Genomic DNA, 57,671 nt, shown 5'->3' with positions numbered 1-57,671 from the left:
ACAGCGATCGCCAAGCTAGAATTCTTGATCAGATTCAGATATTGACTGGTCAGGGGGGGAATCATCACCTGCAATGCCTGGGGAAAAATTACCAGACGCATGATCAGGGTTGGTTTTAATCCCAAGGCACGAGCAGCTTCCCACTGTCCGAGGGGAACGGACTGAATTGCCCCACGGACGATTTCAGCAATAAATGATCCAGTGTAAAAGGTTAACCCCAACAATAGTGCCGAGAACTCGGGGGACAGGTGGATATTCCCCGGTAAAAATATCCCCCGATTGTTCAGCTGTACCAATCCCACAAGGGAAAGTTGCTGCTGCACAGGCGGTAGTTCCAGGAAGACAACGAAATACCAGAAGAACAATTGCAACAGCAGGGGGGTATTACGAAGCACTTCCACATAAACCAGCGCCAGTTGTCGCACCAACCAGTTATCCGAGAGACGGGCAATCCCGACGGTTACTCCGACCATGGTAGCCAAGACAATCCCAGCCACCATAATTTTTAGGGAGTTGAGAAGGCCAACCGCCAGGGCGTAACGATAGGGATCAGACGGTTCGTAGGGAATGGCGGATTCACCAATGGCAAAACCAGCCTGGGAGTTGAGAAAACCAAATCCCAGTTGCAGCCCCAACTGCTGAAGATTGCGGTTGAGGTTGCTCCCCAGCATCAGGACAGTGAGCACCAAGAGCAGCACTGCGAGAAGTTGAGCCGCCCAGCGCCAGAAGCGGACATCACGCCACCAACGTATTTTCCAGTTCGACATCCTGAATTCCTTGCCAAGCTTAACTGGGAGGACGGGAGAGTAGTCATGAGAGCCACTCTCAAACTTACAGCAGCCAGTCGTGAACTTGCTTCTGACTTCTGAATTAATGCGTGTGGATGGCAGGGTCAATTCACTTTGATCGCTCTTTCAGTCCCAATCAATAGGACACCCCCAGCTCTGACCTTCGAGATAAGGGGCTAAACCCTCAGGACAGCACCAGATTATCCCGATGGACAATTGTCTCTACCCCCTCATAGCCAAGAATTTGGGGAATTTCATCGGAATGATGACCCCGGATTCTCTGGAGTTCAAAACTGCCGTAATTGACCAGTCCTCTAGCAACTTCTTCTCCCTCGGGATCGCATAACATTACGGCTTCCTGGCTTTGAAAGTCCCCTTCGATGTTAGTAATCCCAGCGGCGAGTAAAGACTTCCCGCCCTGTTTTACCGCCGCAACTGCACCGGCATCTAAGTAGAGTTTCCCAGATGGGATCAATCCGTGGGCAATCCAGCGTTGGCGGGCATTAAAGGGTCGTGGTTGGGGCTCGAAGTGAGTACCAATCGCATCTCCCTCAAGGATCTTGGCAATATTTCCGGGAAATCGCCCTTCGGTAATCACCGTGCGCACTCCGGCATCGGTGGCGATTTGGGCAGCAGTGATTTTGGTTGCCATACCCCCCGGTTCCCCACTGGGAACCTCGGCCTGCCGCCTGAACTTGCATCTCCGTTAGTTGTTCCATCCGGCTGACCAAGTGGATGGGTTGGGCATCGGGGCAACTGCGGGGATCGGCGGAATAGAGTCGATCCACATCGGTGAGTAGAAATAACCAATCTGCTTCTACCAGTCCAGCCACCAGAGCAGACAAGGTATCGTTATCGCCGAATCGGAGTTCCTCGACGGCGACGGTGTCATTCTCATTCACAATCGGAATGATCCCTAAATGCAGCAATTCCTGAAAGGTTCGATGCACATTTAGGTACCGACTGCGTTCGACTAGATCCCCCCGAGTCAGGAGTACCTGGGCGATGGGTTGTTGCAGGGAAGTAAACAAGTCGTCATAGACTCGGATCAGCCGTCCCTGACCTACCGCTGCGATCGCCTGTTTTTGGGCCAGGGTGCGGGGCCGTTCCGTTAACCCCAAGCGGGCACACCCCACCCCCACAGCGCCTGAGGACACCAACACCACCCGATGACCCTGTTGCCGCAGATGGCAGAGGGTTTCGATCAGGCTAGCAATGGTAGAGAGGGCCAGATAATGGGTGTCTGGCTGGGTCAAGCTGGATGTCCCAATTTTGACCACAAGGGTTTGAGACATAGGCTAGGGATGGGGTTGAGTGGCCTTAAGAATGTGATACACCAGTAACAGCTGCGTCAGAGCTAGGGGGTAACTTTGCAGGGTTTCACCCGTTGTGCCGATGAGTTTGCCAATCTCCGGGTTACTTTCCCGACTACACACGGTCTTGAGGTTGGGCATGTCACCACAAATAAGTCTCTCGAGATGACTCACCTGCTCACTGGTGGCATGACCGTCAATTTCCAGCACATCCACGGGTTTCCCCATATCCCGATCCAGACCCAATCGAATCGCTGCCCCGGCCTCGGAAATCTGATCCACCAAGGGGAGTAAATCGGGGTGAGGCAGGGTAGGACGTAGGACTAACCGCACATTTAAGTGGGTATTATTTTGTTCGGCATCCAGATTTGGAGGATAGAAACTGACCACTAGATCGGCCCAGCGACGTTGGGGACGAATGTAGTTTTCAGAATCCGGTTCTCGCTTCTCTAACTCAGCTAGAACTTGCTCCGAGGTATAGCCACGCTTGAGGGTATCCCGCTTCACCTTCCACTGATAGCGTAACTCCTCTGGCGGAGCCAGATAGACTTTGACATCGTAGCAATCCCGTGCCCCGCGCGTGGAATAGCCCAGTAAGCCCTCAATGATAACGATTTTACTGGGTTGAATGTATTGCGGTGGCTCGAAGGAGCCGGTCTTATGGCTGTAAACTGGCTTCAGGATTGGTTGCCCTGTTCTCAAGAGGGATAGATGCTGTTGCATGATATCTAGATAATTACAGTCTGGATGCAGAGCTGTAATTCCCATTGCTGTTCGCTGTTGGCGATCGTAGCGGTGGTAGTCATCGGTACAGATCACCGTGACGTTTTCTTCCCCAAGCACTTGGGCAATCCCACGGGTTAACGTTGTTTTGCCAGCGGCGCTATCGCCAACGATGCCTAAAATAATAGGGCGCTGGGTCATAATTTACCCTCCACAGAGCCAGTTTGTTGCAGACTATAAGTTTACCTGATTGTATCCACACAGGATTTTTAATCGATGATTGAAGATTCTGCTGTGCCCAGGCTCCCTGTCATGGGATATTGATGGCATGGGAACTCTGAGAACAAGGTAATCTTAATAGATATCATTAACTAATCTCCTCTAATCCTTCGTAGTAGAACCAGAGAGTGGTTGCATGCAGGTACCTGCTGACAGATCTATCCCCTCTGAGGCCCCGCTACAACTGTTATTGTTTGTAGATCGGCGGCCCAGTTCCGCCCAACACATTCGGCAGATCCGCAATTATCTCAAAGAACTGGAGACACAGTATAACTTTGATTTACAGGTCGTGGATGTGGGGGAACAGCCCTACCTCGCTGAACAATTTAAGTTGGTTGCTTCTCCAGCTCTGATTAAAATTCACCCCGAGCCTCGGCATACCCTCGCAGGCAGCAATATTGTGGCTCAGGTCGAGAACTTTTGGTCTCGCTGGCAACAGTCGGTTGCTGATTATTTGACAAGGTTGGAGACCCAACCGCTAGGGGCAGAGGGGGCGATCGCCCCTTTCCTGGCGGAAGGCTTGACCCCAGGAGTACCCTCGGTATCGGATTCTCCCTCAACCCCCTCCCCTCACCCATCGGCGACCCACTCCATGTCTCGCTCGGCGGAGCTAATCCAACTCTCGGATGAAATTTTTTGCCTCAAACAAGAAAAAGAGGAACTGAAGGAGCAGCTAAAGTTCAAAGATCGCATCATTGCCATGTTGGCTCACGATCTTCGCAACCCCTTAACCGCCGCCGCGATCGCCCTAGAAACCTTAGAGCTAAGCTTAAACCCCAAAGATGGCAGTCATTCTCGACTGACTCCAGAAATGACGGCTCAGTTACTCAAGCATGGTCGGACTCAGACTCGGGCAATTGACCGTATGATCACCAATATTCTCCATGGTGCCCGTGACAGGAGTGCTAAACTCAGTCTCCAGCCCCTAGAGTTAGAGCTGGGCAGTCTCTGCCAAGAAGTTGTCGATTATGTGTTCCCCCAGGTTGTTGCCAAGCGCCAGCACCTTGAAACCGATATCCCCAGTGACTTACCGCGAGTGTATGCCGATCTGGAACGAGTTCGCCAGGTACTGATTAACTTGCTCGACAATGCCATCAAATACACCCCCGAGTCTGGGTTGATTCAGTTGGCAATTCTGCACCGCACCTCTCAGAAAGTACAGGTGAGTATTTGTGACAATGGCCCAGGCATTCCGGAGGAAAATCAGCTCCATATTTTTGAAGATCACTTCCGGCTAGAACGGGATGAAGCCCAATCAGGCTATGGAATTGGTCTTTCTCTTTGTCAACGAATTGTGCGGGCACATTACGGTCAGATCTGGGTGGACTCTCTCCCCGGTCAGGGGAGCTGTTTCAACTTTACACTGCCAGTCTACCGCTCTTAACTCCCTGAGTACGTTGTCAACTTTTACGTGAGGGTAAAGAGCCTAATCCGTGGCCTCCCAGGTTGCAAATAGGGCTGCCAGCACCGTATTCGAGAATAGAAAGCCTTCGGGATCACTCAACCGTAGGTGTCCCTGGGCAGGAAGCACCTGGAGATGATGGCAGACTTCACCCTTGGCATCCGTTACTTCCACCCAGCCTTGGTGATAGAAGGGTTGCAAACACTGCCAGACTTGGCGAAGAGTGGCATCCCCAAACTGGGTGTCGAGGGCAGAAAGACTGAGCCCCTCGGCGAGTCGAAACCCTAGCATCAATGTCTCCAGCAACCTGTCAGGGCCATTGTCCACAGTCAGAGTCAGGGATCTTATCTCAGGGGTTGCTGCTCCAGCCTCTACCCACTGGCAATAGGTTTTGGTGGTACGGGGACGGGTAAAGCGCTGCCCCGATAAGTAACTCGCAGCACCCATGCCAAACCCATAGAAGGGACGGTTTTCCCAGTACACGCGGTTGTGGCGACAGTGATAGCCGGGTCGGGCATAATTTGAAATTTCATAGTGTTCATAGCCAGCCCCAGTCAGCACTTGTTGCGCCAGACGGTACATCTCGGCGGTGGTCGTCTCGGTAGGCAACGGATGGGTACCGGGTTGATATTGGCGACTAAAGGCGGTTCCGGGTTCTAGCATCAAATCATAGGCAGAGAGATGGTTGGGAGCTAAAGCCAAGGCAGCACCCAGGGAGTCTTGCCATTGTTCGAGGGTTTGATTGGGCAACCCAGCAATTAAATCGAGGCTGAAATTCGGGATCCCTAACCCTCGAATTAAGGTAATAGCCTGATCAATATCGTCCACAGTATGGGTTCGCCCCATCCCTTGCAGCAAGTGGGGTTGAAACGCTTGGACACCCAAACTCACCCGATTGACCCCAGCCTGTTGGTAACCTGCCAACTGCCCCCAATCAAAGGTGCCAGGATCCATTTCCATGGAAATTTCAGCGTTGGCCGCGATCCCGATCGTCTGTTCTAACACCCTTAGTAGCTGCTCTAATTGGGCAACTGCGAGGAGCGAAGGGGTGCCCCCTCCAAAGAAAATTGTTTCCAGTGCCTGACCCGATGGCACCGTTTGTTGGATCTCTTGACATAGCACCTCAACGTAATGGGCGATGGCAACTGAGGTCTCTCCCCGTTGGCGATCGCCCACCACCGACACTGGGAAATCGCAGTAGAAGCAGCGACGGCGGCAAAAAGGAATATGCAAATATGCTGCTCTGGGACATTGTGCCGCAGGGAGGATCAGGGGTGAGGTAGAAAGACGGTGAGCAGTTAAAGACAAGACGATGAAACCAAGCTAAGAAATTGCGTGAAGTGTTGTAAATCAAGCCTCAGTGTTGCAGCATCAGATCAGAAAAATCCTTGTCTCACAGTGACTCCAGCAGCTAATACCCGAGATGCCACAGATAGTTGCCAGGGTTCTAACTCGTATAATGAAGCCAGATTCATAAATCAACAATTCATCCCGAAACCCCAAGACTGAGCATGGTTGGAGTCATGGTTCATCCCTTTAGGGACACCCACTATGTAATGCTTTAACTCAGCTCAGGCTTGGGCTGCGACGTTGCCCTTCACGGGCGATCGGCACTTATTCCCACAGGCTTACATTATGCTTGACATCATCATTATTATTTCCTTCATCCTAGCAGGGACAGGAATTGGCTACCACGGTATTGAGGCATTGCCAATTTCAGTCCTGGAGCAAGTCACCAACCCTGAAGCTCTGCGGTGGGTAACAGCAGGCTTTGGTGCCTTGATTGGTGTTGCCGTTGGCTTGAGTGCTCAAACAACCTATCGTCGGGTTGAGTCTCAAATTGAGCATATGCCAGCCGACATCCTGCTGAGTCGGGCGGTGGGATTAGTGTTGGGGCTGTTGGTAGCGAATTTGATGCTCGCTCCCATTTTTCTGCTGCCGATCCCCCCAGAATTTAGCTTTATGAAGCCCCTCGCGGCAGTGCTGGGTAGTATTCTGTTTGCCTTCTCAGGGGTCACCCTGGCAGACACCCATGGTCGTGCCCTACTGCGATTGATCAACCCCCATACCGTTGAAACCCTGTTGGTGGCTGAAGGCACCCTGAAGCCAGCAGCTACCAAGGTTCTCGATACCAGCTGCATCATTGATGGTCGTGTTGAAGACTTGCTGTCTACTGGTTTTTTGGAGGGTCAAATCTTAGTTCCCCAATTTGTATTGGCAGAGTTACAGCAGGTGGCGGATGCCTCCAATGACCAAAAGCGGAATCGTGGGCGGCGGGGGTTGGATATTCTTAACCGCATGAAAGTTGCCTTCCCCGAACGGATTGTGATTCACTCAGCCGACTATGAGGATATTGCTACCGTCGATGCCAAGCTGGTGCGGCTGGTGCAAGAGATCAATGGCACCCTGGTCACGAATGACTATAACCTTAACAAAGTCGCCAGTGTCCAGAAAGTACGTGTGCTGAACGTGAATGATCTGGCCCAGTCCCTTCGCCCCGCCTATCTGCCCGGTGACAGTTTAGACTTAAAAATCCTCAAGGAAGGGAAGGAGCCAACCCAAGGGGTAGGGTATCTCGATGATGGCACGATGGTTGTGGTCGAAGAAGGGCGGCGCTATGTAGGAGGGGAATTACAAGTGGTGGTTACCAGTGCCTTACAAACTTCTGCGGGGCGGATGATCTTTGCCCGTCCTAAGCCCTCCGTTGTTGCCTAGTGCAGGGTCACAGCTGAATTTTAGGGTGGATACCTTCGGAAAGGATTGCCAGACAAAAGATCAGAGATCGCCAGCCGGCACTGGTCTCTAAAATAAGGATGATCAACTGAAAACCTTGATTGACTGAGGTTTCAGACTGTTACGGCTAAAATGCCTTAAATGCTTATCCAGAAATGCCTTACAGTTTTTATCCTCCCTTAGCAGTTCAGTACCTAAACATTGATATCGAACCTCATCAAATAACCCGATAAATGAGACTTGCCTTTGTCATAGTCGTAGAGTTATCCATCCAATAGGAGCCTCATTACCCATAGGGGTTACGCAACAGACTGTGACAGTGAGCTATCCGACCTCAGCTCAAGCCGAAGGACTCACTCAAAGCTCGGTATAATTTTTAATCGTTCAACTGCGTAAATCCTTACTAACAAAGATGTGGCGATTCGTGATTTTCTACAATCGTCAGATTATGTAAATAATTTTACCCCACTTAGTGAAGGGGAGGTAGTTATGAATCAGGAAATGGAACTTACCTTAGAACAAGAATTTCATCTTAGACATTTCGCAGATGTAGTAAAACAAATGTCTCGTGAACAAGCTCAGGCGTTTCTGATTGAACAGCATCGGCTAATGCTAGTTCAGAAAACACTGTTTCAGAAGCTTTTGAAGCAAGGGTGGGAGTCTAAATGATATTTTCCTCTGCATAAATTGGGAAGTATAGCCATCGCCAAAAACTTTTGTGTGATGGTGTGTCAGGCAGTCTCCCAGAATTGGTGTTTGACAGTCTGATCCTGTCCTAAGATCTGATCCTAGTAGTGGTTCCTCAAAAGGTGATAAATTGCTGATATCTTTTTTTGAAAACGTTATTATGCTGATTTGCCCTAAAAATTTCTGAAATGTTTCTCTCTAAAAACCTTCTGGCATCTATCGCCTTGTAGCAGGTCGGTGCCCTGACCTTTGATCAAAAAATCACAACTGTTCCCTGAATCCTTAAATACAACCGTTCTGGAGTTTTATGTCCTCTTCATTAACCCAGGGTATTCTCGTCACGATCATTTGTGAAGCTGTTTTGCAAGATCGTTTAATTAACCTGCTAACAAAATTTAGTGTGTCTGGCTATACGATTATTCCAGCACAGGGGGCAGGAAGTCATGGAAGACGCATGGGCGATATAGCTGGTTACAACACCAATATTGAAATTAAAACCATTGTAACTCCAGAAATTTCTGGCAAATTACTAGAAGATTTGAAACTATATGAAGCAACTCATGCTTTGATAGCATTCCAACAAAAGGTAGAAGGTTTGTTTGATTAATAAATCCCTGAAGCAACAAATCTACCATAATCTCAAACATCAGACTGCCACACTCATTACTTAGTTAACGAAGTTTTCGTTAATAGATCATACACACTAGGTACAATACATGGCTGACATTGTTGATACTGCCGTTAATGCTGGTTCATTCAGTACCTTAGTCGCTGCCATTAAAGCTGCTGGATTGGTTGAAACCCTCAAAGGCAAGGGACCATTCACGATTTTTGCCCCAACAGATGAGGCATTTGCCAAGTTACCAGCAGGTACGGTAGATGGACTCCTTAAGAGGATGTTTTAAAAGTCTTTCAGGGTGTGTTTCACCACCCTAGCTACCTAGAAGCTAATACGAGAGAATCAGGGTTCCAGGGTTTGCGATCGCGCCTCTGAGTTGTATTTGAGGCTAAAGCCTACCCTTTTAAAACATCCTCTAAGGACATTCCCCAACTCAAGAAAATCCTGACCTATCATGTCGTATCTGGTAAGGTCATGGCGGCAGATGTCACAACGCTAAAATCGGCTAAAACGGTTGAAGGTGAAGAGGTAAAAATTGACGCTTCCCATGGTGTCAAGATCAATAATGCTACCGTCACAACCGCTGATGTATCAGCTGACAATGGTGTGATTCACATCATTGATACCGTATTAATGCCTACCATGGCAACTGTTTAGATGGTTATTAGGACTGGGATAAATCCTAATATTAACTAGTCTATTATTAGAGAGGCGGGCTTCTCCCATCTCTCTAATAATCAGCATTTTTGATCAAGTTTCAATGGGGCGATCGCTGATCTAATCAGCATCAGCCATCTATTGCAAAAGCCACTAATGGCATTGAGCCATTTTTCATCTTAAAAAAGTTTAATACATCACATACTAGGAGAATCATCATGAGTTTACCAACCGATCATCAAACCCCTCATTCCCCAACCCCTGATTCCTACGATCCCCATATTATTCCGGCTGAAACCGCAGCTCGCAAAGATCGTGAGGGTGATAGCTATAAACATATTCCTGAGAACTCTGAAAGCTCGGATAGCATTGATACAACAGGTGGCTATACAGTAGATAAAGAAGGGCTGACAAACAACTACGCCACTGAACCTGAAATGTACGCTGAATCACCGGGCGATCTCCAGAAGCAGGGTAACAGTACATCCACCACTAACAAGTACAGTATTGTTGACATTTTTCCCTCACATACAGAGGCAGAAAGTGTTGTCTCAGAGATGCAAAAAGCAGGTTTAGATCCCCAAAAAATTTCGGTTCTTGGCAAAGACCGCCAGAGCACTGATCAGGTGCATGGAGCTTTTAACTGGAAGGATATTTCTCAGGCCGAAGGCTTGGTTGCGGTTCTAGTTGAATTAGGAATTTCTAGCACCGAGGCGTTGAAATACGAGACTGAAATTAATGCTGGCAAGTTTGTGGTGCTCGTCATGGGTAGTGATGAAGATATCAGTCAGGCCAATCAAATTTTCCATAACATTGGTCACAGAACGTTGGAAGAGAGTACTACTTGAAAACTTTAACCTAACAACCCTTTAACGTGGTTTTTGGAGAGGTGTAATTTGGGGAATTACGAATGCGACTATTCTCAGCTATAGGGTGAATATGAACGCCTTTGACTTTCCATCCGGCGGTGGCTTTATAACAATAAGGTGTTGCTAGCACGAGGGGTCTCAGATCCGACAGCAGGCTGATTCACCCAATTTTAACTGAGGGGGAACGTGCCAACTCCCTGGTTTAGCAGCAGTGTAGGCATCAACCTAGAATAGCGGTTCTTGCTCAACTCGGACGCTAAGATTTCCTTTGTGGCACTTGAATTGCTATCATCTCCCCAAGAACTGCTGAACTTGGGCTGAGTCCGGTAAAATGCTAGTACTGAATTTTCTTAAACAATTTACCCTGGAAGAATTCCGGAGTAGACACTGGAGGTCGTTATGAATTGGGTTAAAGTGCTAGCTGAAGTTGAGCTTCCCCAAGATGCGCGCAAGGTAGTGAAAGCAGAGAAGCGGACAATCTTGCTTTTACATCACGGCGGGCAGATCTATGCCATGGAGAACGCCTGTCCTCACCTAAAGCTGCCGCTCCAAGGTGGCAAAGTAACAGCAGACAATGCGATCGTCTGTCCGTGGCATCATAGTGCCTTTGACCTTCTCAGTGGGAATGTCAAAGACTGGTGTCCGTGGCCGCCTGGTGTAGGGAAAGTTCTAGCCATGGTTTCCAAAGAAAAGGCTCTGACGGTTTTCCCAACACGCCTTGAGGAAGGCAGCATCTGGGTAGGTCTAGAGGAGTAGGATCCGGTAGCGCAATTACCTTAAGGACATCAAATTGTATTACCTTTAGTATGCACGTACCTAGCGATGTGCAATAGATTCACTTGGTATGCGATCCTGACCCCAGACATCGCTGCTGCTGCGATCTTGGTTTCCTGATTGCCTGGTTTCAATTCAATACATTTTGTTGAAATTTATACAGCTCAAACATTTGCTTAGACATCATTTCAAACATCCTTATGTCATTCTGATTGAAATTAGAACAATGATGAATGCTCAATCTAAATTCAATTTCAATTCAAGAAAATGACTTACTTACTTTCTCTTGTAACAGCTAGGGCTGCATCCCCTGCTAAAGAATCTAGCAAGATTCTCTGCTATTACATTAATGACACGAGTTATAGCCAGATTATTCGGGCTATGAGTGGAGTAGGGTGTCATTTTGAACGGGTCGTCTTCTCCAGGGAACGCATTTTATTTGAAGCATTTCCAGAATCATACCTGGAAGTATACTCATGCCTAAGCAATGGTACAAGATTGACAAAAATTGACTGCGGATTATTACACATTAATAGCCAGTCCAACCTTTGACAGTCTCTTGGATAAAGTCTTTAACCCATGCTTCACAGCCCAGTCGGGATCGGCAGTATAGGTTTTCCGCAGCGAAAACAGCGATCGCCCAGGAACACCGGGTGAACCTGTACAAAGAGTTAGCAAGCAGGCTCTAGTAAAAAGCACCCCGATATTTGCGAAGGGGGCGGCTCTCTATTGGGGGTGGGGCTTTGTCAGGAATGTGAATAAACGTGCCAGAATCTGCATCTGCCTTTGGGTTAGAGGGTGCAGGTAAGGGTCTACCCAGGGGAAGCATTGCTGGGGATGGGGTATTTTCAGCAGTCAGCTCCTGGAGTGCCAGGATGAGTTTTTCTTGCTGAAGCGGCTGCCATTCTAAAATTTGCAGGATGCGATTGATCGCAGATGTTACTCCAACCATCAAAATGTCTGGCTGAAAACCTGGCAGCAAATCAAAGGCTCCCTGACTCATCGCCCAACGACGCTCACTAGGGGAAATTTCTGACTGCTGGGAATTGGTAAGCAAAACTTTAACACTCGGGCAATGATCACGACACCAACGACAGAAACCATAGGGATTCATCGACTGCGCCCGCACATCTAAGAGCAATAGGTCTGGCAGATCTAATCCAAGTTGCTGCATTTGGGTTAGCGACTCCACCAGTGGAAAATCTTCGGCTTCCCAGATGACAGCAAGTTCCTGAGAGGTCAAGGCAGTGTGCCAAATTTGCCCCTGATTTTGCAAGGGCTGCATCATTAAAACCGTTTTTTGGGGCATTCCCCACTTCTCCTCAAGTACGATTGGGTATCGTAGGCAGTCGTAGTTGTCAAGCCTTAATTCATCGCATATTTCGATTATTGAATCGATTGAATGCGATTATTGCATGGACTGATTACTATTAAAGTAGCGTAACGCAATTTAGAGACGGTTGGTACATTTGATAGCAGCGTATTCTAAACTACTCTGGTTCCGATTGAAGAATCTGTGGGTGAGGATGGCCAGGATTTATTCTTGTCAAGGGTTTGACAGAAATTGTCGCTAGGATGTTGGTTCAAAACGGTGCTGGTCAAGCCGCGAAGAACCAGGCCGTCAAACGCTGATTTTGGGAAGCTACTTAACACACCATCGGACAAAGCTTTGTGACGATGGCTATACTGCTCAGTTGAACGTACCGCCAGCATGGGGAGAACTCAAGATTCCTCGCAGGAGTTGATGGAGAAAGAGTTCCCACACCCACAGGTTTTCGTCGCATTAGCATTATGAAAACGGAAACACCCCCCCATGAGATCCTCGGCGTAATCAATTTGTAGATTTTTAACATAGGGTAAACTCTGCGGATCAACCAAAACTTGAATGCCATGGCATTCAAAAGTCTGATCCTGCAACTGCATACTGGGCGCTAGCTCCAAAGCATAGGACAACCCTTCACACCCACTGGCTTCAACTCTCAAACGAAAGAGGGCATTGGGCTGCTGCCGACTGGATCGCAGTCGCTTAACTTCACGAGCAGCCGCTTCACTGAGATGAACCATGGGGATGAATCCTAAGCCTAGTCTTTATAGGGGGGCAGCCGGGGTGCGGGCGTAATCATCATGGAAGCGGATAATGTCATCCTCACCCAAATACTCACCATTTTGCACCTCAATCAAGACCAAGGAAATCACACCAGGGTTTTCCAGTCGGTGGAGGGTACAGGGTGGAACATAGGTCGATTGGTTGCTGGATAGCAGTGTTTCCCGATCGCCACAAATGACCCGAGCAGTGCCTGAAACCACAATCCAGTGTTCACTGCGGTGGTGGTGCATTTGCAGACTGAGGCGGTGTCCTGGCTTGACTTCAATGCGCTTAATTTTGTAGCCCCGACCCTCTTCTAAGACGGTGAAAGCTCCCCAGGGTCGCAATTCCGTGGCAGCAATCCCCTTTAGGACAGGGGTTGAAGGCAGGGTGTGGGAAGAGGGAACTTCTTGAGAGGATGCCACGGTGGTTACTCCTGAAATTGCAAGTTAGGGACAAGGCAGGGGGGTAAGGCAGCAGGGAAGATGTCTGTCAGAACCACCAACCAGGGGTTAAGGCCGAATTGGCTCAGGGCTGGGCTGGAGAAAAATGCCAATTCCATTATGAACCCGAGCCGCAGATCGACTGGAGCGATCCAGCAGTTGTCCTCCGAGGTAGAGAGTCGTCGAACTCCCCCCATCTAAGTTCAGCGCCTCTAGGGCTCCCATCTGTTGTAGCAATTGAGCCATCTCTCCTAGGGTCGGACCCTCTCCCCCCACGCGATCATGAACCGCTACTATTAGTAGATTACCCTCCGATGTTGTGGCGATCGCACTCCGGGATGCTGTTTCCCGAATAAAGGCATCACTAAATTGCTCCTGCTTTGCATCCAAAACAATTTGGCGATTTTGCAGCAACAGCGGCCCAGCGGCCAGAATTTGGGGATAGGTATCGAAATCATCCGGTGTCAGGGTGCGTTCCAGGCTAAGGGCAGTCCCGATAGCGACGGCACTGGCCGCACTGCGATTGGAGCGGAGGCTGAGGAGGTAGCCATTGACGGGGATGGGCAGGGTTGCCTCTCCAGCTTTCCCCAGGGGCCGCTGGGCAATTACCCGATCAGCCTGCACGGTCACGATTAGTTCATTGTCGGTCAGGGGGGTGTAAGTTGTCCCCCAAGCCTGGGTATAACGGGCAATCCCCGCTTGCACATAGCCACTGTTGAGGGATTGCAGTGACAGCCGCTGCCCATTGGCGGTGATCAGGGTCTCCTGTAAACTCAGTCGTCCCATCTTCACCCGCCCTTTTTCGTCCCAGGCGATCGCCCCCCGATTCAGAATTGGACTGGAAATCCAGCGTCCCTCCTGACGAATCGCTCCCAGGGGCAGTTGGCGGTTGCGATTAAAGAAGCCCCCGTTGATAGCAGCACTGGCCTGCGATCGCCCAGCCACAGCTGACAATGGGTTAATCCCCACCAGGGTTGCTGGATCTCCCCAGATAGGACGTAGGCTGAGACCGGGCTGGCGGGGATTGACCACCAGCCAAACCACGGGGAACCGCGAGGCTCCTAGGCTCAATAGTTGCTGCCGCCAGCGCAAACCTGGAGCCCAAAGCAGATCCCGCGTTATCGGATTCTCTGGCTGCAGATCAATAATCAGACGATTGGGGTGAGGGAGCGTCCAGATTCGAGGTCGCCAGGTGGCTGGGATCATCATCTGCAGAGTGGTTTGGTTGCTGCCAGTCTGAATCTGCACCGGCACTTGCCCTGGACGATGCTGTAATTGCTGGGCTAGCTCGGGTGCGGTTTGGGCATCGACTGTCAGCATCAGGGATTGACCTTGCTGTGATACCTGCCAGGGGGCGGGGCGATTTAAATTCAGGACTAGGCGATCGCCAGCAGCTTGGTTCCCCCGCCGGAGTGATTCCACCTGGGCAAGAGGGGTTGTAATCTTCAATCGTTGACCCTCCACTTGGACTTGCCAGCCCTGTCGTTGAGCCAACTCGGTAATGTCCAGATAGCGATAGGGAGGCAGGAGGCGGATCGGCAAGCTCAGGGGCTGCTGTCGGGGGTCGGAAAACCACTCCAGGGGTTGTTGACCTAAATCATGGCTGTCCAAGAGTCGAACCCCCCACAGCTGCATCAGTCCCGCATCACTGATCCCAATTTGCGGGAGAGTGCTCGTTTTCGTCGATGACCACTGACTCCAGGCAGCCTTCCAAGTTCGACCATTGAGGGAAATTTGAGTTCCCTGCTGAAAAGTCGGGGGAGCGGGTGCAAGCGGCTGGCTGACCGGAACAGCAGTGGCAGGGGGGGTACACCAAGGTGACCACCAAGGGCATTACAAACATGCAGCCCAGCCCCACACCGATACCCAACCACTGCCCTCCGGTACGATTCGGATGCCCAACTTCTGTCTGTGGATTTGACTGCATGAAGACTCCAGAACTCAACAACATCATCTCAGACTCTTCTTGGACTCTTCTCAGATCGCGAATCAGTCCCATTCCTATCAAGGAATATTGACTTCTGAGACCGTGAGCTTTCGTTCCATCGTGAACTTGCCCTAAAATTAAAGCTAGACACTTGTTCAAAGTTAAGGTATGACAGTCCGCTGGTTTGCCAGCCAATATCTAGGGGATGCCATCATCAGGGAGCAACTCAACTTAAAAGAAATGATATGAGATGGGTGAATCAGCACAAGGTTAACGTTGAAGTTTGTTGAGCATGCAGCCACCCCCTAGGCAACGCTTTGAGGACTCGCCCTGAGAGCGAGTAAAATTAGTGACCTATCCAAATCTCCTGGAAGTTTACTTCAGGACACGATTGGTGGCCGTCAATCCTTCCTAGCAAACGACGCAGCTTTTGCCCCGTTTGTTTCCCCTCCTTCCAACTACTGGAGTCCATTGGTCAACCCAGTCCTGAAATCAGTCAACATGAACCCCCCCATGAACGTGAGCGCAACACCCAACCAACCATCACCACAATTAGCGACCCTTGGTTATGGAGGTCAGAAATGGTTAGTGGAGGAGCGGGATGCCTGTGGCGTCGGCTTTATTGCTGACCAGCAAGGGCGATCTAGCCATTCCCTGGTTATAAAGGCACTGGCGGCATTGACCTGCTTGGAACACCGGGGCGGGTGTAGTGCCGATCGAGATTCTGGGGATGGGGCAGGGTTAATGACCCTGATTCCCTGGGGATTGCTCCATCAGTGGTTAGCAGAGCAGGGGCTTGCCGTACCCTCCACGGCTATGACAGGGGTCGGCATGGTTTTCCTGCCCCAGCAACCTGCCACCGCCACCTGGGTGCGCCAGCTCGTCGAGGGAATTTTCGCCGAAGAAGGATTCCAGGTGTTGGGCTGGCGTCTGGTGCCCGTGGAACCGGAGGTGCTAGGGGTGCAAGCCCGGGAGAATCAACCCCAGATCGAGCAAATTCTGGTACATACGCCCAGAGTGAAGGGAGATGAGCTGGAACGCTGTTTATATTTAGTACGGAAACGCATTGAAGCCGCGATCTCGGCCCAGGCAGCAACGGCAACCAACCTCCCTGGCTTGACCGATTGCTATATTTGTTCCCTCTCCCACCGCACCATTGTTTACAAGGGGATGGTGCGTTCTGCGGTGTTGGGAGATTTCTATCTTGATCTCCAGAATCCCACCTACGAAAGTCCCTTTGCGGTTTATCATCGGCGGTTTAGTACCAACACCATGCCCAAATGGCCGCTGGCCCAGCCAATGCGCTTGCTGGGACACAACGGCGAGATCAATACGCTGTTGGGAAATGTGAACTGGATGGTGGCACGGGAGGCGGATCTCTCCCACCCCCTGTGGCAGGCCCCCTCCACCCCCAAGAGTCGTCTCGAAAGCCTCAAGCCGATTGTCAATTCAGAAAACAGCGATTCCGCCACCCTGGATAATGTCATGGAGTTACTGGTACGCTCAGGCCGCAGTCCCCAGGAGTCCATGATGATCATGGTGCCGGAGGCATACCAGAATCAACCCGATCTGGCGCAGCACCCCGAGATTGTTGACCTTTATGAATATTACAGCGGCATTCAGGAACCCTGGGACGGCCCCGCACTTCTGGTTTTCAGTGATGGCAAAACCGTTGGGGCCTCCCTCGATCGCAACGGTCTGCGACCAGCTCGCTATTGCATGACCCGCGATGGCTATATTGTCGTGGCCTCAGAGGCCGGGGTTGTGGAGTTGCCGGAAGCAGAGGTGACGGAGAAAGGGCGGCTGGGTCCCGGTCAGATGATTGCCGTGGATCTCCAAACCCATGAGGTGTTGAAAAATTGGGATATTAAACAGCGGTTGGCGGCAGCTCAGCCCTATGGTCAATGGTTACGGGCTCACCGGGTGGAACTAGCGCCGCAGCCATTTCTGGAAACCACCCAGATGGCGGCCCACGAGGTGTTACGCCACCAAACAGCCTTCGGCTACACCGCTGAAGACTTGGAGATGATCATCCAGGAAATGGCTGCCGTTGGCAAGGAGCCAACCTTCTGTATGGGAGATGACATTCCCCTAGCAGTACTATCTGACAAGCCCCATCTGCTCTACGACTACTTTAAACAGCGCTTTGCCCAGGTCACCAACCCCCCCATTGACCCGTTGCGGGAAAAGTTGGTGATGTCCCTGACGATGCAATTGGGAGAGCGGGGGAACCTCCTAGAGGCTCAACCCCAGCAGGCGCATCTGTTGAAGATCCCCTCGCCAGTGTTGAATGAGCGAGAATTGCAACAGATTCAGAAATCTGAGTTTGGTGTGGCCTCCCTTCCTACCCTGTTTGCGATCGCAGCGGGACCAGAGGGATTGCAACAGGCCGTCACCACCCTGTGTCAGCAAGCAGCGGCGGCAGTGCGGGCTGGACAAAAAATTCTGATCCTCAGCGATCGCCTGTTACCCAGCGGCGAAGCTGGCAGCCTCAGCGCTGACGATAGTTACATCCCTCCCCTGCTAGCGGTGGGGGCGGTCCATCACCATCTGATCCGCCAGGGCTTACGGATGCGTGCTTCCTTAATCGTCGATACCGCCCAGTGCTGGAGTACCCATCATTTTGCCTGTCTGATTGGCTATGGAGCCAGTGCCATTTGTCCCTACCTGGCGCTGGAATCGGTGCGCCAGTGGTGGTCAGATGCCCGCACCCAAACCTTAATGGCCCGCGATAAAATCAAAGCCAACAGTTTGACGGGGGTGCAAAACAACTACCGCAAAGCCGTGGAAGAAGGCTTGTTGAAAATTCTCTCCAAAATGGGGATTTCCCTCTTGGCCAGTTATCACGGTGCCCAAATCTTTGAAGCCATTGGCATCGGGGTCGATCTACTCAACCTGGGCTTTAAAGGTACCACCTCCCGGTTGGGGGGCTTAAGTGTGAGTGAATTAGCCCAAGAGGTGATTAGCTTCCATTGCCGTGCTTTTCCAGAGCTGAACCTGAAGAAGCTGGAAAACTTCGGGTTTGTGCAATACCGACCGGGGTTGGAATACCACATGAATAATCCGGAGATGGCGAAGGTGCTACATAAAGCTGTAGCAACCAAGAGCTTCGACCACTATGAACTCTATAAGCAGCAACTAGAGAACCGTCCGGTCACTGCCCTGCGAGATTTATTAGACTTTGACAGCGATCGCCCTGCCCTGCCCTTGGAAGCGGTCGAACCCGTATCGGCAATTCTCCAGCGGTTCTGTACTGGCGGGATGTCCTTGGGTGCCCTCTCCCGGGAAGCCCACGAAACCTTGGCGATCGCCATGAATCGGATTGGGGGCAAATCCAACTCCGGAGAACGGGGGGTAAGATCCCGTCCGCTACCAGGTACTAGAGGATGTCGATGGGACGGGGCATTCTCCCACCCTGCCTCACTTAAAGGGTCTGCGCAATGGCGATACCGCCAGTTCTGCCATCAAGCAGGTTGCCTCCGGACGATTTGGGGTCACCCCTGAATATCTGGTTAGCGCCCAGCAGATTGAAATCAAAATGGCGCAGGGAGCCAAGCCAGGGGAAGGAGGACAACTGCCGGGGAAGAAGGTCAGTCCCTATATTGCGATGCTGCGGCGTTCCAAACCCGGTGTCACCTTAATTTCCCCGCCTCCCCACCACGATATTTACTCCATTGAAGATCTGGCACAGTTGATCTTTGATCTGCACCAGATCAATCCCCTTGCCCAGGTCTCCGTCAAATTAGTGGCAGAGATCGGCATTGGTACCGTTGCCGCCGGAGTTGCTAAGGCCAATGCCGATGTGATCCAAATTTCCGGTCATGATGGGGGCACCGGTGCTTCCCCCCTGAGTTCGATTAAACACGCTGGAGGGCCCTGGGAACTGGGATTGACAGAGGTGCATCGGGTATTGATGCAGAACCAACTCCGCGATCGGGTGATTCTGCGGGTCGATGGTGGCTTAAAAACTGGTTGGGATGTAGTGATGGCAGCCTTGATGGGGGGGGTAAGAGTTTGGCTTTGGTTCCATTGCCATGATTGCCGAAGGCTGTATTATGGCTCGGATCTGCCATACCAATAACTGCCCCGTTGGCGTTGCCACCCAGCGGCAGGATCTGCGCCACCGCTTCCCAGGAATGCCAGAACAGGTGGTCAATTTCTTTTGCTTTATTGCCGAAGAGGTGCGATCGCTGTTGGCAACCTTGGGGTACCGCTCCCTGGATGAGGTGATTGGCCGAGCCGATCTCTTGCGGGTGCGGCGAGGCGTGCAGTTGGCAAAGACCCAATCTATTAATCTGGATTGTCTCACCCATTTACCGGATACTCGGCAAGATCGGGCTTGGCTCCACCATGAATCGGTTCACAGCAATGGCCCTGTCCTGGATGATCAACTCCTCAGTCATCCCGAGATCCAGGCGGCGATTCGTTATCAGGGTAGTGTGACCCAGACCCTCACCGTTATTAATACCGATCGCACCGTCGGGGCGCGTCTTGCGGGGGCGATCGCCCAGCAATACGGGGATTCTGGCTTTGAGGGGCAAATTGTTCTCAACTTCCAAGGCAGTGTGGGTCAGAGCTTCGGAGCCTTTAATCTACCAGGGATGATCCTGTACCTGGCGGGTGAAGCCAATGACTATGTTGGCAAAGGGATGCACGGGGGGTGAAATTATCATCCATCCCCCCSGATGGGGCCACCTATGACCCCTCCCAGAATGTCATCGTCGGCAATACCTGTCTCTATGGTGCGACCGGGGGGGATGCTTTTGGCCAATGGGCAGGCGGGTGAGCGGTTTGCTGTCCGCAACTCTAAAGCCCAAGCGGTGATCGAAGGTGCCGGTGATCACTGCTGTGAATATATGACGGGGGGCATCGTTGTGGTCTTAGGCAAGGTTGGGCGCAATGTCGGCGCAGGTATGACGGGGGGCTTGGCCTACATCCTGGATGAAGATGGCAGTTTCCCCGCCAAGGTGAACCCAGAAAATGTCAGCATTCAGCGGGTGATCACCCCTGCTGGTGAGCAGCAACTGAAAGACCTGATTAAGATCCATGCCGATAAAGCCGATAGTCAGAAAGCGGCTGTGATCCTAGCCAACTGGTCAGACTATCTCCCTCAATTCTGGCAGATTGTCCCACCCTCGGAAGCCAATACACCCGAAACCAACCTAGAAGTGGTGGCCGAAAAAGTGCTGACCCCCGTGCAATAGTGAATAGGGACACCTGACGGGGCATGCCCTTCCTATTTATCAGGTAGGGTAAAGTAAAATCCAGGTGTCCTTCTTGTATGCAGTCCCGCCATGACCCTCAATCCAGGTGATCTTGCCCCTGATTTTAGCCTCCCTGATACCGCCGGAAATCTCATCCGTCTGGGGGATTTGCGAGGCCAGCGGGTGGTTTTATATTTCTATCCCCGAGATCTAACCCCTGGTTGCACGAAGGAAGCCTGTAGTTTTCGGGATGCCTATGCTGATTTTCAGGGACGAGAGGTGGTGGTCTTAGGTATCAGTACCGACGATGCCAAATCCCATGAGAAATTTATAACCAAGTATCAGTTGCCCTTTCCCCTGCTCTGCGATCAAGATGGCACCGTTGCCACTGCTTACGACAGCTATGGGCTGAAAAAATTCATGGGCAAGGAATACATCGGTGTGAGTCGCAACACCTTTGTGATTGGAGCCGAGGGTCGCATTGAGAGAATCTATCGCAAAGTGAAACCAGGCGACCATGCAGCTGAAATTTTGGCGGATTTGGATGCGCATACTGCCTAGGTTCATGGCATCGAACAGCACCCATGTTGACCTATGGATATCTTAATTGTTGAAGATGAAGCTGAGATTACTCAACTGATCAAGCTCTATCTTGAGAAAGAAAGCTTTACCTGCCATACCTGCCGGGACGGTCTGACAGCGCTGGAAATGGTACAAACTTACTCTCCTGATTTGATTGTCTTAGACCTGATGTTGCCCGGTCTAGATGGTCTTGAAGTCTGCACCCGCATCCGCCAAAAAACCGGGATTAAAGACCCCTATATCTTGATGCTCACAGCTAGGGGGGAGGAAATTGATCGGATTGTGGGGCTGTCCACGGGAGCAGATGACTATCTGGTGAAGCCGTTTAGCCCTCGGGAACTTGTGGCCAGGGTGCGGGCCTTACTACGCCGCAATCTCCGTCAAGGGGGACAAACACCAATCCTGCGATCGCCGCATTTCAGCCTCGACTGCCAGCAACGCCTTGCCCATCGCTGGCGGCATGCTGAAGCGTCCGAACTCTTAGACTTAACCAATTTAGAATTCGAGCTCTTTTCAACATTTTTAAGCTACCCAGGACGGGTCTGGAGTCGTGCCCAATTAATTGATCGGCTGTGGGGGAGTAATTTTTTTGGAGATGAACGAATTGTGGATGCCCACATTGCCCGACTGCGCAAAAAGATCGAACCTGATCCCGCCAACCCCCTCCATATAAAAACAGTGATCGGTGTCGGCTATAAATTTGAAGATACCGACTGAGCCAATCCCAGGGAACGTTACCCAACCACCACTGCTTACCTTCACAATTTGAGCTAAGAAGTTGCCGTATGAGAATGGAGAGGGTAATACTGGATAGGCTGATGCTCCCTATTCGCGGCGTCTGTCTCTTATGTTTTGAAGATTTGAAGATTTAAGGACTGTTATGCTCAAAAACATTCATCCGTTGACTCTGGGTCTGTCTGCTTCCATGATGACTGTCATGGTGGGAAGCCTGACAGCACCTGCAATGGCTGCCAGCAGAATCTCCTTCTGGTATGGCCCCTTTCAGCAATCGGTGTCGACGTCGAGTCTGCGCCAGTATGTCCAAACCCAGCAGGCTTCCTCGGATGTGTCAGGTCTGCTCAGATTCATGAAGCCCCAGGATCGAGAGGGATTAGTCAATGTTCTGAAAGTGAGTCTCCCCATTGATGTGGTGACGGTGAGTAGGCTCCTCAACTCCCCAGCAGGCGATCAACTCTTGAACAAGCTGTCACCGATGTTTATTCGTCGAGATCAGGCAGGGGTCGTGGCGCTACGAGGTGCCATTGTATTGGCAAGTAGCTCTAAGAATGGCCTGGGAATTTTGAGTATTCTGGAAGCCTATCCAGCCAGAGAAGTCAATATCAGCATCCCTGAAATCCTGTCCTTAACCAAAAATGGTGGCTTTGAAGGATTGATGGGTAGTTTCCTGAAGTAGGCTCATAAGCCAGTTCTACGGTAGCTTTTTCATGCCTCCCGTGACCGGATCAAAGCCCTCTGGGAAGCTGGTGTGGCTATCGTAGAAAGCTCCCCTGGCATTTACACCCACGAAACTTACCTCACTCAGATCGACACCTTTGAGATTAGCACCGTTGAGCTTGGCTCCACTTAGGTTCGTCCCTACCAGTTGAGCCGTTCTCAGGTCGGCATAACTCAGATCGCCAAAACTTAAGTCGGCTTTGAGCAGGTTCGTTTCCTTGAGATTGGCGCTACTTAAATCAGCCTTGAACAATTTGGCATAACATAATTCAGCATGGCTGAGATCAGCCCCTTTGAGGCTGGCTTCCCGCAGGTCAGCTCCTTTCAAGTCCGCCTGCCGCAGAATTGCTTTACCCAGATCGGCTTTGAGGAGTTTAGCGCCGACGAGGGTGGCTCCAGTTAGAGTGGCTTCAAACAGATCCGCTTTGAGCAGACTGGCAATGGTCAAGTCAGCTCCACTAAGATCTGCCTGACGGAGAATCGCCTGATTAAGATTGGTTTCTCGCAGGCTGGCGGCCCGGAGCTTTGCCGCGTGGAGGTTAGCTTTTTCTAATTCCGCCCCACCGAGATTTGCCCCGCCCAGTTCTGCGCCACTGAGGTTAGCGATGTAGAATCCCCGCTCCCCCAGCGCATAGCGTAATAGAAGCTCAGAAGCGTTATTAACAGGATGATAGGAATCCTCTTCAAACATACAAAAACGACTGACAGAAAGGGTGGGGAGTAGCGTCTATCTAGTATTGGTTGAATTAGGGAAAGAGCGTGTCTTCTGTCAAGAGCATGTAACCTTTAGGAGCAGCCCGATATTAATGCGATATTAGCGCAATTTCAGTTATCTATTGCAGCGACTGATATCATTGGCTTCCCCGATCACGAGGTGATATCTTGGGGGCTCAAACTCCAGAACTATCTGCCCCAAGAGGCTGGAGACCCGTCCAATTGTTCTCAAATCGCTCGGCCTCGACGTTGAGGCATCGCCTGACGAGATGAACAGTGCTAGGCTAGAGCTACCTATCTTGCCCCTTTAAAATGTGCCCGTGACTGCCTCTGTATTTGCCGCTGAACGGCTGCTCTTCTCACCAGTCGCTTCTGAGGCCGATGCAGTTCCGGTGATCTTTGCCTTTCCCAACACCTACACGGTTGGCATTACCAGTCTGGGCTACCAGATAGTTTGGGCAACCCTCGCATCCAGAGCTGATCTGCAGGTGAGTCGATTATTTACGGATGTCCAGGAATCCCTACCTTCTCAACCTGAATTGTTGGGCTTCTCCTTTTCATGGGAGCTAGATTATGGCAATATCTTTACGCTGCTAGAGCGGCTCCAAATCCCACTGCAAGCAACTGCCCGGACTCAGCAACATCCCTTGGTCTTTCGGGGGGGGGCAGTCTTAACAGCCAATCCTGAACCCTATGCTGACTTTTTTGATGTGATTTTGCTCGGCGATGGGGAAGTGTTGCTGTCCGAGTTTGTGACAGCTTATCAAGGCGTTCGTCATAGTAGTCGTGCCACTCAATTAAGTGCGCTGGCTCAAGTTCCAGGGATCTATATTCCCAGTCTGTACAATGTCGCCTATGCCAGTGCGGATGGGCCGATCTCTGCTATCACGCCGCTGGCAGCTACAGTTCCCCCGCAGATAGCAAAGCAAACCTATCGGGGCAATCGACTCTCAACCTCGGCGGTGGTGACGGCACAAGCTGCTTGGGAAAATATCTTTTTAGTCGAAGTCGTACGAAGTTGCCCCGAGATGTGTCGGTTCTGTTTGGCGAGCTACTTAACCTTGCCGTTTCGTCCAGCGAGTCTAGAAGAGTCTCTGATTCCCGCGATCGCCCAAGGGTTAACGGTGACCAATCGCCTGGGACTCCTGGGTGCTTCTATCACTCAGCATCCGGAGTTTGAGAACTTACTGGACTACCTGAATCAGCCCCAGTTTGATGCAGTGCGCCTGAGTTTGGCTTCCGTGCGCACCAACACCGTGACGCCCAAGCTGGTGCAGACCCTGGTAGAGCACGGGACGCACTCGATCACGATTGCAGTCGAAAGTGGCTCGGAGCGGCTACGCCAAATCATCAATAAAAACGCTCCACAATGACGAGATTCTCCAAGCAGCCGTCCATGCCCGCTCAGGGGGATTGAGTCATCTGAAGCTTTACGGGATGGTGGGGCTTCCCGGTGAAGAACTAGCTGATTTAGAGCAGACCGTGGCGATGCTGAGGGCAATCCAACAGGTCGCCCCTGGATTACGTTTAACCCTCGGGTGTAGCACCTTTGTGCCCAAAGCCCAAACCCCCTTTCAATGGTTTGGGGTGAATCCCCAGGCTGAGAAACGCCTCCAATGGCTGCAAAAACAACTGCGATCGCAGGGGATAGATTTTCGCCCTGAAAGCTATAACTGGTCTGTAATTCAGGCATTACTTTCTCGGGGCGATCGCCGGGTAGGGAGGTTACTCGAACTCACCCGTCACTATGGCGACTCCCTAGGGAGCTACCGCCGTGCCTTTAAACAACTGCGGGGGCAGCTTCCCAATCTAGATTTCTATGTCCATGCAAACTGGCAACCCGGTCAGGTTTTACCTTGGAGCCACCTCCGAGGGGCCCTAGCCGAATCCACCCTGTACAAACATGCTGAAACTGCCAGAGCATCTGGTGGGGTCTACCAAGGATTGCCGACAACGGTAAATGCTGCCCAGTAATAGGGGTGAGCAAAATTCTGATCCGGCAAATTGCCACTGGCCGCTGGTAACAACAGAGAGTCAACAAAGCCCAAGCCCGTAAGGCGGTCTTGTTGGAGATAAATTTCACCCCTCGCCATGGCAATCTGTGCCTGTTGCAGCGCCTCTGACGTGGTCTTAGCTGTTTTCAAGCGATTGTAAAACTCCGCCATCAACGCCGCAGTGGCTGCATCACTGACATACCAGAGACTGGCAACCACGGTTTTCACACCAGACAATACCGCCATACCAGCAAATCCGAGTTCAGCCTGTTCGTTCCCCACAGCGGTTTTACAGGCACTCAGGGTCAACAAATCAACGGCAGGTGCACTCAGTCCCAGTCGGCGCATCTGATCCAGATGCAGCCGCTCTCCCCAGAGTTGAATGTAAGAATTGCCCAAGGGTCCCGGTTTGAATTCGCCATGGGTCGCCAGGTGAATTATTTGAAAATTCTTCTGACTGCGAGCTTTCTGGAGATTTTCCAGGGTGGTGTTCTCATTTAAAAAGGACTGCCCAGGCCAGAGTTCTCCAATTGTTGATAGTTCAATCGGAACCGAGGGTAATGGAACCTGTCCCTGTGTACTTTGAGACACCCCCATGCCGAGAACTTGAGCACCCTTGAGATTCGAAGGGCGCAAATCAACCAAGCTCAAGCTAGGCATCAAACTCAGACTAAATTTTTCGATCAGAAACTGTTGTCCATCATGGAGCGCGGCCAGGGGCATGGTGCGCAATCCAGCATCCATCAAAAAGACCAGATTGGTTACCTTTTGAGCCTTGAGTTCAACCTCTAGGGGTGCGACCAACCAGCGGTAAAGCAGTTGCGCCGTCGGCAGATAGGTTTGAGTCCGAGTCTGACGGGGATCAGAGACATCTAAGCGGAAAGCCCTGGCAGTTGCCAACACTTGGGAACGAACAACCTGAGGGAACTGCTTGCGAATGGGATCGCCTTCAGCAGTGACTACCACCAATTCCAGAGCATCACTGGCTTGGGGGAGAGGCTTAGCGGAAGCGGCTCCCAGTTGCACCTCAGTGGGAATAAAGTTGGCGTAGATCAGGGCTGACTTAATCCCCGTCAGTTGCTCCATTCTTGCCAGCAGGGTTTTGGCCTCTACTAAGCTCTTACCGGGAATATTAGGGGGAAGACCCAGGTAGTCGGTATAGTCCTCTGTCAAACTCACTTCTAAGTTCCTGATCACCAGATTACTGGCAACTGTTGTCAGTTCAGCGGTTAGTACATCCGCCGTTGCTGCCTGCTGCTGGAATGGGGTGGCGCTATCGGTGGTTTGCACCTCGGCAACAGGGGTTTGTTGTTGCAAATCTTGGGCAATCCCCACCCCTGGTTCAGGAACGGGTGTGGGGACAGCTGATGCAGCTGGGATAGGCTCTGGGGGGGACAACGTAATGGCAATCTCACTAGGTGGTTGTCCCTGGAGATAGGACGCTGTGAAGCTCTGGAAGGGGGAAATTGTATTGTTGACCCCTGTGGTCAGGGCTGCTGCTGTCCCATTCACCGTTGCATCCCCCATCACAAAGGGTAGGTTGATCCCGCCACCTTGGGCGGTCAAAGCGATCACTCCCCCTCCAGACTTCCCAGCGGTGGAGATGCTGGCAAGGATGCCATTTTGATCCAGGAAACTGCCGGTCACCCGCACCCAAGATGCGGAGTTCAGGGCAACACTTCCGCCTTGGCCGAAGCCAAAACTTTGGGTATTAATAGAGTCAACCATAATCGCTGTGGGATTGGTTTCCCCCATACCGATGCTTACAGACCCACCGTTACTGGCAGCAGAACTGGTATTCACTGCACCCATGAGAACTGCCCCAGTTGCTTGCACCCGAACATTGCCCCCACTTCCCGCCGCTGCCGCCGTGGAAAATGAAGCCACATTGCCCGTTGTGACACTTCCCAGACTAGTCAGAGCGATACCGCCCCCGCTCCCCTGCTCAGAACTCGTATTGAGGTTGCCCGTGGCAACGGAACCCAGCTGGCTACTCACCGTTAGACTGCCACCCCCCAGCGACCCCGTGGATACGAGGTTGCCCGTAACAAGTTGACCAGCGGCACTCAGGGTAATTGCTCCTCCCTGACCCGCGACCGAACTCGTATTGAGATCACTGGTCACCAGTCCCTTCCCTGCCTGCACCAGAATGGTGCCCCCATTGGCTGCGGTATCAGCGGTTGAAACCGCGGTGAGATTGCCGGTTTTAACGCTGGTTGTGGCATTGAGGGCGATCGCCCCAGCATCCCCGGCCGTCGAGGAACTATCTAATACCCCAGTGCTGGTATCGATCGCACCATTTGTACTAGAAAGAGTAATAGCACCACCACCTAGCCCCCCCGATGACAAAAGATTACTCGTGAGAATCGTGTCAGCAGCAGTAAGGGTAATGGTGCCACCCATTCCATTCGCGGCAGCGGTGAGGAGATCTTCGCCTGTTGTATCAATACTGCCTGCCAGACTGGTCAGACTAATATTGCCTCCGTTCCCCTGCCTCGATCGACTTCTGACGCCTTGGGTGCTAATGTCTCCCATGGCAGAGAGGCTGATATCTTCTCCATCGCCAATGAAAGACCCTGCTCGTAATGCCCCCTCAACAGTGATTTGCCCCTTGTCGCTGTTGAAGGTAATACTACCTCCCTGGGTTGTGATCTCGCTCGTGAGAATATTCTGAGCTGCCTGAAAATCAACCAGCAATCCGCCACCCGGTACAGTGGTAGAGACCTTGCCACTCCCCATAATCGAGCCGCCAGCGGTGAAGAATAGTGCCGGTTGGGTAGGGTCAACATCGGGATCAATCCCATCAATCACAATTGTGCCATAGGAAATATTGCCGCCAGCAACCACCTTGAGCGAAACTCCTGTGTAGTCACCGAGGCTAACGTCACCAGTAGCCGTCATCACAGGGTCAGAGAAACTGACTATCCGACCCGGCTCACCCGTAAGAGTCAAAAACCGGATGTTGCCGCCACTCGTCATATAGGTATCAGCGGCAATCAGGCCATCACTCACCAGAGAAAGGTTTCCTCCCACCTGAAACGGCACCGTATCCGGATGATTGAGCGCCAAGATATCAATTTGTTGGTTGCCCCGAATGGTCAGATCTCCCCCGACCACTGCCAAGAAAGGTTGGGCAATGCTATCCCGAATCCGCACCGTGTTTTGGGCGAAGAGATTCAGATCACCCGTAGTGTGCAGTTGACTGTCAGGGAGGGTGAGGTTGTTGCTGGCTTGGAGGTGAGCCGTCCCAGCCGTGACATCCGTTGCTGTGACATCCCCGGTCTCCACCCGCAGCCCTGACCCTGTGAGCTGAACCGACCCATCGGCATTCAAGGTCAAGCCAGTGGCATGATTGCTATTTCCACCCGTCAAGAGTTGCGGTAACGTGAGGGGGGCGAGGGTTGGCAGGTCGGGAACCTGCGTCGAGAGAGCATTTCCACTCTCTATTTCTAGACTCAACACCATCCCTGGCTGACTTAGATGTACCCAGCTTTCCCCTGGAACTGTAGCGACCACTACCTGGCCGCCGGGAGCACTGAGCTGTCCTGTGCTAACAACGGTTCCAGCCACCAGAGTCAGCGTCCTTCCCTGGAAAACCTCTAAATCTCCAGCGTTAATAATACTGCCGGGTTGTTGCATGGTGAAGGCAAAGCTGTTAGGGATGCCCACCAGATCCGGGTAGTGATTGCTCCCGACCGCATTGAACCAGCGATCGCCCAAGCCAATGCCATTAGCCGTTGTGGCTGTAAATGAACCTGGCACATCCAGACGGGCGTTGGCACCAAAAATAATCCCAGCGGGATTCATAAGATATAAGTTAGAAGATCCTCCGGTGACTTGGATCAAGCCTTGAATCACCGAGGGACTTCCCCCTGTTACTCGCCCCAGGATATTTTGAATGGTGGGGGTGGAGAGAAAATTGGCCACCTCCCCCGGATTGAGATCAAACTGGGAAAAGCTATGAAAAAGATTGTTGCCGTCCCCTGAGCGCTGCCCCCCAGTGATGTCATAGCGGTTACCCTGGAGGATGATGAGGGAACCCGTACCATCGGGTGCTGCTGTGATGGATTGAGCCTGGGCTAGTTCTGGGAGCAGGAGGAGCCATAGGGGTAAGAATGTTAGCAGCAAACCCAACTGTTTCACAGCTAATGGTGCCCTCTGCAATCAATCAGTTCAAGAATCCCCCTGATCCATTTCTACTAGGGTAACAAGGGTTCTTGGGCGAGATGCCCAAGTTCTACAGACTTTAGCAGAGTTACCCAGTCGTTCACCACTGTAGGGTCACCCGGACGCTGGAGTCGGAGTTGAGCCAAGGTTGTCAGGGCATCATCCCAAATCCCTGTCGCTGCATAGACCGCTGCGTACTGACGTGGTTTGGCTGCCTTTAACTGGCTCAAGAGTGCTGGAGTTGTTTCCACTCGCTGAATCCAGCCTTCCACAAACGCATTTTCAGAAGGCTCTTGGGGGCTACACACAATGGAAAACTGCCAATGGTAGGTTTGACCGACTTCTAAGGGTTGAGTCCCAGTTTGAGGCATGGAAAAGCTTAGAATTCCAGGCTTTCCGGTCAATGGTAATGTGGTTTTGTAGAGTTCCTGATCATTTTCATCTAAGACCACTAACTCAGCAATCTTAGCAGGGGTCGTGGGCACATACCAGAAGAAGGAGGGATAGGCACTCACGGTCAAGGCAGGATTGGTTTGCGGCATGATTGGAGTTAATGCCTTATCACCCTTGATACAGGGGCCACGAGTCCCTGCCCCCTCTCGGCGTTCCGGTAGACTGGAGCGAGGGGGCTTAAAGCTACCAGGCGGGGGAGGACTAAACTGCTGCGCCACCGCCACTAGGGGCAAAACTACCACCAAGGCATTGAGAGAGAGACCGATACAAGTTCTGAGGAAATGGGGAGAAAATAGTTTCAATGGCATACGGAATAAATCCTTACACGTTACAGACCAATCGGAAGATTCAGTACAGATGGCTAGAACTTAGAAACTGAGAAGAGACCTCCTGCAACCCAGACCCCTGAACCCATCACTTTAGGTGTTGGTTGCCGATGTCCGTCGGCGGGGACAGATCAGCACGGTCACTAGGCTTGCAGAGGTGAGCTGCTTTCCTCAGAATTTTTAGGCGTTAAAGAATTTTCCTGCACCGCTACCACCCGATAGACATTCACCATCTGCTGCTTCCCTTTCAACTCCATTAATCCCCAGGGTTCCACACAAAATTGTTCTTGAAGATGTACGAGGGTCTCTTCCGCGATTAAGACCCGGCAAATACCGACTTGACGTTCTTTTTGGCAGCTCTCCAGCCGAGACGCAATGTTGACACTGTCCCCAATCACCCCATACTCCAACCGATCTTTACTCCCAAGACTCCCCACGACGACGGGACCTGTGTAAATTCCGACGCGCATCTTAATCGCTGTCCGACCTTGTGTTTGCCAGATCTGATTGAGTTCCTGAAGCCGACGCTCCATCGCTAATGCACAATGCACCGCCTCTATTGCATCATTTGCAATTTCTGCAGCCGTTGTCCGTGCGACCGGAACGCCAAACACTGCCATAATGCCATCACCTGTAAACTTGTTGATGATGCCGTGGTGCGTCAGAACTTCCCGTGTCAGCATTGCCAAGTATTCATTCAACCACTCCAGCAGAAATTCCGGACTCACCTGCTCAGAAATTGTACTGAAGCCCACTACATCCGTAAACAGGATACTCGCAGTCAGTTTTTGCCCCGGCAACTTGCCGGATTTTAGGAGTTTATCTCTGTCATGCCACAAAGCAGCAGCGATCGCGGGGGAGGCATTTTGACCCAGGAGGGTCATGACGATCTGCTGTTGCTGTTGTGCTTGATAGGCGCGATAGGTAACTAACGCGATTCCCATCATTACCACCCCCAACCCCGGAGCGGCCAAGGGGATCCATCCGTCCTGGGTGAAGATTGAAAATGTGATCCCCAGCAGAACTCCCAGCATGAGTACACCACTGAGACCAAGGCTCATAGGATGTTGAATTAGCCATGCTAACCCTCCCCCCATCAGAGTCCAGCCAATAATCCAAACCACCTCTGCCCATTCCGGCCAGAACCAGAACAGCGTTTGCTGACCGTGGGCTGCATCTAAAATTTGGCTAATTGCCTGGGCGTGGATCATCACCCCTGGCATCACCGCATTCTTTGAGGTGTCTCCGGCACTATAGGGCGTTAGAAATAAATCCTTGGTACTCAGAGCAACCGCGCCGACTAGCACAATCTTGTTCTGAATCAGATCAGGGCTGACCTTCCCTTCCAATAAGGCTCTCAAAGACACTTGAGGTGCTGGATTGCGCGATCCGTAGTTGATCAAAGATTGATAGCCTCTGACATCTTGATCGTTGCGGGCGGCATCAATGTTTTGGTATCCGCCGGCATGATATCGCAGGGGAACAAACACCGCACGACCCAACTTTAAGTAATTAGGATTGGTAGGACTGGCTTGAGGATAGATCCCCTCCACGGCTAAATAGGCTAGCGCCAATCTCAAAGATAAGGCATAGAAAACCCCATCTTCCGAAAAGGGCAGATAGACTGGGTCATTGGTGGAGGGGAACAGGAGGTTACGCCGTAACACCCCATCTGGATCAATGGCAACATCATTGGAACCAATCTGGTTTTTCGCTTGGAGGAAACTGGGCGGTGGCGGCACATCTCCAATCTTCGTAATCACAAATACATTAGGAGCCTGAAATTGCCGCAGCAATGCTTGATGTCCCGGTTCATTCGGCACATTCCGCCAGATATCTAAACCAATTGCCCTGGGTTGGTGCAACTGTATGCGCGCGATCGCGTCTGCCAGTACTTGATCCGGCAGCGGCCACCGCTTGGCAAAGTGATTGATGTCATCTTCCGTAATTCCCACCACCAATAGGCGAGGATCAGGCCCCCGATCATGACGGAGCCGCACCATTTGGTCATAGGCCAGCAGCTCCATCGGTTGTAGCCAGCCGAGTTGACGCATTCCTAAGAGTACGCCACTGACCACCACTGCTGTGATGGCAATCACCAAGAGTTCCGATTTCTCCAGACGACCCGATCTGACATCCAGCCTTGCTGCTGACCAGTGCCGTCGCCATCCAGAGATAAACTTGAAACTCACGGCTGCCTGTGACTTCGTGTCATGGGTAAGAACAATTGTCTCGTTTAGGGCTGATTTAAGATCCGCCGCACCTCTGGCCCTGGTGTGTAGCCATAGCCAAACGTAGCGCGATCGGAATCATCCATGATTTGGGGCGTCAACATGACGATAACTTCTTGGCGCTCATTTTGTTTGCTCGTCGCACGGAACAAGGCTCCTAGAATCGGAATATCACCTAAAATCGGGACTTTGGTGACGGTTGTGCGATCGGCTTCCGTAATGATCCCAGACAGAATCAGTGTTTGCCCATCCCGAAGTCGGATGCGCCCAGAACTGATGGTTCTGGTATTTAAGAGGGCGATTTGGTTGGTATCTCGACCAACGGTAATGTTCTGAGTACTGCCAATGGTGGCGATAGTCGGATTGACAGTCAAGGTAACAAAGCCATTGTCATCAATACGCTCAATCTTGATATCGAGGGTTAACCCAGCATTGACAATATTAGCGGTCACCGTTTGAGTCGATGTGGAATTGGTTGAGGTGGTGGTATTGGTAATATTGCCCACAACCTCTTGGGTCAAGGCAACGGTAGCCTCCTCACCCTCCTGAACTACCATGGTGGGATCGGTAAGGATTTTAGCATTGCCACTTTGAACCTGGGCTTGGAGCTGAGATAGGAATTGGGTGGGGTAACGGAAAAAGGTGGGCAGACCATAGGTAATGGTGCTGGGTGAGTCAGCGGTACCCGGTGTAAAATCTGTGATTCCCGGCTGCAGGGGGTTGCCGCTGGGACTCAACTGAAAGTTCTGTAAGCCGGGGGCACCGGGGGTTCCTGGACTGAGTGGGCTTGTAGCCTGGGGCACACCACCACCAGCGTTAAAAAACTGTGGCCCTAGGAATGGTGTTCCCGACGCGTAGGGGTTCGCAACGGTAGTCGGGCTGATCAGACTGGTGGTTGCTGATAATGCGCTGGGGGGGGTTATAAGGCCCAAAATTTAAGACTGCCGCTCCCTTGTCAAAGACAAAGAAGCTATCGTTAATGCCAAAGGAAAAACTACTGCTCGATTCATTCAAAGCCAGTAAGTTGACATCAACAATCTTGACATTGACAATCACTTGGCGTTTTCGGGCATCCAGTTGTGTTAGGAGGCTAGATGCCATTTCTACCTTCTGTGGCTCACCAATCAACGTGATAGTATTGGTGCGCGCATCCGCCACGATTGACAATCCAGTTAACAACAGGGTACCCGTGCCCTCACGAGCCGCTAGGGCAATAATGGCAGGTTCACGAATTTCTACATCCCGCGCATTGAGTCCAGTTCCCACCTGTTGGATGGTAACGCGAGTGATCGGCTGCTGGGTCTCTGCCCCCTGGGCACTCAAAAAGTTGGCGGCATCCACCACACTGACTTGATTGAGCCGCAGGGAACGAACGACCACATTGCGAGCCTCTACGGGTAGCCGCACCCCCACAAAAATGGTGCGACCGACTCGATTGGCTTGAAGACCACTCACCCGCAGGACATGGTTAAATACATCTTGAATCGATTCATTCTCGATATCCAGCGAGATTCGGGGACCTTCAGAGGATGAATCCTGATTCAAGGTTGCCTGACCTAGCCGGGTGGGTGCTTCCGTTGTAAAAGCAACGTTCAATCCCGCAGCTCTTGCCAGCAAGGTGAGTACTTCTCGCACTGGCGCATCTCTGAGAACTAGGCGAGGCACCCGTTGGCTCGTACCCAGATCAATCACACTCGTAAATCCACCGATGTTGGAAATTGCAATGTCCCCCACTGGCGGTGCGATCGCCCTGGGCAAGGTAGGCGGAGCTGCACTGGGTGTGGGTGCTGATGTTGAGTTTGAGCCAGTACCATCCAGGGTAATCCTAGGATTGGGAATCACAATATTGGAGGGTTGGGCGATCGTGGGAACAGAGTTAACCCCCGAACCCGTCACGGTAACTTTGGGATTGGGAACCAGAACTGCTGGCGTTTGGGCAATGAGGGTGGGGGACGTTGGTACAGAGATAGAAGTGGGTGCTGATTCGGGATTACTTGCAATCTCTGGTGAGACAGTGGATCTAGCAGTGGTTGTTGGGGTTTGGTCTGGTTGCTCAGTTGCCGCAGCCACTACTGGGGCCGATTCCAGGGAGGGTTGAGGGTTGGACAGACTTAAGAGTAAGCCCTTACTACTTTGCAATTGGAGCATTTTCCCCAAGGATGTCTCAGGATCACCGACCACGCTAACCCGAACACGGTTAGCATCAAGAGCCGTTACCCTGACGGCTGAGATCCCCGGCATCGGATGTTGTTGGTAAAAGCTTTCACCATGGGGTAAGCGCAGTTGGGCATTGACGACCTCGGCCACCCATTGATGAGCATCCCCAGTTGTCGAGACTTGGGGCGATTGTCCCGTACTTGTTTCCAGAAGTAGACTGAGACCATCCTCTGTTGGCTGGAGTTGGATAGATGTGATGGCCGCAGTTGCGGCCCAAGCAGGTTGAGTTGCGAGTAACGCAGCACTACCACCAAGGATGATTCCACTGAACCCTGTATATTTTCTCACCATTCTCTCCTCACACAAACTTAATTCAAATTGCGAAGCGCGCCTGACTGGAATTGCCGATACCCTTTTCCCTAGGGTTTGGCAGGGACTGGAGCAGTCGGATTAGGTTTCGTCTCCACTGGAGCAGTTAGATTAGGTTTCGTCTCAAGGGGTAACAAAGCAATCAGATCCAACACCGTTTTGATCTTGGTATCAGCCTGACCTACAGGAATCAGCTTGGTCCCTTGCATGCCGATTAAAAGTTTCTGCTCCGAGGAGTCGAGTACCGATGTCAAGTTTTTCATCACCAGTAATGGCTGGAGACGCTCTAGGGTCAATAAAATTTGTCGGGTTTGATCAAAGTTGCCTTCGAGTTGCACTTTGTAGACTTGCCGCCTGAGTTTGCCATTGACGGCGGCACCTAAAGAGCTATCAATGACAATTTCTGGAACCTTGGATGCTGGGACAAAGCTCACAAGTTTACCCTTGCGGGTATTCACAATCCGATTGAGATCAAGTAGTAGGGTCTCCAGCTCTGCTTCATCCGCAAACAAGGAGAATACTTCCGTCTGGCGTTGCTGAGCCGCTTCTAGCTCACCTTTAACTTGGGCAATCTGCTTTAAACTTTCTTGCTGACGCTTGACCTGTTCTTGCTTGGTTTGAATATTGGTCTCCAGATCTTGCCTTTGCACCCACAGGGGTTGGACAAAGTTCAGGAGCAGATAGGCAGCACCCGCCAAACCGAGCAGTGCCACTAGGATGCCACTGACCATCGGGGTGAGGGTCAACCCAAAGGCAGTTGGATAGCTAGGGGACGCCTCTGCCTCTTGCCCACTTGGAGAAGCAAAATCTCCACTCATTGTCATGGCTTGATTACTCCTTTGGTCTTGAGGGTCTCGATCCGACTGACCAATCCGACAGCACCATTGCGATTTAATTCTGAGATCAGCTCAGAGGCTGGTACATCAGAAAGACTGGTCTGAATGGTATAGGCAACAACTTTGGGCATCTTCACAATTGCCCCCGTTGCTAAGGGAGCCTTGGACAAATCAACCTGAGTGGGGTTATCGATCAGATCGGCCTTGATCAGCCGAGTTGTCCCCGTTTGTAAAAAGGGAGACTGTTGCAGGATCAGAATAAAGTCATTGATATCACTGAAGGAGCGGGCAACTCCACTAATTTCAAGATTGGCAATGGGGGGCGGGGGAGGCGGCGGTGCTGGAGTGGCCGGTGCCGCTGGGGTGGCAGCTGCCGGGGTAGCAGGTGCGCCTGCTGCCGCTGCTTTAGGAGAAGCACTGGGAGAGGGGGAGGGGGTTGACACAACAGGGACAGGCGGGGGTTCGGTCTGTTTCACAGCCGCAATTTGGATGCCGGGAGGGGTGCGATCGCGAATATCTTGGAGCAACGCAGACCAAGGCTTAATCTGGTTAAAGATACCTACTAAAGCGTCTGTATCCCCCGTAACCTGGCTAATTTGAGACCGAATAGCTGCCACATCCTTGAGCTGAGTCGTCAAGTTCTTTAGCTGGTTATCTAGTTCTGCTTGTTGCTGTTCTAAATTGGAATTTTGATTTTGCAGCAGCAACCAGAGACCGCCAACCACCACAGGAAGCAAGACCCCTGTTGCAATTCCGGCAATTAAGGGAACTGGACTTTCCGGGTTGACCGCCCTAATAATGCCACCGCTGGCTTCAGGACGTTCCAGGCGATCGCTGAGGAAATTAATATCTAGACCGTACATCTCACCACGCCTCCCGAAGTCCTAAGCCCAACACAACACCCAGCCCCGCTCTCTGCAACTGAGGAATATCCTGCTCAACCTGCAAGGAGAGAGCGGTCACGGGATCGATTTGTATCGTCGGTAAATTTAAACGTTGAGTAAAAAATCATCCAGTTGCCCAATCGAGGCTCCTGGCCCAGCCAGCAGCAATTGGGCAACCTCCAGGTTTTCTCCCTGGTTGAGGTAAAAGTCAATCGAGCGGCGAAGCTCATCTGCCAACTCACCCAATACCCGCATCATGGCAGACATTCCAGGGTTAGGGGCATTGAGTTTACCCGTATTCATGCTATCAGTGGGACTCACTGGAATGGTTAATCCCTGCAACACCTCCATATTTCTGGAGGCTGGGAGATTCATCGCACGGGACAGAGCCGTTTGAATTTGATGGGTGCCAATGGGAACTGTTCGGGAAAACTGAGGTACCCCATCCACCACAATAGATATCTCAGTGCTTTCAAATTCCACATCGACGATGGCAACGGCTTCCTGGGGCGCAAATTGACGCAACTGTTCCCGAATGGTACGAATCAGCGAAAAGCTACTGATCTCCAAGACATCAATTTCTAAACCAGCTTGCTGGAAAGTACTGATGTAGCTATCGGTCACCTCTTTACGAGTAGCGACCAAGAGTACCTGCACCTTTTCAATCCCGTCTTCATCAATAAAGAGCCCCAGCTTTTGATAATCGACATCCGCCTCCTCACGCGGAAAAGGTAAATACAGCCCTGCTTCCTGGTTCAAGACCATTTCCCGCAACTCCCGGTCATCCAGCTCCGCTGGCACGGGAATCAAACGAGTGACGGCTTCCCGTCCTGGAATCGCAGTGGCGATGCGCTTGACTTTTAGCTTAATCTCTGAAAGAGCGGATTGAATTAACTCGGCGAGGGCAGTGGGATCGGTAATCTGTCCCTCCTGAATCATGCCTTCAGGAATTGGTATGGTGGTCAGTGCCGTCAGCTTGAAACCAGAACTCTGCTTTCGCAGCTGTGCTATGTTGACACGATCAGGGGCTAGCTCAATGCCAATGCCCTTGGTCTTCTTAGACAATAGATTCTTTAAGATGCTAACCACGACTTCTTCCGCAAGTAGACAACGTCTAGGAGAATTTGTGAGGACAAACAGGGATCAACATTGCTGACCGCATCTGGAGCGATCGCTGACTCTAAACTGGAACCGATGATCACTAGAGGCTGAGGTAAGCTCGTAAATTTAGTTAATATCCAGAAAACACCTGGATTTTTCATATTAATTTCACCTACCAGCGATATTACACAGAATTATGGAAATTGAGTAGATCAGTTAGAAGATAGGGTGAACAAATTTCAATCCATTGAGCAAGTTTTCCAGTTTGTGGTTAACGCCCCCTTGTCTGACCGCAGGTAACCCATTGAGGATACAAAATCCTGCCTCTCTGGCATCATGGATCTGCTAGTGATAGATCACTGTGCCAACGGGGTAGCTCGATTTCTGACACTATTGCTCATCCACCTGGATCAAGAATGCACTAGAAAGTCCGGCACCAGACAAGATCTGGTGTGCAACTTTCCCAATTGGCTGAGAGACTGGGTCAGGAGCAACACTGAGTCAGGAAAATTGCGGGGATAACCAGGGGGATGAGGGAATATTTTTGGAACTATTGCCGATAGAGCCAGTCATCTCTGCTAGCATCCTGAACAGCAGGCAGCGTCAATCAATTACAATAATTCATCATCTGGTGGGGAGTCGCGAGGGTATTACGTCGCTCTCAATTGTTTTTAGGTAGCGCTCAACTTTTGAAGGATTCGTGAAGGTACTGATGGCAGGAGTCGTTATGAAATCATTCGTTCGCTGGGGTGCAACCCTAGGTCTGATTGGAGGTGCTTTACTGGGGCCGTCCCTGACTCCAGTTGTGATGGAACGGACCCAGGTGCTTGCTTTGACTGAAGCTGAAATCATCACTAAGCTGAAACCTATTCCAGTCTTCACCTTAACCAATGCAGAGGGTGCTCCTCTAGTGGCAACCCCCCCCGAATTCCCCCAACCAAGCACCTGTAGCTGGAGCCTTCATCAGCCAGCAGGATGCCAAAGCCTTCTTGGAGACGCTGAAAACTCGGAACCCTGAGTTAGCGAAGAATGTGCGCGTGGTGCCTATCTCCCTGGGGGAAATCTATAAGCTGATGCAGAAGGATCGGACAAAGCCTGATTTCCTGGAGTTTGCCTATGTTCCCATGCAACAACAGGTAACTGCAGCCCTCACGATCTTGAAGCAATCAGATCCAAAGGCAACTCAGTTTAGTGGGGTTCCCCTATTTGTTGCCAGAGGCGGACCCCCAGAACGGGGTAGTTTAACCATTCAGCAAGGGAATCAGCAAGTGATTCCGCTGTTCTTTAGTAAAGAAGAGCTCCAGACAATGCTGGAACGGTTTAAGCAACAACAACCCAACCTGGCAGCGTCCGTTGACATTCAAGTGTTGAATTTGGAGGGAGTCTTACAGACTCTCAAATCTGGTACGAGTCCCCAGTTAAACCAACTACTGCTGATCCCCCCCCGTGATTCCCTGGAGTATGTCCGCTCCCTTAACCCAGGAGGCGCTGGGCAGCCTCAACCACCCAAGCCAGCTCCCAAACCGACCCCAGCCACCACTCCCTAGGTGGAGTCGTCAAAACCAAATAGGCGCTGTAGTCGACTGGCTGAGAGCACCCATGACTCTCTGCCAGTTTTTTGTTTAGGATCAATTCTGTGTAATGGGGCTGAAGCAGTGGTTTTTAGGCAAGAAATAACCCATTTGTCCGATCGCTGCACCCTGTGGGTGACAGGTACTGAACTGTGGCGATGGCGAAGAACAGCCCTAGAAGCGGCACAATCCGCTGACATTGCTGCGGCGGAAATCGATTGGTTTTTACAGGAACTGACGGGGCTAGATCGTCTCAGACTCTACACCTTGCAGGATTGCCCCCAGATTCAGATCCCCTATCCTTTGTCAGAGTTCTCAAAGCTTTGGGACTTAAGAACTCATCAGCGGGTGCCGATTCAGTATTTGACGGGAACCACTCCCTGGCGTCATTTTTCTCTTGCTGTTTCCCCCGCAGTCTTAATTCCTCGGCCTGAGACCGAACTCTTAATTGATCTGGCGATTGCCCTGGCTCCCACCTTTCTGAGTGACATTGCGGTACCGATGCACTGGGTGGACTTGGGGACGGGGAGTGGGGCGATCGCCCTCGCGCTCAACCATGCTTTTCCCCAAGCGACAATTCATGCCGTTGATTACAGCCCAGAGGCTCTGAGGATCGCCCGATATAATGCCGAGCGGCAGGGACTGGGGGGCGATCGCATTCAATGGTATCAGGGCAGCTGGTGGGAGCCCCTCACAGCGCTTCGGGGCAAACTCCTGGGCATGGTCTCGAATCCACCTTATATTCCGAGCCAGATGATTGCCCAACTCCAACCAGAGGTGGCATGGCACGAGCCTCATCTAGCCCTTGATGGGGGGGCAGATGGTCTTGGGTGTATTCGCCACTTGGTGCAGGGTGCCCCCGACTATCTCCAGACGGGAGGGCTGTGGCTGGTGGAAATGATGGCGGGACAGGCAGCGACCGTGGTGGACTTGTTAACTGCTCAGGGAGACTATACCTCGATTCAGGTTCACCGGGATTTAGCAGGGATCGATCGCTTTGTCTCAGCGGTAACGCAGCCTAGATCTGGAGTATCGGCATGCCCCAAGTGACGCTATATGAATTGGTGGCGGGTGCCAGCTCGGGCAGCCATCTGATTAGCTTTCCGACGGATACGGTTCCAGCCTTAGCAGCCCGCCCTGACTGCTCCCATCTAATTTTTGCCGCCAAACAGCGAAGTCTCGACAAGCCCTTAATTTTGATGGCTGCGACCCCGGAAGATCTCTGGCCCTATGTGGCTGGTACACCTACAGAATTGAATATTTGGCAGAAAATGACCCAACAGTACTGGCCAGGAGCCTTGACGTTGGTTCTCCCTGCGAGTTCCCGCGTTCCCCCCCAGATCCACCCACGGCAGCCAACCACGATTGGGCTCCGGGTTCCCGATCGGGCGATCGCCCGCACAATCCTGGCTCAAACGGGACCGCTGGCGACCACCAGTGCGAATCGTTCTGGTCAACCTGCCCTGCAAACAATGGCGGCGATCGCGGCAGCATTTCCAGAGGTTTTGACCCCATTGCTGGCGGATCTGGTCGCAATTGAAGGTAGTTCAGCCCCAACGCTGAAGGAAAGTGGTGTCACCCTCCCCTCCACGATTGCGAAATGGAGTGGGGTGGGGTGGGAGATTTTACGCCAAGGGTCGGTGAGGCTGAAAATCTAGACCCGATCATTGGGGAATCAAGTGAATGCTCTCCCCTTGCCCATCAGGCTCCCGAGCACTCACCGATACGCTAACCTATCGGGGCACCCGATGCGAATTGAGGCCAAACTTGCGAGGTAGAAAACCATGGACTGGAGTGCTGGGTTGTGGATGTTGATCGGAATGGGGCTGGGGGTGGGGACGAGCTGGGGGTTTCTGGGAACCCGGTCAGTTGTTAAGACCGATTCCCCGGCGGATCCGGTACAGCTGTATCTGGCAAAGATCCAAAGCCTTCAATCACAATTGCAATGCTCGGAGTTGGCCTATCAGATGGCAATTACAGTCGGGCAGTTCCAGGCAGGGTATCTAGCCCGAATTTCCCACGAATTGCGATCGCCCCTGAGCAGCATTATTGGCACCCACCAACTGATTCTGGCGGATTTATGTAACGATTCGGCTGAAGAGCGGGAGTTTGTCAGCCTTGCCCATGCTGCGACGCTGCGAATGGTATCAATGCTGGATCAGATTCTCAGGGTGGCAAAATTAGCAGCGGGTCGTAGTCGTTTAAAGTTGCAACCCCTGTCTCTGAAAACGCTATTCGAGGAGATTGATCACCTGACATGCATACAAGCACAGGATCGAGGTCTCCACCTGCAAGTCATCTATCCCCACGTAGAGGGTGCAGTTGTGGCCGATCAGCAATGGTTACAACAGGTGCTCTTGAACTTGGTAGCCACCGCGATCGATGCCATGACGACCGGATCAATTCGCCTCTCTGCCGCCCTGCTTCCGGAAGCGGGTACGGTTCAAATTTGGGTTGAAGATCAACGTCCGGATGGTGCTTGGGCAGAGCCTATCGATCTCCTGCGAATGCCCCCAGCTCCAGAACTCGCAACGGCAGACCACCCATCGCCTGGGCTAACGCTCCTCAGCAACCAAATGATCTTGGCGCAAATGCAAGGTCATCTTGAACTAGTGGCACCCGCGCTACCGCAACGGGTTAGCCAACCTGAGGATCATGAGGGATTCACCACTCGAATTTGCTGCACCTTACCCTTGGCAACTGCCTATTGCGCTGTCAACTGTTAGCTAATGGAAAAGGAGTTACGAAGGAGATGATTTTCTGGGTTTTCAACCCAGAAAAAAATTCTTGACAAGCCATGAGACAGCCGGGACACCTTGGCACAGGACTCAATTTTTGTTATATTCATTTACAACGGTTAATAAATCTTAGCCTTTAGAGACGATGCAATGCTGAAAGAAGACCGGAATACCTGGAGCTTTGGCTTTACTGTTGGTGCTGAGAACTGGAACGGTCGTTTAGCCATGATTGGCTTTGTGGCAGCGCTGGTTACTGAATTAGCAACAGGCCAAGGTGTCCTCCACCTGCTGGGACTGATCTGAATCTAAATACTCTGTTCATCACCCTCAACTGCAACCTCCTGGAGACACATCATGCAAGACACACAAAAAATCACAGCACCTGTTACGGAAGACCGGAATGCCTGGAAGTTTGGGTTTACCCCCCAAGCTGAAATCTGGAATGGTCGTTTGGCAATGATTGGTTTCGTTGCTGCCCTAGCAACTGAATTGCTTGTCGGCAAAGGTGTCCTTCACTTCTGGGGTCTGATGTAATTTCAGGCACCTGTCGCTTTTCTGGTTTACTTTAGTAATTTTTCGAGAGTTTCAAAAGGAGATCAACTCAGTGATCTCCTTTTTAGTGGGCACTTACAGCGGTTTTTAGATGAATAGACCACAGTGAGCAAACCAGCCAGCCAAGGGCATCATCACATGTAAGAGCATTCTCCGTTGTCTTGGAGCAAGGACGTATCCTCATTTGCTCCAAGCGTTAGAAACTGCATTTGCAGCAGTGACGGTAGAGAACTCATTCGGTTGGTTTAGTCACTGCTGCAAATGCGCTTCAGTAGATTGATACCCGCTATATCTTCAATTCATGACTCTGTATCCGATTTCCATTCGTTACAGTGCCATGATTCAGGTAAGCATCTACGCGGTTTGAAGGATAATGGGCGGAGAGAGAATCGAACTCTCACTCCTTTCGGAGGCAGATTTTGAGTCTGCTGCGTCTACCAGTTTCGCCACCCGCCCTTGATAGCAGCTTCACTATTATACTGAATCTCAGCCGTCTGCAACAGAGTTTGATATGCCTGTGTGCTGGCCCAGCGGTCAATCTCACTGGCGCGCAACACCGGAACTGGGTGAGTCAAGTTTACAGTCTGAGCTTGTTTCAGTGCTTCCCCTATTTCGGTAGAACTGGCATCTTCGTAGGCTCTCGCCTGGGCAATAAAGGCATCTAAGTTTAACTGATGGGCAAGTTGAGGTGATCCACCTGCCAATTTCATCAACACAGACATGACAATTCTAGGGTTCTGAGTGACCAATAGAGCTGCGCGATCGCAAGTAAACTCTGCACAGCGGAGCCAACTGAGCATCTGCATCTGTAACCCCTGAGCCAGGAAGGTGCCTAAAATTGGTAACTGCCCAGCGGTGAGCACAATTAAATTAGCCAGAGTTAGGTAGACCCCATGATCACATTTGAGATGACCGAGTTCATGGGCAATGACCGCCTGCACTTCCTCTGGCGTCAGTAAATCAACCAGGGAGGTGTGGAGGACAATAAATGGCTGCTTTCCCCGAATTGCCAGGGTATAAGCATTGGGTACGGGGTGCTGCCGCAGATAGAGTTGCGGGGGCTCAATATCGAGAATGCGGCAGGCGTCCAACAGCAGTTGGTGATACTGGGGTAACTGCTGCTCACTGATGAGAATGCTGGCTGCTAGATGATCCAACGAGAAGAATTGTTCTGCTAAGGGTCCTAGCAGGCTCCGCACCACCACATCTAATCCTGGTAATTGCTTGAGGGTGGAAGTAGCGTCCAGATCCAAGGGGTGTCGGAAGGCATCCGCAGTCAGACCAGTGAGGGAAAGCTTGGCAGTAGACATCAAAATCTCAACCGCGGGACGACAGGAGTAGATCACTACTTCTCAATTGTGCCTGAAAAATCAGGGATAGCCAGTTGCTGATTGGGTTGGGCATGGGTGAGCCAGTGGCAAAAGGCGGCTTCATGTTCAAAGATGGGGATGGTCTGCTGGAGATCCGTTGCTTCCAGCAGTTCTAGAGTATGCTCTCTGACTCCACACAGATACAAATGTCCTCCATCGGCCTCAAGCCGATTCAGAATCGTGACCAATAAGCCTAGTCCGGAGCTATCCATAAACGTAACCCGATGACAATCTAGGAGGACAGCAGTTGTACCCCACTTCATCAGATCAGTGACCTGAGCTAGAATCGCTCTGACATTGACATGCTCAACCCGTTCAGGGAGTTGAAGCAAGCGATAGGGAAGTGCTGGTGTGACCATCCAATTTCTCGCATTCAAGTCATGGGGAAGGATTAAATGGCAGAGTTAGGAAACCGCGCAGCTGTCAAACAAAACGCTATAAACAGTGGTACTGAAAACGAGCCTCTAACCTATTGATCGTGCCTAACCAGACCTGTGCAGCTGATGAACTGCTACTATTCACGCTACCATTGACCCTCAACCTCTAGCAATCCGCCCTTCAGTTAGTGTAGAGACTGGAGCAGGGATCATAAAATTGCCAGAGTACCCGCAAACGGTGCTACGCATGAACAGACATCAGCAGAGCAGTCAGGTTAAAACTGAAGATATTTTAGAACGATACGCCGCTGGAGAGCGCGACTTTAGTCGCCAGCAACTCTCTGGGATCAACTTGAGTGGTGCCAATCTGCGAGGAGCGAAACTGGCGATCTCGGATTTGAGTGCCGCAGATTTAAGTTATGCAGATTTGCGGGGCAGCGATCTCAGTGGTGCCAACCTGAACCGGGCTAAACTAAGCCAAGCCAACCTCCAGGGCGCTAACCTCAAAACCGCGAACTTCGAGGGGGCGGTGCTGCGCGGAGCCAATCTCAGTCAGACGAATCTCAGTTGGGCAACCCTAAAAGCCGCCAACCTGTTTGAGGCCACCCTGGCAGGAGCGATTCTGTTTGAGACCAAGTTGTCCATGGCCGTGCTACCGGATGGAACCTGTCTGGATTAAGAATTATGCGTAATTCCGAGGTCTGACCAGCGCTGTCCGTTATCACTGGGAAGGGACGTGAGGGCAGCAAAATGGGTGCTATTCCTAGAAGATTACGGACTTGGATGCGGTCGCTACTGCTGTTGTTGTGGGTGGTGGGCATTGCTGGCTGTGGGATTGCGACCCTATCGGGCCAAGAGCGATTACCCGCCGTGGCTGCCTTACCGTTGCCAACCCTACCTCCATGGATTGAGGAAATCAGCCCTACGGGTGAAGCAGCAACCCTATCTCAGATTCGGATTCGCTTCCAAGAACCGCTGATTCCCATAGAAAGTATCGATAGCCCCGATCAGCAAAAAATTCTACAAAAGTTTGAAATCCTGCCGCCCCTGTCAGGACAATTTCGGTTCCTCACACCCCGGATGGTGGGCTTTCAAGCGGATCGAGCCATTCCCCAAGCCACGCGGGTGCGGGTCACGTTGAAAGCTGGACTCGCCGATCTGAACAAACACCGCTTGGACAAGGATCTGGCCTGGACGTTTAGTACCCCGCCCATTAAGTTGACCAACTTGCCGGGGCAGACCCAAGATCCAGACTCCCAGGCAGAACCTGTGGGCTTAACCCCAACCCTGAGTTTTACTGCCAACGTCGAGTTGGATCCTGATTCCCTGGGGCAGCACCTGCGGTTGCTCCCCCAGGGCAGCCCCGATGTCATTCCCGTTAAGGTAGCACTGCAACCCTCAACCCCAGCCGAAGACTCCCCCACCACGCAGTTCGATCCAGCGACACAGGTCTGGAATTACACCCTGCAACCCCAGCAATCGTTAAGCAAGGCAGCTGCCTATCGACTAGAATTCACCCCCGGCTTGCTGCCTCGCCACGGCAATTTACCGACAACGACGACGGTAGCCAGTCAGATTAAAACCTATGGACCACTGGCCTTCGAGCAGCTCCAGTTTTTTGGCCAACCGGATGCGGGGGGTGCCTTCGGACGATTTGTCCAGGGCGGAGCGCAGTTGCGGTTTAACAATGGCTTAGTTGCGGCATCAGCGATCGCCGCCATTACGGTGAAACCAGCGCCTAAAAACGGACTGACCTTGGTGCAAGCCTACGATGGTGACACAGTGGTGAACCTGAATCCCTGGGCCTTTGACCCTGGAACGGCCTATACGATCTCTATTGATTCCCAACTGAAGGATAAATTTGGTCAAACCCTGGGGCAACCGGTGACGGTACAATACACCACCGGGGATTTGGCCAGTGATATCTGGGCACCCTCAGGGTTGAATATTTTTCCATCCGGTCAGAATTTACAGTTGCAAATATCAGCGGTGAATCTGCCGGAATCCGCTTACAAGGCGGCCTATCGCGTGGTGCAACCGACGGATTTAGTTTATGTCGATACCGCTTCTCCCAATGGCAATGGCAATGATTTACTGCCCAATCCCCTCACTTGGCAGCGCTTTCCACTAGCCAGTCCCTCCACTAACCAACCCGCCGAAATTCCCGTGCCCCTGCGGGAAAAACTAGGGGTAGCCACTGGCATGTTGGCCTATGGGGTGCAGGCACGCACCAACCGCTATCTGGAGGATGGCAAGGAGAAATGGCGACAACCCGACTTCTACGGGTTGGTGCAGCTGACGAATCTTGGCGTTTTCACCCAATGGTTCCCAGATTCTGGACTGATCCGAGTCCACCAGCTCTCCGACGGGGCAGCGGTGGCCGGGGCCAAGGTTGAAGTCTATGCATCCCAACTAGAGGCCAAATCCTTCCCGCCGCCCCAGCCCTGTGCCGTGGGTCAAACCGATCCCACCGGAACGTTACAGTTCACCCGGCAAGATTTAGCGTCGTGTCCCGCCGGGAAGAACCCAGGGGAAGCCCCGAATTTGCTCACAATTGTGCGCCAGGGTGATGACTGGGCCTTTGCGCGATCGCAGGAGTATAGTGGTGCCTACGGCTACGGAATTGATGCAGGATGGAACAGTGGACAACCGGAGTCTCGGGGAACCATTTTCTCAGATCGCCAACTCTACCAACCGGGGGAAACTGCCTGGTTTACCGGAACGGCCTACTATCTGCAACACGGGGTGCTGCAACAGGACAAAAATGCGATCTATCAGATCACCTTAGAAGCCCCCGATGGCACCAAGACCGATTTGGGCAGCCAACCCACCAATGGCTTTGGCACCTTTTCGCTGAAGTTGCCCCTGAAGACCAATCAACCCTTGGGTTTCTATACGATCCGTGGCCAGGGTAGCAGTGGGGCTGAAATTACCGGCGAGTTTCGAGTGGCTGAGTTCAAACCACCGAATTTTAAGGTAGATCTGAAGCTCAATCGGGAATTTGCCTTGGTGGGTCAGTCGGTGCAGGCGGCGGCTCAGAGCAACTACCTCTTTGGCCCTCCGGTGGAGGGAGGCCAGGCTGAATATTATGTCACCCGCAAAGAAGCTGAGTTTGTCCCCCCTGGTTGGGAGTCGTTTATGTTTGGGCGGCGCTGGTTTTGGCCGGAGGAACGCCCATCCCTGGCAACGGATGTCTTGCAAGTTACCCATTCCTTGAGTCAACAAGGTCAGGGAACCCAGACGGTAACCGTTGACCCTGAACTGGCTTACCCGATGACTTACCGGGTGGATGTGCAAGTGCAGGATGTGTCGAATCTGACGGTGGCCAATTCCCAGACGTTTACAGCCCTCCCCAGCGATCGCCTGATTGGTCTCAAGAGTGATTTTGTCGCAGATGCAGGCAAGCCCTTCTCCTTGCAGGTGATTGTCACCAATGCTGCGGGTCAGGTTTTGTCTGGGGAACGGGTGCGTCTGGAACTGCAACAGATGGAATACAGCAATGTCACCCAGGTGGTTGAAGGCAGTGAAACGCCCCGAAATCAGGTGAAATATCAGACCGTTGATCGGCGGGACGTGCGTTCGGAGAGTACCCCTCAACGGGTGACGCTGAAACCCACCCAGTCCGGCTCCTACCGCATTCGGGCTAACTTTGTCGATGCCAAAGATGACCGCAGTGCCACCGACACCCAGATTTGGGCCACGGGGGATCAGCCCATATTTTGGGGAGGTCGCTACCGCAACAATCGCTTAGACATCCAGCTCGACAAGGAGAGCTATAAACCAGGGGATACCGCTACAGCGCTGATCCAATCGCCCTATCCTGAGGCAGAACTGTATTTTGCAGTTGTCCGCCACGGAACCCTCTATCGCACGGTGCAGAAAGTTAAGGGCGGTGCCCCGCAGATTCAGTTTCAAGTCACCCCCGAGATGCTGCCGAATGCAGCTGTAGAGGCAGTGCTGGTGCGACAGGGACAGCCCTTGACGGAGGTGGCACCTGGCAGTTTGGATAATCTGGTGCAGATTGGCTTTACACCCTTCAAACTCAATTTAGAACAAAAGTACCTCAAGGTGCAGGCGACCCCAGCCCAACCCAGCTGGGAACCTGGAGCGGAGGCAACTCTCAACCTGCAACTCCAAACCCCCCAGGGACAGCCAGTATCGGGGCAATTTACCGTCATGGTGGTGAATGAGGCCGTCCTGCAATTAACGGGGTACCGCCCCCCCGATTTAGTGACCACTGTCTACGCTGAACAGCCAATCTCTACGCGGTTTACCGATAACCGCCCCGACGTGGTGCTAGAACCCCTAGCGTCCCCCTTAGAAAAGGGCTGGGGCTACGGGGGCGGCTTCTCTGCTGGGGCTGCCAATACTCGGGTGCGCACCGACTTTAAGGCTCTAGCCTACTACAATGGCTCCCTGCTTGCGGATAGCAAGGGTGAGGCTCAAGTGCGGTTTAAGCTGCCCGATGACCTGACAACCTGGCGGGCGATGGTTGTGGCAACGGATGGCGATTTGCATTTTGGCAGCGGGGATACCACCTTCATGGCAACCCAACCCTTAGTCACCAACCCTGTGCTTCCCCAGTTTGCCCGCCCTGGCGATCGCTTCCAGACCGGGGTTGCGGTCACCAACAACTCAGGTCAGACCGGAATGCTGGCCATTCAAGGCAGTGTCAGTGGCTCCCTGGAACTGACGGATAACAATCCCGGCACCCTGGAAACCCCGGCAGAAGCAGGCACCCATGCCTATCGCTTTCCCGTGGTGGCCTCCAAGGCAGGAGCCTCTGAGGTGAAGTTCACCACTCAGCTGAATGGGATTGCCGATGCCTTTGCCGTGCCCTTGTCCGTCCCCCCCCTGGAGATTACCGAGCAAGTGGTAGAAACCGGGATCACGACCAACACCCTCAAAATTCCCTTGACGATTGACAACCAGGTCGTCGCGGACACACGGGGGGCTGGAGCTGTCCCTTGCCAGTACCCTGATCCCAGAGATTACGGTTCCGGCACGACAAGTCTTCGAGGAGCAGCAACTCCCCTTCTTAGAACCAGCGGCCAGTCAACTGGCGATCGCCACCCACTTACAGAACCTCTCCCAACGGTACGGACAAATCCTGACGGGCTTCGATCTAAGGCAGCAGCGCGCCCAAGCCCTCGATCGCCTGCAAAAACTCCAACGACCCGATGGTGGATTTACAAGCTGGCCGGGACAAGAGCAGTCTGATCCCCTGGTAACGGCCTATGCCGCCGAAAGTCTGGCCAGTGCCCAGGCAGCAGGGTGGAGCGTTGACCCCAAATTGCTTCAGCCCTTGCAGGGTTACCTCGGTAAAATTCTCGCCGATCCAGGTCAATATGACTTTTGTAAACAGCAACCCTGTCAAAGCCAAGTCCGATTGGCAGCCCTGATGGCCTTAGCAGCCCTCGGAGATCCTCGGAGTGACTACTTGGCCGAAATCTATGATCAGCGACTTCAGCTTGATCAGGTGACCCAAATTAAGCTAGCCCGTTACCTGACCCAAATCAATGGCTGGCAAGCCGAAGCCGCAGCCCTCACCCGTCAACTCCAAGAAACCATTTACCAAACGGGACGAACAGCGGTAGTGAACTTGCCCCAGGGCTGGGGCTGGCTGAATTCACCAACAACGGCTCAAGCTCAGGCATTACGTCTGTTGATGGCTCGCCAAAGCTCACCCGAAATTCAGGATCGCCTGTTAAGAGGACTCTTGAGCCTGCGTCGCCAGGGGACGTGGCCTAGTACCTATGACAATGCGGAAGCCCTAAGTGCCCTAGTCGCCTACAGTCAGGAGCAGTCTACGCCGCCGGATATTGCCGCCACGGTACGATTGGCCGGGAAACAATTAGGCGCAGCCCAGTTTCATGGCTATACAACCCCCAGCTCGGATCTCAAGGTACCCATGTCTGAGTTGCCGAGGGGACGTCAGACCTTGGAGATTAAGAAATCGGGGCGGGGAACCCTCCACTACCTCATGGCCTATCGTTACCGTCTCCAGGGCCGACAACCTGGGCAATTTCAGGGGTTACGGGTGACACGGGAGGTACGTCCAGCCAACCAAACCCAGGTGCTAGAGCGCTTAGGTCTGTATGGGAAGGAAGATATTTTTACAATCAATAGTGGGCAGGTCTTTGATATTGGCCTGGAAATCATCACCGATCATCCGGTGGAACAGCTGCTGATCACCGATCCACTTCCCGCTGGCTTAGAGGCCATTGACACCCGTTTCCAAACCGCGACCCCCTATTTCCAGTCCCAGCAGGATAGCTGGCGGATTGCCTATCAAACCCTTTACAAAGACCGGGTGGTGGCCTATGCCGATCGCCTGGAACCGGGGGTTTATTCGTTCCACTATCTCGTTCGTTCCGTGACCCCGGGCACCTTCCTCTGGCCTGGAGCGGTGGCGCAGCTGCGTTATAGTCCGGAAGAATTTGGCCGCACGACCTCCTCTACCCTGGTGGTGAACAGTCCACCAGGGTAGACAAGTTCGGTCACCAATGGCGAAATACAGATTGGGGGTCGGAGAGGATCGCGATTCCCCCAGCATCAGCCTTAGTAATGGTTAGGGGCTGAATCATTTTGAAACTTCGGGCTTTAGAAAAACCAGCCATAGGAGTGCAGGCCTTTACCCAATAAGTTGACCCCCAGGTAACAAACCCAGACAACGGCGAACCCAGAGGCTGCCAGGATGGCAGGACGTCGTCCTTGCCATCCCCTTGTAATCCGAGCATGGAGATAGGCGGCAAAAACCAACCAGGTAATCAATGCCCAGGTTTCCTTCGGATCCCAGCTCCAGTATGATCCCCAAGCCTCATTCGCCCAGACAGCTCCGGCAATAATGCCAATGGTTAACAACGGAAACCCCAGACCAATGATGCGGTAACTGATGTTATCGAGGGTGTCGGCCAAGCTTAAGCGTTGGGGAGAAAGGGGCACGGGGGTAGAAACAACCGAGGAAATTGGCATTTCTAAGACGGCTGTACTGGCACTGCCATTGAACTCAGATAGAAAAACTTGGTTCCCAGTCACCTTGGCAGTTGTAGCATCCTCAAAAACCATGGGAGCAGGCGTTTCAACCGCTACTTGCTGATCTCCAGTGATCTGAGTCCGAAATCCCCCCGTGCCAACTGAACTGCCCCGCAGTTCAATGTTTTGTCCTCCGGTGACAACCAGGAAGGCGATCGCCATCAAAGCACCGACCATCAGGGCAGAATAGCTAAGCATCATGACGCTAACATGCATCATTAACCAGTTGGACTTCAGGGCAGGCACCAGCGGAGCCGATGCCTGCATCCCCGTCGGCAGTGAGAGGGCGGCAAAGGCAGTGATTGCCATCGCTACCGGAGCCGTAACTACCCCGACCAAACGACTGCTACTCATCTGTTCGGCAATCAGATGCACGGTGGTGATCCCCCAGGTCAAGAAAAAGAGAGATTCATAAAGATTGCTCAGGGGGAAGTACCCTGCTTCTAACCAGCGCGCCCCCAAAAGGGCGGCAATGCAAAGGTTGGCGATCGCCATGCCCCCCGTACCTAGGCTCGCCACGTAGGGAAGGCGAGGGAAGGCAGCCCCTCCCCAGTACCCCAACATGGTGATCAACAGAACTGCAAACGAAATATTATCCAGGGTGTTCTGGAGCGTAACCAGATCCATGCCGTTTTCTCCCCAGGGGTTTGGTAAATTTGATAAATCAGGATGATGTTGAAGCGGAATGCATTGTTCAACCCATAACCGATCCTATCCTATGGGTTCTGCCCCTTCAAATTGGGAGTGGGAGGGGCCGTTGGGGGCACACTGGGGGTAGGGAGTGGCTGCGGTTGACCTGCTTGCTTCAAGGACACAAAAATGTCATAGCGGGTACTCTGCTGATCTTGAATGGCAGCGGTGACCCCAATCGTATGAATTGACTGCACCAGTGGGTTGCCACTGGGCAAAAAGGGCAGAATCGGGAGGCGATTGTTACCCACCGCTTGATCGAGATTGATAAAAAACGTGCCCATTGTTGGGGGTTAATTCCCTCGGCACCCCCGTATGAAACAGGGGGCTGTCCGCCAGGTTAGCCTTGGGGCGCGGGGTGAGAGTATCCGCAATCGGGGCACCCACCGTTAGAAAAGCAACATTGCCATCCAACCAACCATGGGTGGCTGTCAGCCGCCCATCTTGAGAGGCCCAATTCACGACTTCCAAACCGTTTAACGTTGCTGGTTTGATCTGGAAACGGTAGCGGCTACCCATGACCTGATCCAATTGCTGGAAGAATTGTTCTACCCCCCCGGCGATCGCTCGCCTGTAACAAAACCGCCAGACCAACCCCCGGAGTCTGAGGGGTTGCGGTGGGGGTCAATGCCAACGCATACTCCCCTCCGGTCCAAGCCAAGAAATCTTTTTCAAAGTCCAAGCCCGTCAGCATTTTCAGACCTTCCTGTAACCGTTCGGGTGGAATGGGGGCAATGGGATTAGTCTGGGCACCCTGACCATAATCCTGCCAAAGCTGCTTGAGATTGCCCCCGGAGACCATGAGAAATGTATCCGCTGGTAAACGACTGGGCATAATTTGAGCACGATTTTCCACCACCAACTTGCGCCGACTATCCGGTCTCAGCCATGAAATGCCTTTGAATAGCAACCCATCCGCTGTCAGGGAGACGGTTGCGGCTAATCCCTGGTTTTGTTGCCGTTGCAAGAGACTATCTGGGGAGATGGGCGTGGTTGCCGAAGGCAGGACGGCGGCGGCAGCCTGCACATTCACAAACAGGCGGGCGAAGGGCTGATCAACCCGAATCGATGTCAGAGCCTGCTGGTAGCCAGAGGTATCGGTGATATTAGCTGCCCCCTTGTAGGTATCAATCACCTGCTCAACCAGCTTGGGCGCTGTCCCCATCACCAGATAGCGGTTATCCAAGACGGTGGTGGTCAGGGTTTGGGGAGCCCCTCCCTGCCGTTCTCGCACCTGAAAGCCTTGATAGTCGCGGCTGTTCCACAGCCCTTGCTGCTGAGCTTGGGACTGTTGCTGGGTTTGTAATGCCTGGGCTGGGTTCGCAATTGGAAACACCGCAACCATTGATTGACCTTGAACCGTTGGCACCAAATTGGTTGCGGTCGGAGTTGTGGTTGGGGGGGGTCAGAAAGGCCAGGGTCATTTCTGAACCCACCCACGGCTGAATATCCTGTTCGTAATTGATGCCATTGGCGGTGAGGAGGCGATCGCGCACCTGGACGAGGTTTTGATCCAGGACGGTGCGACTCTGAGCCGTACCAAAGGATCGCAACTGCTGCCATTGCTCCGGATTGGTAGACACCGAAATCGTCATCAGAGCATTGACTGGGATCACCTCCACACCGATGGGCATCGCCCGCTGCCAGTTCCAACGCATCAGTCCTACATAGCCCGCTACCCCGCCGCCTATCAGGATGGCGACACCGCTAAAGACCAGGGGTAGGCGACGACGCAGCTGAAATTTGGGTTGGCTGTCTTGGGGGATGTTCTGGGTCATGGGCGATCGCTCCGAGGTTCTGGCCACTAGGCAGATGCCCTGCTACTTTATCAAGGATGCGTCCACCTTGTCAGGAGTGGCTCCATACTCGGGGACTTGCGTTTGATCCCAGCGGTCTAGGGCATTGCGGATCTGGACTTTAGCTGATCTTCAGTCGTTGGCCGCCAAGGAATCACTCGAGTTCTCAATTGAATGATCAGCTATCAGCGAAACCGAGGATTAGCAGTTGTGGCAGTCCAGTAGGGTGCTGAAAGCAACAATTGCTCAATGGGTGCTGTGAATCCTGAAAAACCTGTCTGGAATAATGATTAAGCGCTAGCATATGGCTGACTACTAGTTTTCTGATCAATGTTGATGTCAGTATTAGGATTTGAAAAATTGCAAAGAAAGCTTTATAACTCTGCTATGGTTTAGCGATTGGCGGGACGACTCCCAGTCAACATCATTCCAATTATCATTTCCCAGAGATCGATATGGACCCTCAACTGCAACAATCTGAATATATTCATGACAGTTCTCCGGATTTTGTGGCTGATGCCGAAAGTCCCACCGTCAAAGTTAATTTTGAAACCCCTGGCACCATCAGTAAGCTGGGTATCCCAGATGCTACCTCTGAACAATGGCTGCAACTGGGTGAACAGATTCTCGATTTCCTGAAAGAATTGCCAGCCTATCTGATTTCAGTATTTCGGGCGCGGCCCCTGGTAACGACCGGCTTAGTGATTGGTGCTGCTGTTTCTGCCAAGCTACTCCTCGCTGTTTTAGGGGCTCTAGATGACATTCCCCTCGTTGCGCCTACTTTGGAAGTCATTGGTATTGCGTATTCCACCTGGTTTGTTTATCGCTACTTGCTACGGGCATACAATCGCCAAGAATTAGCAACTCAAATACAGGAACTGAAGGAACAAGTTGTAGGTAATACCCACACCAATTCTTAACCACAACAAGGTTGCCCCAGTACTTACAAGAGCTGGGATCAAAGCAGGGTAGGCTAGCGTCTACCCTCATCTTCTTAAATAATTCGCCAATATCAACCCACCCTGTCTAGAATTTCTGGTGTTGCTGATCAGCGGTATTAATCTACCCTTTCTGGCAATCACAAAATTTACCTGTACCTGGCTTGTGGCATTGTCAAGATCTGCGATTCATCCTTGGATTAAGCCAATCACACAGGTTGGACGACGGGGAAATATTTTTCAACTAATGCTGGCATCTCCTCAGGCCGTGCCCGATGATAGTGGGCTTTACCCGGCATAAAAACTAAATTGGGGCCAAGCTTACAATCTTTCATACAGCCAGTTGCTTTAATCGTCACCTGGCTTTCTAGTCCCTGTGCTTTTAGTGCCGATGCCAAAGCCGCACAAACCGTCAGACTACCCCGTTTGGCGCAGTCTGACTTCTGACAGACTAAGACGGTGGCCTTACCTTTAACTGGGGCGACTCCCACCTCCACTGGTGGAGTCACAGGACTCGGAGTTGCAGGCATGATCAAATCAGCCTTGAGTTTGGGGACACCCGTGTCACTAGCGTGGGTTTGGCTGCCAGAAATACGCACCCAATCTCCAGGCCTAAGCGTACCCTTGAAGCTTGCCCGTGCTGCTTTAGAGAGTTTGATGCAGTGCTCCCCCTCAGCCGTTGCTAGCCATAGCCACTTGAGTTTAAAACCATCTTCCAGACCAAAGTTTAAAAACCGACCTTCTAAGGTGAAGGGGGATGGGGGATAGCCATTCAACTGCCGCGATTGACCCATAGGAAACCCTACTGATTTCGTTGTTCAAAACGGTTCAAAATCATTCTGGCATCCCCTTAAGCAGCGAGTTGCCAACATTGCTCTAAGTAGTAAACCAGTTTGGGGCGGGAAGCCGTTAACTGCTGGACGACGCTCCACAGTTGCAGCGCCCCTCCAGGACTCTCAATCGAAACTCGCAAGCTGCCATCTTCGGTACAGCAGCAGGGAATGGATAATTCCTGAAGCCTTTGGTAAGCCTGCCAGCGATCGCAACGCGGGATCGAAACAACCTGTCCTATCTGGGAATTGAGACTCGATGAATTCATGGGGCTGGAATCTAAGTACAATAATTTCTTGATTAAACTGGAGAGGAAATGGGTCGAAAATAAACGGTTCTGAACCAGCAGTAAATCAGAGCCTTCACCGAGGAGGACTGGCGACTTCCTGATGGTGACTGACATTGAGAGTACATGACTGTGGCTAGATCCAAGGATTGAAGGACGGATTTCGGCTGCTGAGAACCTAACTTAGTCTCATATTATTGCAATTAATATTCAATAGAGCACCTATATCTGATTCTACACTAAAGTTTACATTTTCTAGCGATCGCCCCCCCAAAAGCCCCCGGCGATCGCCAAGGGCTAAGCAGAGAGGGGGAAGAAAGGGTTCTATTGTCTAAAACTCAAAGGTGGTGCGGATCACCCCAATCAATGCCTCTCCGTTACTTTGTTGATCCGGGGCACTGAGGTAGATTAGGCCAGGGGTAATGGTCATGTAGTCGTTAAGGCGGTGCTGATAGTAAGCTTCCACATGGATAGGTACCTGTCTCGAAGCTCCCGCATATCCCACTTGCTGGGGATTACCCAGGTAGGGCTGGGCACCCACAATCAGCGCTCCCAAGTTGCCCTTGCGCAGCAAATCAGGAAAGGCAAAGGTGAGCGCATAGTTCCAAATCTCACCATTCTTGGTTCCAGAGCCTTGGATATCTGCTTCGGTGAAGCCTCCCCACGCACTCAATACAAACCGGGGGCTGAACTGATAGGATGCTTCAATTCCGTAGGAATTAGCGGTGACCGCTGCCCCCGTTCCCCCAGGAAAGTTGGCCAAGCTGCTCCCTTCCACACCCGAGGGATATCCACCGTAGTTAAAGATGCCGGTACCGGGGCTGTGGTAACTGTTGAGGTAGGTAAAGAGCAGGGTAAAATCTTGAATTGGGTTGATGGTCAACTGAGCTAGGGCTGCGTAGTCCCCATTGAATAATCCCGCACCCTTCACCGGACTTGCTGCATCACTTGGCCCCGCTAAGTAACCCAAGCTGAATTGGAAAGTGTCATTAAACTGATAGTTGAAGCCAGCTCCAGCCCCCCCGCCAATGTTATAGATAGCGTTGTGCGTCCCAAAAAAGGAGAGGGTGCTCAAACCGCCATCCCCTTGATCGAGCACCGGGTTACCAGCAGACGGTAAATAGTCGGTATTGGCACCCCCCACAGCTGCCACATAGAAAGTTGCTTTTTCCCCCACTGGGAAGGTGTAGGCCAGCCAGTCAATAATGACATCATTTGCCCCATACCCTTCAAAGGTGAGGAAGCTTTCTGCGGAACCGACCCCAGGGTTAGCTGGATTGGCAGGAAGTGCAAAGGTAGGGGAGTTGCCCGCCCCCAGTCGAGTGACTAAGCTGTCCTTGCCTGTGAAACTGGTTTGCAGTTCCAGGCGCACTCGATTTTGGAACACTGGCTGGTTATCCGTGCCACCCCAGTTAGAGGCAGCGGCAATGGCGAAGACTGCTTCTCCTGACAGTTTGGTGGTGGTGGAAAACCCTTGGGCTTCCAGTTGGGCGGTACGAGCTTCTAAGGCATCAACCCGACCCCGGAGTGTTGCTAATTCAGCTGAAAATTCTTCCTGCAATTTCTGGATCGCCAGTAAGTCTTCTTTACGAACCAGGTCGGCGGTTGCAGATGCAATCAGTTCATTCACCCGATCCATACAAGCATTCAGACCTGCCGCAAACTCAAAACGAGTCATTGCCCGCTGACCGCGATAGGTGCCATCTGGGTAGCC

General features: G+C 52.1%; 46 protein-coding genes, 1 tRNA gene and 8 pseudogenes (2 of these 55 cut by a window edge). 26 read left to right on the top strand and 29 right to left on the bottom strand.

What is annotated here, in order from left to right; genetic code table 11:
• The 3 genes and pseudogenes from DO97_RS05125 to DO97_RS05115 form a co-directional block, all read right to left on the bottom strand.
• Window positions 1-767 carry the 5' portion of an amino acid ABC transporter permease gene (locus DO97_RS05125; protein ID WP_036531483.1) on the bottom strand. 166 nt of this gene lie to the left of the window's left edge, so 767 of the gene's 933 nt are visible here — the first part of the coding sequence; its start codon is at window positions 765-767; the stop codon falls past the left edge of the window.
• 205 nt (window positions 768-972) lie between these two features.
• Window positions 973-2,083 (bottom strand): annotated as a pseudogene (gene proB / locus DO97_RS05120) (glutamate 5-kinase).
• Window positions 2,084-2,086: 3 nt separating this feature from the next.
• Window positions 2,087-3,025, bottom strand: a complete 939-nt coding sequence (locus DO97_RS05115) for a phosphoribulokinase (protein ID WP_036531482.1) — start codon at window positions 3,023-3,025, stop codon at window positions 2,087-2,089.
• 214 nt (window positions 3,026-3,239) lie between these two features.
• Between DO97_RS05115 and DO97_RS05110 the strand changes: the two genes are divergently transcribed.
• A complete protein-coding gene (locus DO97_RS05110; RefSeq protein ID WP_036531480.1) occupies window positions 3,240-4,487 on the top strand; it encodes a histidine kinase in 1,248 nt (415 codons plus the stop codon).
• 42 nt (window positions 4,488-4,529) lie between these two features.
• On the opposite strand, the gene hemW is transcribed toward DO97_RS05110, so the two are convergent.
• On the bottom strand, window positions 4,530-5,813 hold the full coding sequence (gene hemW / locus DO97_RS05105; RefSeq protein ID WP_239651471.1) for a radical SAM family heme chaperone HemW: 1,284 nt from the start codon (window positions 5,811-5,813) through the stop codon (window positions 4,530-4,532).
• A 327-nt stretch (window positions 5,814-6,140) separates the two neighbouring features.
• Here hemW and DO97_RS05100 point away from each other — a divergent pair, with 327 nt between their 5' ends.
• The 8 genes and pseudogenes from DO97_RS05100 to DO97_RS30050 all read left to right on the top strand — a co-directional run bounded on the left by DO97_RS05100 (window position 6,141) and on the right by DO97_RS30050 (window position 11,396).
• Window positions 6,141-7,220, top strand: a complete 1,080-nt coding sequence (locus tag DO97_RS05100) for a PIN/TRAM domain-containing protein (RefSeq protein WP_036531478.1) — start codon at window positions 6,141-6,143, stop codon at window positions 7,218-7,220.
• A gap of 432 nt (window positions 7,221-7,652) precedes the next feature.
• A complete protein-coding gene (locus DO97_RS05095) occupies window positions 7,653-7,907 on the top strand; it encodes an NblA/ycf18 family protein (protein ID WP_239651470.1) in 255 nt (84 codons plus the stop codon).
• A gap of 325 nt (window positions 7,908-8,232) precedes the next feature.
• A complete protein-coding gene (locus tag DO97_RS05090) occupies window positions 8,233-8,532 on the top strand; it encodes a P-II family nitrogen regulator (protein ID WP_036531475.1) in 300 nt (99 codons plus the stop codon).
• 109 nt (window positions 8,533-8,641) lie between these two features.
• A pseudogene (locus DO97_RS27375) lies at window positions 8,642-8,815 on the top strand (fasciclin domain-containing protein); the annotation flags it as partial.
• 146 nt (window positions 8,816-8,961) lie between these two features.
• Window positions 8,962-9,201, top strand: a pseudogene (locus DO97_RS27370) (fasciclin domain-containing protein); the annotation flags it as partial.
• A 218-nt stretch (window positions 9,202-9,419) separates the two neighbouring features.
• Window positions 9,420-10,049, top strand: a complete 630-nt coding sequence (locus DO97_RS25930; RefSeq protein WP_072016361.1) for a general stress protein — start codon at window positions 9,420-9,422, stop codon at window positions 10,047-10,049.
• A gap of 420 nt (window positions 10,050-10,469) precedes the next feature.
• Complete coding sequence (locus DO97_RS05070; protein ID WP_036531472.1) at window positions 10,470-10,826, top strand: Rieske (2Fe-2S) protein; 357 nt, start codon at window positions 10,470-10,472, stop codon at window positions 10,824-10,826.
• Between the two features lie 285 nt (window positions 10,827-11,111).
• Window positions 11,112-11,396, top strand: coding sequence for a DUF1830 domain-containing protein (locus DO97_RS30050; RefSeq protein ID WP_072016360.1), 285 nt, complete (start codon window positions 11,112-11,114; stop codon window positions 11,394-11,396).
• 133 nt (window positions 11,397-11,529) lie between these two features.
• On the opposite strand, the gene DO97_RS05065 is transcribed toward DO97_RS30050, so the two are convergent.
• From DO97_RS05065 to DO97_RS05045, 5 genes are all read right to left on the bottom strand, one after another.
• Complete coding sequence (locus DO97_RS05065; protein ID WP_036531470.1) at window positions 11,530-12,153, bottom strand: hypothetical protein; 624 nt, start codon at window positions 12,151-12,153, stop codon at window positions 11,530-11,532.
• A 413-nt stretch (window positions 12,154-12,566) separates the two neighbouring features.
• Window positions 12,567-12,908: a HesB/IscA family protein gene (locus DO97_RS05060; RefSeq protein ID WP_036531468.1), complete on the bottom strand. Its 342-nt coding sequence runs from the start codon at window positions 12,906-12,908 to the stop codon at window positions 12,567-12,569.
• Window positions 12,909-12,932: 24 nt separating this feature from the next.
• On the bottom strand, window positions 12,933-13,355 hold the full coding sequence (locus DO97_RS05055) for a phosphomannose isomerase type II C-terminal cupin domain (protein ID WP_036531467.1): 423 nt from the start codon (window positions 13,353-13,355) through the stop codon (window positions 12,933-12,935).
• Between the two features lie 87 nt (window positions 13,356-13,442).
• Window positions 13,443-15,008, bottom strand: a complete 1,566-nt coding sequence (locus tag DO97_RS05050; RefSeq protein WP_052128414.1) for a phosphodiester glycosidase family protein — start codon at window positions 15,006-15,008, stop codon at window positions 13,443-13,445.
• Between the two features lie 10 nt (window positions 15,009-15,018).
• A complete protein-coding gene (locus tag DO97_RS05045; RefSeq protein ID WP_156120447.1) occupies window positions 15,019-15,300 on the bottom strand; it encodes a hypothetical protein in 282 nt (93 codons plus the stop codon).
• Window positions 15,301-15,813: 513 nt separating this feature from the next.
• Between DO97_RS05045 and DO97_RS27365 the strand changes: the two genes are divergently transcribed.
• The 6 genes and pseudogenes from DO97_RS27365 (at window position 15,814) to DO97_RS05025 (ending at window position 22,500) form a co-directional block, all read left to right on the top strand.
• Window positions 15,814-18,804 carry a glutamate synthase central domain-containing protein gene (locus DO97_RS27365; protein WP_275574939.1) on the top strand — a complete coding sequence of 997 codons (2,991 nt, stop codon included), beginning with the start codon at window positions 15,814-15,816 and terminating at the stop codon, window positions 18,802-18,804.
• Complete coding sequence (locus tag DO97_RS27360) at window positions 18,716-19,381, top strand: glutamate synthase-related protein (protein WP_338038319.1); 666 nt, start codon at window positions 18,716-18,718, stop codon at window positions 19,379-19,381. Before DO97_RS27365 ends, DO97_RS27360 begins: the two co-directional genes overlap by 89 nt.
• Window positions 19,335-20,504 (top strand): annotated as a pseudogene (locus DO97_RS27355) (GltB/FmdC/FwdC-like GXGXG domain-containing protein). The gene DO97_RS27360 and the pseudogene DO97_RS27355 overlap by 47 nt, the downstream one beginning before the upstream one ends.
• Before the next feature lie 90 nt (window positions 20,505-20,594).
• Window positions 20,595-21,065: a thioredoxin-dependent thiol peroxidase gene (bcp, locus tag DO97_RS05035; protein WP_036531465.1), complete on the top strand. Its 471-nt coding sequence runs from the start codon at window positions 20,595-20,597 to the stop codon at window positions 21,063-21,065.
• Window positions 21,066-21,098: 33 nt separating this feature from the next.
• Window positions 21,099-21,803, top strand: coding sequence for a response regulator (locus tag DO97_RS05030; protein ID WP_036531464.1), 705 nt, complete (start codon window positions 21,099-21,101; stop codon window positions 21,801-21,803).
• 163 nt (window positions 21,804-21,966) lie between these two features.
• Window positions 21,967-22,500, top strand: coding sequence for an alpha/beta hydrolase (locus DO97_RS05025; protein WP_052128413.1), 534 nt, complete (start codon window positions 21,967-21,969; stop codon window positions 22,498-22,500).
• A 15-nt stretch (window positions 22,501-22,515) separates the two neighbouring features.
• On the opposite strand, the gene DO97_RS05020 is transcribed toward DO97_RS05025, so the two are convergent.
• On the bottom strand, window positions 22,516-23,232 hold the full coding sequence (locus DO97_RS05020) for a pentapeptide repeat-containing protein (RefSeq protein ID WP_052128412.1): 717 nt from the start codon (window positions 23,230-23,232) through the stop codon (window positions 22,516-22,518).
• A 343-nt stretch (window positions 23,233-23,575) separates the two neighbouring features.
• Here DO97_RS05020 and DO97_RS30770 point away from each other — a divergent pair.
• A pseudogene (locus DO97_RS30770) lies at window positions 23,576-25,229 on the top strand (B12-binding domain-containing radical SAM protein).
• Here DO97_RS30770 and DO97_RS05010 read toward each other — a convergent pair.
• The 8 genes and pseudogenes from DO97_RS05010 to pilM all read right to left on the bottom strand — a co-directional run bounded on the left by DO97_RS05010 (window position 25,190) and on the right by pilM (window position 37,761).
• Window positions 25,190-29,392, bottom strand: a complete 4,203-nt coding sequence (locus tag DO97_RS05010; protein WP_052128411.1) for a CHAT domain-containing protein — start codon at window positions 29,390-29,392, stop codon at window positions 25,190-25,192. The pseudogene DO97_RS30770 and the gene DO97_RS05010 overlap by 40 nt on opposite strands.
• A gap of 56 nt (window positions 29,393-29,448) precedes the next feature.
• The gene (locus tag DO97_RS05005) at window positions 29,449-30,177 is read right to left on the bottom strand and encodes a DUF928 domain-containing protein (RefSeq protein ID WP_052128410.1); all 729 of its coding nucleotides are present in this window, start codon (window positions 30,175-30,177) and stop codon (window positions 29,449-29,451) included.
• A gap of 161 nt (window positions 30,178-30,338) precedes the next feature.
• Window positions 30,339-32,387, bottom strand: coding sequence for a CHASE2 domain-containing protein (locus DO97_RS05000; RefSeq protein WP_239651469.1), 2,049 nt, complete (start codon window positions 32,385-32,387; stop codon window positions 30,339-30,341).
• 44 nt (window positions 32,388-32,431) lie between these two features.
• Window positions 32,432-33,229 (bottom strand): type II secretion system protein GspD, encoded by a 798-nt coding sequence (locus tag DO97_RS24915; protein WP_239651468.1) that lies wholly within the window; start codon window positions 33,227-33,229, stop codon window positions 32,432-32,434.
• Between the two features lie 13 nt (window positions 33,230-33,242).
• Window positions 33,243-34,934 (bottom strand): type IV pilus secretin family protein, encoded by a 1,692-nt coding sequence (locus tag DO97_RS04995; RefSeq protein ID WP_204368483.1) that lies wholly within the window; start codon window positions 34,932-34,934, stop codon window positions 33,243-33,245.
• Between the two features lie 68 nt (window positions 34,935-35,002).
• Window positions 35,003-35,776, bottom strand: coding sequence for a pilus assembly protein PilO (locus DO97_RS04990; RefSeq protein ID WP_156120446.1), 774 nt, complete (start codon window positions 35,774-35,776; stop codon window positions 35,003-35,005).
• The gene (locus tag DO97_RS04985; protein ID WP_036531462.1) at window positions 35,773-36,651 is read right to left on the bottom strand and encodes a PilN domain-containing protein; all 879 of its coding nucleotides are present in this window, start codon (window positions 36,649-36,651) and stop codon (window positions 35,773-35,775) included. The genes DO97_RS04990 and DO97_RS04985 overlap by 4 nt, the downstream gene beginning before the upstream one ends.
• Window position 36,652: 1 nt before the next feature.
• Window positions 36,653-37,761, bottom strand: a pseudogene (gene pilM / locus DO97_RS04980) (type IV pilus assembly protein PilM).
• Window positions 37,762-38,500: 739 nt separating this feature from the next.
• Between pilM and DO97_RS24910 the strand changes: the two are divergent.
• The 7 genes from DO97_RS24910 to DO97_RS04950 all read left to right on the top strand — a co-directional run bounded on the left by DO97_RS24910 (window position 38,501) and on the right by DO97_RS04950 (window position 42,616).
• Entirely contained in the window at window positions 38,501-38,791 is a 291-nt protein-coding gene (locus tag DO97_RS24910) for a hypothetical protein (RefSeq protein ID WP_204368482.1), read from the top strand.
• On the top strand, window positions 38,763-39,320 hold the full coding sequence (locus DO97_RS04975) for a Tic22 family protein (protein ID WP_239651467.1): 558 nt from the start codon (window positions 38,763-38,765) through the stop codon (window positions 39,318-39,320). The genes DO97_RS24910 and DO97_RS04975 overlap by 29 nt, the downstream gene beginning before the upstream one ends.
• A gap of 108 nt (window positions 39,321-39,428) precedes the next feature.
• Entirely contained in the window at window positions 39,429-40,394 is a 966-nt protein-coding gene (prmC, locus tag DO97_RS04970; RefSeq protein WP_239651466.1) for a peptide chain release factor N(5)-glutamine methyltransferase, read from the top strand.
• Window positions 40,382-41,002, top strand: a complete 621-nt coding sequence (locus DO97_RS04965; RefSeq protein WP_036531461.1) for an L-threonylcarbamoyladenylate synthase — start codon at window positions 40,382-40,384, stop codon at window positions 41,000-41,002. The genes prmC and DO97_RS04965 overlap by 13 nt, the downstream gene beginning before the upstream one ends.
• A gap of 126 nt (window positions 41,003-41,128) precedes the next feature.
• Window positions 41,129-42,070 carry a sensor histidine kinase gene (locus DO97_RS04960; RefSeq protein WP_036531459.1) on the top strand — a complete coding sequence of 314 codons (942 nt, stop codon included), beginning with the start codon at window positions 41,129-41,131 and terminating at the stop codon, window positions 42,068-42,070.
• 162 nt (window positions 42,071-42,232) lie between these two features.
• A complete protein-coding gene (locus DO97_RS04955) occupies window positions 42,233-42,385 on the top strand; it encodes a chlorophyll a/b-binding protein (protein ID WP_036531457.1) in 153 nt (50 codons plus the stop codon).
• A 51-nt stretch (window positions 42,386-42,436) separates the two neighbouring features.
• Complete coding sequence (locus DO97_RS04950; RefSeq protein ID WP_036531456.1) at window positions 42,437-42,616, top strand: chlorophyll a/b-binding protein; 180 nt, start codon at window positions 42,437-42,439, stop codon at window positions 42,614-42,616.
• 392 nt (window positions 42,617-43,008) lie between these two features.
• On the opposite strand, the gene DO97_RS04945 is transcribed toward DO97_RS04950, so the two are convergent.
• The 3 genes from DO97_RS04945 to DO97_RS20685 form a co-directional block, all read right to left on the bottom strand.
• Window positions 43,009-43,090: transfer RNA gene (locus DO97_RS04945), tRNA-Leu, on the bottom strand.
• On the bottom strand, window positions 43,069-43,944 hold the full coding sequence (locus DO97_RS21965) for a M48 family metallopeptidase (RefSeq protein ID WP_072016363.1): 876 nt from the start codon (window positions 43,942-43,944) through the stop codon (window positions 43,069-43,071). The genes DO97_RS04945 and DO97_RS21965 overlap by 22 nt, the downstream gene beginning before the upstream one ends.
• Before the next feature lie 35 nt (window positions 43,945-43,979).
• A complete protein-coding gene (locus DO97_RS20685; RefSeq protein ID WP_052128407.1) occupies window positions 43,980-44,363 on the bottom strand; it encodes an STAS domain-containing protein in 384 nt (127 codons plus the stop codon).
• A 265-nt stretch (window positions 44,364-44,628) separates the two neighbouring features.
• Here DO97_RS20685 and DO97_RS04935 point away from each other — a divergent pair, with 265 nt between their 5' ends.
• On the top strand, window positions 44,629-45,060 hold the full coding sequence (locus DO97_RS04935; protein WP_072016362.1) for a pentapeptide repeat-containing protein: 432 nt from the start codon (window positions 44,629-44,631) through the stop codon (window positions 45,058-45,060).
• Window positions 45,061-45,131: 71 nt separating this feature from the next.
• Window positions 45,132-50,871, top strand: a pseudogene (locus DO97_RS04930) (alpha-2-macroglobulin family protein).
• 113 nt (window positions 50,872-50,984) lie between these two features.
• Here the strand turns inward: DO97_RS04930 and ccsB are convergent.
• From ccsB to DO97_RS27335, 5 genes and pseudogenes are all read right to left on the bottom strand, one after another.
• Complete coding sequence (ccsB, locus tag DO97_RS04925) at window positions 50,985-52,043, bottom strand: c-type cytochrome biogenesis protein CcsB (protein ID WP_036531454.1); 1,059 nt, start codon at window positions 52,041-52,043, stop codon at window positions 50,985-50,987.
• Between the two features lie 89 nt (window positions 52,044-52,132).
• On the bottom strand, window positions 52,133-52,390 hold the full coding sequence (locus DO97_RS27350) for a DUF3352 domain-containing protein (RefSeq protein WP_052128405.1): 258 nt from the start codon (window positions 52,388-52,390) through the stop codon (window positions 52,133-52,135).
• Entirely contained in the window at window positions 52,350-52,625 is a 276-nt protein-coding gene (locus DO97_RS27345; protein WP_052128404.1) for a DUF3352 domain-containing protein, read from the bottom strand. The genes DO97_RS27350 and DO97_RS27345 overlap by 41 nt, the downstream gene beginning before the upstream one ends.
• Window positions 52,618-53,442 carry a DUF3352 domain-containing protein gene (locus tag DO97_RS27340; protein WP_162182943.1) on the bottom strand — a complete coding sequence of 275 codons (825 nt, stop codon included), beginning with the start codon at window positions 53,440-53,442 and terminating at the stop codon, window positions 52,618-52,620. The genes DO97_RS27345 and DO97_RS27340 overlap by 8 nt, the downstream gene beginning before the upstream one ends.
• Before the next feature lie 61 nt (window positions 53,443-53,503).
• A pseudogene (locus DO97_RS27335) lies at window positions 53,504-53,884 on the bottom strand (DUF3352 domain-containing protein); the annotation flags it as partial.
• 473 nt (window positions 53,885-54,357) lie between these two features.
• Between DO97_RS27335 and DO97_RS04915 the strand changes: the two are divergent.
• A complete protein-coding gene (locus tag DO97_RS04915; protein WP_036531453.1) occupies window positions 54,358-54,822 on the top strand; it encodes a CAAD domain-containing protein in 465 nt (154 codons plus the stop codon).
• A gap of 227 nt (window positions 54,823-55,049) precedes the next feature.
• Here DO97_RS04915 and DO97_RS04910 read toward each other — a convergent pair whose 3' ends face one another.
• From DO97_RS04910 to DO97_RS04900, 3 genes are all read right to left on the bottom strand, one after another.
• Window positions 55,050-55,634 (bottom strand): (2Fe-2S) ferredoxin domain-containing protein, encoded by a 585-nt coding sequence (locus tag DO97_RS04910; protein ID WP_052128401.1) that lies wholly within the window; start codon window positions 55,632-55,634, stop codon window positions 55,050-55,052.
• A 56-nt stretch (window positions 55,635-55,690) separates the two neighbouring features.
• A complete protein-coding gene (locus DO97_RS04905) occupies window positions 55,691-55,939 on the bottom strand; it encodes an Asr1405/Asl0597 family protein (protein ID WP_036531523.1) in 249 nt (82 codons plus the stop codon).
• Window positions 55,940-56,288: 349 nt separating this feature from the next.
• Window positions 56,289-57,671: the 3' portion of an iron uptake porin gene (locus DO97_RS04900; RefSeq protein WP_036531451.1), read on the bottom strand. The gene runs 354 nt beyond the window's last position; 1,383 of the gene's 1,737 nt are visible here — the last part of the coding sequence; the start codon falls outside the window, past its right edge; it ends in the stop codon at window positions 56,289-56,291.

Origin of the sequence: Neosynechococcus sphagnicola sy1, assembly GCF_000775285.1 — a bacterium.
Lineage (GTDB): Bacteria > Cyanobacteriota > Cyanobacteriia > Neosynechococcales > Neosynechococcaceae > Neosynechococcus > Neosynechococcus sphagnicola.
Note: the sequence above shows the minus strand (reverse complement) of the source record. Positions and strands in the feature narration are given on the sequence as shown.

Coding starts and splice junctions, on each gene's coding strand:
- DO97_RS05115 (WP_036531482.1), bottom strand. CDS start 3,025: ATGACCCAGCGCCCTATTATTTTAGGCATCGTTGGCGATAGCGCCGCT.
- DO97_RS05110 (WP_036531480.1), top strand. CDS start 3,240: ATGCAGGTACCTGCTGACAGATCTATCCCCTCTGAGGCCCCGCTACAA.
- DO97_RS05100 (WP_036531478.1), top strand. CDS start 6,141: ATGCTTGACATCATCATTATTATTTCCTTCATCCTAGCAGGGACAGGA.
- DO97_RS05090 (WP_036531475.1), top strand. CDS start 8,233: ATGTCCTCTTCATTAACCCAGGGTATTCTCGTCACGATCATTTGTGAA.
- DO97_RS25930 (WP_072016361.1), top strand. CDS start 9,420: ATGAGTTTACCAACCGATCATCAAACCCCTCATTCCCCAACCCCTGAT.
- DO97_RS05070 (WP_036531472.1), top strand. CDS start 10,470: ATGAATTGGGTTAAAGTGCTAGCTGAAGTTGAGCTTCCCCAAGATGCG.
- DO97_RS30050 (WP_072016360.1), top strand. CDS start 11,112: ATGACTTACTTACTTTCTCTTGTAACAGCTAGGGCTGCATCCCCTGCT.
- DO97_RS05065 (WP_036531470.1), bottom strand. CDS start 12,153: ATGCCCCAAAAAACGGTTTTAATGATGCAGCCCTTGCAAAATCAGGGG.
- DO97_RS05060 (WP_036531468.1), bottom strand. CDS start 12,908: ATGGTTCATCTCAGTGAAGCGGCTGCTCGTGAAGTTAAGCGACTGCGA.
- DO97_RS05050 (WP_052128414.1), bottom strand. CDS start 15,008: ATGCAGCTGTGGGGGGTTCGACTCTTGGACAGCCATGATTTAGGTCAA.
- DO97_RS05045 (WP_156120447.1), bottom strand. CDS start 15,300: ATGCAGTCAAATCCACAGACAGAAGTTGGGCATCCGAATCGTACCGGA.
- DO97_RS27365 (WP_275574939.1), top strand. CDS start 15,814: ATGAACGTGAGCGCAACACCCAACCAACCATCACCACAATTAGCGACC.
- bcp (WP_036531465.1), top strand. CDS start 20,595: ATGACCCTCAATCCAGGTGATCTTGCCCCTGATTTTAGCCTCCCTGAT.
- DO97_RS05030 (WP_036531464.1), top strand. CDS start 21,099: ATGGATATCTTAATTGTTGAAGATGAAGCTGAGATTACTCAACTGATC.
- DO97_RS05025 (WP_052128413.1), top strand. CDS start 21,967: ATGCTCAAAAACATTCATCCGTTGACTCTGGGTCTGTCTGCTTCCATG.
- DO97_RS05020 (WP_052128412.1), bottom strand. CDS start 23,232: ATGTTTGAAGAGGATTCCTATCATCCTGTTAATAACGCTTCTGAGCTT.
- DO97_RS05005 (WP_052128410.1), bottom strand. CDS start 30,177: ATGCCATTGAAACTATTTTCTCCCCATTTCCTCAGAACTTGTATCGGT.
- DO97_RS04995 (WP_204368483.1), bottom strand. CDS start 34,934: ATGGTGAGAAAATATACAGGGTTCAGTGGAATCATCCTTGGTGGTAGT.
- DO97_RS04990 (WP_156120446.1), bottom strand. CDS start 35,776: ATGACAATGAGTGGAGATTTTGCTTCTCCAAGTGGGCAAGAGGCAGAG.
- DO97_RS04985 (WP_036531462.1), bottom strand. CDS start 36,651: ATGTACGGTCTAGATATTAATTTCCTCAGCGATCGCCTGGAACGTCCT.
- DO97_RS24910 (WP_204368482.1), top strand. CDS start 38,501: ATGAAATCATTCGTTCGCTGGGGTGCAACCCTAGGTCTGATTGGAGGT.
- DO97_RS04965 (WP_036531461.1), top strand. CDS start 40,382: ATGCCCCAAGTGACGCTATATGAATTGGTGGCGGGTGCCAGCTCGGGC.
- DO97_RS04960 (WP_036531459.1), top strand. CDS start 41,129: ATGGACTGGAGTGCTGGGTTGTGGATGTTGATCGGAATGGGGCTGGGG.
- DO97_RS04955 (WP_036531457.1), top strand. CDS start 42,233: ATGCTGAAAGAAGACCGGAATACCTGGAGCTTTGGCTTTACTGTTGGT.
- DO97_RS04950 (WP_036531456.1), top strand. CDS start 42,437: ATGCAAGACACACAAAAAATCACAGCACCTGTTACGGAAGACCGGAAT.
- DO97_RS21965 (WP_072016363.1), bottom strand. CDS start 43,944: ATGTCTACTGCCAAGCTTTCCCTCACTGGTCTGACTGCGGATGCCTTC.
- DO97_RS20685 (WP_052128407.1), bottom strand. CDS start 44,363: ATGGTCACACCAGCACTTCCCTATCGCTTGCTTCAACTCCCTGAACGG.
- DO97_RS04935 (WP_072016362.1), top strand. CDS start 44,629: ATGAACAGACATCAGCAGAGCAGTCAGGTTAAAACTGAAGATATTTTA.
- ccsB (WP_036531454.1), bottom strand. CDS start 52,043: ATGGATCTGGTTACGCTCCAGAACACCCTGGATAATATTTCGTTTGCA.
- DO97_RS27350 (WP_052128405.1), bottom strand. CDS start 52,390: ATGGGCACGTTTTTTATCAATCTCGATCAAGCGGTGGGTAACAATCGC.
- DO97_RS27345 (WP_052128404.1), bottom strand. CDS start 52,625: ATGGGTAGCCGCTACCGTTTCCAGATCAAACCAGCAACGTTAAACGGT.
- DO97_RS04915 (WP_036531453.1), top strand. CDS start 54,358: ATGGACCCTCAACTGCAACAATCTGAATATATTCATGACAGTTCTCCG.
- DO97_RS04910 (WP_052128401.1), bottom strand. CDS start 55,634: ATGGGTCAATCGCGGCAGTTGAATGGCTATCCCCCATCCCCCTTCACC.
- DO97_RS04905 (WP_036531523.1), bottom strand. CDS start 55,939: ATGAATTCATCGAGTCTCAATTCCCAGATAGGACAGGTTGTTTCGATC.